General features: G+C 67.6%; 54 protein-coding genes and 1 tRNA gene (1 of these 55 only partly in view). 32 read left to right on the top strand and 23 right to left on the bottom strand.

Going from position 1 to position 57,201, the window contains the following annotated elements; translation table 11 throughout:
* Positions 1-264: the beginning of an ATPase BagA gene (bagA, locus tag NS6_RS24705; protein WP_068046059.1), read on the bottom strand. 756 nt of this gene lie to the left of the window's left edge; 264 of the gene's 1,020 nt are visible here — the first part of the coding sequence; it begins with the start codon at positions 262-264; its stop codon lies off the left edge, out of view.
* A gap of 167 nt (positions 265-431) precedes the next feature.
* Between bagA and sp36 the strand changes: the two genes are divergently transcribed.
* The 3 genes from sp36 (at position 432) to NS6_RS24695 (ending at position 2,096) form a co-directional block, all read left to right on the top strand.
* Positions 432-596 (top strand): Sp36 family protein, encoded by a 165-nt coding sequence (sp36, locus tag NS6_RS34930; RefSeq protein ID WP_086007639.1) that lies wholly within the window; start codon positions 432-434, stop codon positions 594-596.
* A 5-nt stretch (positions 597-601) separates the two neighbouring features.
* Complete coding sequence (locus NS6_RS24700; protein ID WP_068046057.1) at positions 602-1,087, top strand: RidA family protein; 486 nt, start codon at positions 602-604, stop codon at positions 1,085-1,087.
* A 214-nt stretch (positions 1,088-1,301) separates the two neighbouring features.
* Complete coding sequence (locus NS6_RS24695) at positions 1,302-2,096, top strand: MBL fold metallo-hydrolase (protein WP_068046054.1); 795 nt, start codon at positions 1,302-1,304, stop codon at positions 2,094-2,096.
* Between the two features lie 443 nt (positions 2,097-2,539).
* Here the strand turns inward: NS6_RS24695 and NS6_RS24690 are convergent, their stop codons facing one another.
* Together NS6_RS24690 and NS6_RS24685 are read right to left on the bottom strand one after the other, a co-directional pair.
* On the bottom strand, positions 2,540-3,214 hold the full coding sequence (locus NS6_RS24690; RefSeq protein WP_068046052.1) for a Crp/Fnr family transcriptional regulator: 675 nt from the start codon (positions 3,212-3,214) through the stop codon (positions 2,540-2,542).
* Positions 3,215-3,368: 154 nt separating this feature from the next.
* On the bottom strand, positions 3,369-3,608 hold the full coding sequence (locus NS6_RS24685) for a hypothetical protein (RefSeq protein ID WP_081595241.1): 240 nt from the start codon (positions 3,606-3,608) through the stop codon (positions 3,369-3,371).
* Between the two features lie 232 nt (positions 3,609-3,840).
* Here NS6_RS24685 and nth point away from each other — a divergent pair, with 232 nt between their 5' ends.
* From nth to NS6_RS24665, 4 genes are read left to right on the top strand one after another with little or no spacing between them, the layout of a single operon-like run.
* Positions 3,841-4,548 carry an endonuclease III gene (nth, locus tag NS6_RS24680; RefSeq protein ID WP_068046201.1) on the top strand — a complete coding sequence of 236 codons (708 nt, stop codon included), beginning with the start codon at positions 3,841-3,843 and terminating at the stop codon, positions 4,546-4,548.
* Positions 4,545-5,201 carry a TlpA family protein disulfide reductase gene (locus tag NS6_RS24675; protein ID WP_068046049.1) on the top strand — a complete coding sequence of 219 codons (657 nt, stop codon included), beginning with the start codon at positions 4,545-4,547 and terminating at the stop codon, positions 5,199-5,201. Before nth ends, NS6_RS24675 begins: the two co-directional genes overlap by 4 nt.
* The gene (locus NS6_RS24670; protein ID WP_068046046.1) at positions 5,198-5,902 is read left to right on the top strand and encodes an NUDIX hydrolase; all 705 of its coding nucleotides are present in this window, start codon (positions 5,198-5,200) and stop codon (positions 5,900-5,902) included. Before NS6_RS24675 ends, NS6_RS24670 begins: the two co-directional genes overlap by 4 nt.
* Positions 5,899-7,092: a MarP family serine protease gene (locus NS6_RS24665; protein ID WP_068046043.1), complete on the top strand. Its 1,194-nt coding sequence runs from the start codon at positions 5,899-5,901 to the stop codon at positions 7,090-7,092. Before NS6_RS24670 ends, NS6_RS24665 begins: the two co-directional genes overlap by 4 nt.
* 329 nt (positions 7,093-7,421) lie before the next feature.
* On the opposite strand, the gene NS6_RS24660 is transcribed toward NS6_RS24665, so the two are convergent.
* From NS6_RS24660 to acs, 4 genes are all read right to left on the bottom strand, one after another.
* Positions 7,422-8,390, bottom strand: a complete 969-nt coding sequence (locus tag NS6_RS24660; protein ID WP_068046040.1) for an alpha/beta fold hydrolase — start codon at positions 8,388-8,390, stop codon at positions 7,422-7,424.
* A gap of 48 nt (positions 8,391-8,438) precedes the next feature.
* Complete coding sequence (locus NS6_RS24655) at positions 8,439-8,936, bottom strand: phage holin family protein (protein ID WP_068046037.1); 498 nt, start codon at positions 8,934-8,936, stop codon at positions 8,439-8,441.
* A 37-nt stretch (positions 8,937-8,973) separates the two neighbouring features.
* Positions 8,974-10,185 carry a Na+/H+ antiporter NhaA gene (gene nhaA / locus NS6_RS24650; protein WP_068046198.1) on the bottom strand — a complete coding sequence of 404 codons (1,212 nt, stop codon included), beginning with the start codon at positions 10,183-10,185 and terminating at the stop codon, positions 8,974-8,976.
* Between the two features lie 221 nt (positions 10,186-10,406).
* Positions 10,407-12,353 (bottom strand): acetate--CoA ligase, encoded by a 1,947-nt coding sequence (gene acs / locus NS6_RS24645; protein ID WP_068046034.1) that lies wholly within the window; start codon positions 12,351-12,353, stop codon positions 10,407-10,409.
* A gap of 342 nt (positions 12,354-12,695) precedes the next feature.
* Between acs and NS6_RS24640 the strand changes: the two genes are divergently transcribed.
* The 5 genes from NS6_RS24640 to NS6_RS24620 all read left to right on the top strand — a co-directional run bounded on the left by NS6_RS24640 (position 12,696) and on the right by NS6_RS24620 (position 18,777).
* On the top strand, positions 12,696-14,309 hold the full coding sequence (locus NS6_RS24640; RefSeq protein ID WP_245669491.1) for a peptide ABC transporter substrate-binding protein: 1,614 nt from the start codon (positions 12,696-12,698) through the stop codon (positions 14,307-14,309).
* A gap of 31 nt (positions 14,310-14,340) precedes the next feature.
* Positions 14,341-15,267, top strand: a complete 927-nt coding sequence (locus tag NS6_RS24635; RefSeq protein ID WP_068046031.1) for an ABC transporter permease — start codon at positions 14,341-14,343, stop codon at positions 15,265-15,267.
* Positions 15,268-15,281: 14 nt separating this feature from the next.
* Positions 15,282-16,235: an ABC transporter permease gene (locus NS6_RS24630; protein ID WP_068046028.1), complete on the top strand. Its 954-nt coding sequence runs from the start codon at positions 15,282-15,284 to the stop codon at positions 16,233-16,235.
* Positions 16,236-16,314: 79 nt separating this feature from the next.
* Positions 16,315-17,970, top strand: a complete 1,656-nt coding sequence (locus tag NS6_RS24625) for a dipeptide ABC transporter ATP-binding protein (RefSeq protein ID WP_068046192.1) — start codon at positions 16,315-16,317, stop codon at positions 17,968-17,970.
* Positions 17,971-18,030: 60 nt separating this feature from the next.
* Positions 18,031-18,777: a Fic family protein gene (locus NS6_RS24620; RefSeq protein ID WP_068046025.1), complete on the top strand. Its 747-nt coding sequence runs from the start codon at positions 18,031-18,033 to the stop codon at positions 18,775-18,777.
* A gap of 480 nt (positions 18,778-19,257) precedes the next feature.
* On the opposite strand, the gene NS6_RS24615 is transcribed toward NS6_RS24620, so the two are convergent.
* Positions 19,258-20,091 (bottom strand): HAD family hydrolase, encoded by an 834-nt coding sequence (locus NS6_RS24615; protein ID WP_371859359.1) that lies wholly within the window; start codon positions 20,089-20,091, stop codon positions 19,258-19,260.
* Positions 20,092-20,455: 364 nt separating this feature from the next.
* Between NS6_RS24615 and ssd the strand changes: the two genes are divergently transcribed.
* The 7 genes from ssd (at position 20,456) to NS6_RS24580 (ending at position 25,451) form a co-directional block, all read left to right on the top strand.
* Positions 20,456-21,562, top strand: coding sequence for a septum site-determining protein Ssd (gene ssd / locus NS6_RS24610; RefSeq protein ID WP_068046022.1), 1,107 nt, complete (start codon positions 20,456-20,458; stop codon positions 21,560-21,562).
* Positions 21,559-22,758 (top strand): TadA family conjugal transfer-associated ATPase, encoded by a 1,200-nt coding sequence (locus NS6_RS24605; protein WP_068046019.1) that lies wholly within the window; start codon positions 21,559-21,561, stop codon positions 22,756-22,758. Before ssd ends, NS6_RS24605 begins: the two co-directional genes overlap by 4 nt.
* Before the next feature lie 164 nt (positions 22,759-22,922).
* Positions 22,923-23,573: a type II secretion system F family protein gene (locus NS6_RS24600; protein ID WP_371859358.1), complete on the top strand. Its 651-nt coding sequence runs from the start codon at positions 22,923-22,925 to the stop codon at positions 23,571-23,573.
* A 106-nt stretch (positions 23,574-23,679) separates the two neighbouring features.
* On the top strand, positions 23,680-24,279 hold the full coding sequence (locus NS6_RS24595; protein ID WP_068046013.1) for a type II secretion system F family protein: 600 nt from the start codon (positions 23,680-23,682) through the stop codon (positions 24,277-24,279).
* A 68-nt stretch (positions 24,280-24,347) separates the two neighbouring features.
* Positions 24,348-24,584 (top strand): DUF4244 domain-containing protein, encoded by a 237-nt coding sequence (locus tag NS6_RS36265; RefSeq protein ID WP_068046005.1) that lies wholly within the window; start codon positions 24,348-24,350, stop codon positions 24,582-24,584.
* An 88-nt stretch (positions 24,585-24,672) separates the two neighbouring features.
* Positions 24,673-24,987 carry a TadE family type IV pilus minor pilin gene (locus NS6_RS24585; RefSeq protein WP_245669490.1) on the top strand — a complete coding sequence of 105 codons (315 nt, stop codon included), beginning with the start codon at positions 24,673-24,675 and terminating at the stop codon, positions 24,985-24,987.
* A 104-nt stretch (positions 24,988-25,091) separates the two neighbouring features.
* Positions 25,092-25,451, top strand: a complete 360-nt coding sequence (locus tag NS6_RS24580; RefSeq protein WP_307648376.1) for an Rv3654c family TadE-like protein — start codon at positions 25,092-25,094, stop codon at positions 25,449-25,451.
* 242 nt (positions 25,452-25,693) lie between these two features.
* Here the strand turns inward: NS6_RS24580 and NS6_RS24575 are convergent, their stop codons facing one another.
* The gene (locus NS6_RS24575; RefSeq protein ID WP_068045997.1) at positions 25,694-28,057 is read right to left on the bottom strand and encodes a DEAD/DEAH box helicase; all 2,364 of its coding nucleotides are present in this window, start codon (positions 28,055-28,057) and stop codon (positions 25,694-25,696) included.
* 432 nt (positions 28,058-28,489) lie between these two features.
* Between NS6_RS24575 and NS6_RS24570 the strand changes: the two genes are divergently transcribed.
* The 5 genes from NS6_RS24570 (at position 28,490) to NS6_RS24550 (ending at position 34,328) form a co-directional block, all read left to right on the top strand.
* Entirely contained in the window at positions 28,490-28,696 is a 207-nt protein-coding gene (locus NS6_RS24570; protein ID WP_011206895.1) for a cold-shock protein, read from the top strand.
* A 608-nt stretch (positions 28,697-29,304) separates the two neighbouring features.
* Entirely contained in the window at positions 29,305-32,169 is a 2,865-nt protein-coding gene (gene topA, locus NS6_RS24565) for a type I DNA topoisomerase (RefSeq protein ID WP_245669496.1), read from the top strand.
* 82 nt (positions 32,170-32,251) lie between these two features.
* Positions 32,252-32,758 carry a mycothiol transferase gene (locus NS6_RS24560; protein WP_068045995.1) on the top strand — a complete coding sequence of 169 codons (507 nt, stop codon included), beginning with the start codon at positions 32,252-32,254 and terminating at the stop codon, positions 32,756-32,758.
* 246 nt (positions 32,759-33,004) lie between these two features.
* A complete protein-coding gene (locus tag NS6_RS24555; RefSeq protein ID WP_068046183.1) occupies positions 33,005-34,195 on the top strand; it encodes a DNA polymerase III subunit delta' in 1,191 nt (396 codons plus the stop codon).
* A 57-nt stretch (positions 34,196-34,252) separates the two neighbouring features.
* A tRNA-Thr gene (locus tag NS6_RS24550) sits at positions 34,253-34,328 on the top strand.
* A 292-nt stretch (positions 34,329-34,620) separates the two neighbouring features.
* Here the strand turns inward: NS6_RS24550 and NS6_RS34925 are convergent.
* The gene (locus NS6_RS34925) at positions 34,621-34,764 is read right to left on the bottom strand and encodes a hypothetical protein (protein WP_157112925.1); all 144 of its coding nucleotides are present in this window, start codon (positions 34,762-34,764) and stop codon (positions 34,621-34,623) included.
* Positions 34,765-34,986: 222 nt separating this feature from the next.
* Complete coding sequence (locus NS6_RS24545) at positions 34,987-35,349, bottom strand: MerR family transcriptional regulator (RefSeq protein ID WP_068045992.1); 363 nt, start codon at positions 35,347-35,349, stop codon at positions 34,987-34,989.
* A gap of 209 nt (positions 35,350-35,558) precedes the next feature.
* Between NS6_RS24545 and NS6_RS24540 the strand changes: the two genes are divergently transcribed.
* A complete protein-coding gene (locus NS6_RS24540; protein ID WP_068045989.1) occupies positions 35,559-36,476 on the top strand; it encodes an NmrA/HSCARG family protein in 918 nt (305 codons plus the stop codon).
* A 293-nt stretch (positions 36,477-36,769) separates the two neighbouring features.
* Here NS6_RS24540 and NS6_RS24535 read toward each other — a convergent pair whose 3' ends face one another.
* The 3 genes from NS6_RS24535 to NS6_RS24525 all read right to left on the bottom strand — a co-directional run bounded on the left by NS6_RS24535 (position 36,770) and on the right by NS6_RS24525 (position 39,191).
* The gene (locus NS6_RS24535) at positions 36,770-37,009 is read right to left on the bottom strand and encodes a hypothetical protein (RefSeq protein ID WP_068045986.1); all 240 of its coding nucleotides are present in this window, start codon (positions 37,007-37,009) and stop codon (positions 36,770-36,772) included.
* Positions 36,981-38,276 (bottom strand): lipase family protein, encoded by a 1,296-nt coding sequence (locus NS6_RS24530; RefSeq protein ID WP_068046180.1) that lies wholly within the window; start codon positions 38,274-38,276, stop codon positions 36,981-36,983. The genes NS6_RS24535 and NS6_RS24530 overlap by 29 nt, the downstream gene beginning before the upstream one ends.
* A gap of 327 nt (positions 38,277-38,603) precedes the next feature.
* Entirely contained in the window at positions 38,604-39,191 is a 588-nt protein-coding gene (locus tag NS6_RS24525) for a TetR/AcrR family transcriptional regulator (protein ID WP_068045983.1), read from the bottom strand.
* Between the two features lie 86 nt (positions 39,192-39,277).
* Here NS6_RS24525 and NS6_RS24520 point away from each other — a divergent pair, with 86 nt between their 5' ends.
* Together NS6_RS24520 and NS6_RS24515 are read left to right on the top strand one after the other, a co-directional pair.
* Positions 39,278-39,691: a DUF4267 domain-containing protein gene (locus NS6_RS24520; RefSeq protein WP_210747217.1), complete on the top strand. Its 414-nt coding sequence runs from the start codon at positions 39,278-39,280 to the stop codon at positions 39,689-39,691.
* Positions 39,692-39,739: 48 nt separating this feature from the next.
* On the top strand, positions 39,740-40,213 hold the full coding sequence (locus tag NS6_RS24515; protein WP_068045976.1) for a DUF1772 domain-containing protein: 474 nt from the start codon (positions 39,740-39,742) through the stop codon (positions 40,211-40,213).
* A 69-nt stretch (positions 40,214-40,282) separates the two neighbouring features.
* Here the strand turns inward: NS6_RS24515 and NS6_RS24510 are convergent, their stop codons facing one another.
* The 4 genes from NS6_RS24510 to NS6_RS24495 all read right to left on the bottom strand — a co-directional run bounded on the left by NS6_RS24510 (position 40,283) and on the right by NS6_RS24495 (position 44,887).
* Positions 40,283-41,338 carry an NAD(P)H-dependent amine dehydrogenase family protein gene (locus NS6_RS24510; protein WP_068045973.1) on the bottom strand — a complete coding sequence of 352 codons (1,056 nt, stop codon included), beginning with the start codon at positions 41,336-41,338 and terminating at the stop codon, positions 40,283-40,285.
* 79 nt (positions 41,339-41,417) lie between these two features.
* On the bottom strand, positions 41,418-42,686 hold the full coding sequence (locus NS6_RS24505) for an alpha/beta hydrolase family protein (RefSeq protein ID WP_068045972.1): 1,269 nt from the start codon (positions 42,684-42,686) through the stop codon (positions 41,418-41,420).
* Positions 42,687-42,757: 71 nt separating this feature from the next.
* Positions 42,758-43,678: an NADP-dependent oxidoreductase gene (locus tag NS6_RS24500; RefSeq protein ID WP_068045968.1), complete on the bottom strand. Its 921-nt coding sequence runs from the start codon at positions 43,676-43,678 to the stop codon at positions 42,758-42,760.
* A gap of 156 nt (positions 43,679-43,834) precedes the next feature.
* Positions 43,835-44,887 carry an alpha/beta fold hydrolase gene (locus tag NS6_RS24495; protein ID WP_068045958.1) on the bottom strand — a complete coding sequence of 351 codons (1,053 nt, stop codon included), beginning with the start codon at positions 44,885-44,887 and terminating at the stop codon, positions 43,835-43,837.
* A 243-nt stretch (positions 44,888-45,130) separates the two neighbouring features.
* On the opposite strand from NS6_RS24495, the gene NS6_RS24490 reads away from it, so the two are divergent.
* Both NS6_RS24490 and NS6_RS24485 read left to right on the top strand, forming a co-directional pair.
* Positions 45,131-45,616, top strand: coding sequence for a DUF2752 domain-containing protein (locus tag NS6_RS24490; protein WP_307648366.1), 486 nt, complete (start codon positions 45,131-45,133; stop codon positions 45,614-45,616).
* Between the two features lie 81 nt (positions 45,617-45,697).
* Positions 45,698-45,886 (top strand): hypothetical protein, encoded by a 189-nt coding sequence (locus NS6_RS24485; protein ID WP_068046170.1) that lies wholly within the window; start codon positions 45,698-45,700, stop codon positions 45,884-45,886.
* Here the strand turns inward: NS6_RS24485 and NS6_RS24480 are convergent.
* The 4 genes from NS6_RS24480 to NS6_RS24465 all read right to left on the bottom strand — a co-directional run bounded on the left by NS6_RS24480 (position 45,871) and on the right by NS6_RS24465 (position 52,650).
* Positions 45,871-47,214, bottom strand: a complete 1,344-nt coding sequence (locus NS6_RS24480; protein ID WP_068045956.1) for a M1 family metallopeptidase — start codon at positions 47,212-47,214, stop codon at positions 45,871-45,873. The two genes, NS6_RS24485 and NS6_RS24480, sit on opposite strands and share 16 nt — an antisense overlap.
* Positions 47,214-51,131: a Pls/PosA family non-ribosomal peptide synthetase gene (locus NS6_RS24475; RefSeq protein ID WP_068045954.1), complete on the bottom strand. Its 3,918-nt coding sequence runs from the start codon at positions 51,129-51,131 to the stop codon at positions 47,214-47,216. The genes NS6_RS24480 and NS6_RS24475 overlap by 1 nt, the downstream gene beginning before the upstream one ends.
* Before the next feature lie 415 nt (positions 51,132-51,546).
* Complete coding sequence (locus tag NS6_RS24470; protein WP_068045950.1) at positions 51,547-52,107, bottom strand: flavin reductase family protein; 561 nt, start codon at positions 52,105-52,107, stop codon at positions 51,547-51,549.
* Between the two features lie 69 nt (positions 52,108-52,176).
* Positions 52,177-52,650, bottom strand: coding sequence for a YbaK/EbsC family protein (locus NS6_RS24465; protein ID WP_068045948.1), 474 nt, complete (start codon positions 52,648-52,650; stop codon positions 52,177-52,179).
* Between the two features lie 129 nt (positions 52,651-52,779).
* On the opposite strand from NS6_RS24465, the gene NS6_RS24460 reads away from it, so the two are divergent.
* Complete coding sequence (locus tag NS6_RS24460; RefSeq protein ID WP_068045946.1) at positions 52,780-53,601, top strand: crotonase/enoyl-CoA hydratase family protein; 822 nt, start codon at positions 52,780-52,782, stop codon at positions 53,599-53,601.
* Between the two features lie 210 nt (positions 53,602-53,811).
* Here NS6_RS24460 and NS6_RS24455 read toward each other — a convergent pair whose 3' ends face one another.
* Positions 53,812-54,303: an inorganic diphosphatase gene (locus tag NS6_RS24455; protein ID WP_043739743.1), complete on the bottom strand. Its 492-nt coding sequence runs from the start codon at positions 54,301-54,303 to the stop codon at positions 53,812-53,814.
* 189 nt (positions 54,304-54,492) lie between these two features.
* Here NS6_RS24455 and NS6_RS24450 point away from each other — a divergent pair, with 189 nt between their 5' ends.
* Complete coding sequence (locus NS6_RS24450) at positions 54,493-55,977, top strand: D-alanyl-D-alanine carboxypeptidase/D-alanyl-D-alanine-endopeptidase (RefSeq protein ID WP_068046167.1); 1,485 nt, start codon at positions 54,493-54,495, stop codon at positions 55,975-55,977.
* A gap of 14 nt (positions 55,978-55,991) precedes the next feature.
* Positions 55,992-57,110: an Rv3626c family coenzyme F420 biosynthesis-associated protein gene (locus NS6_RS24445; protein ID WP_084471377.1), complete on the top strand. Its 1,119-nt coding sequence runs from the start codon at positions 55,992-55,994 to the stop codon at positions 57,108-57,110.
* Positions 57,111-57,201: the final 91 nt, after the last annotated feature.

The following is a 57,201-nucleotide window of genomic DNA, read 5'->3' as shown; positions in this document are numbered from 1 at the left end:
CACGACCTCGCCGCCACCGTCGGCGGTGGCGATCTTCGTTTCGGTCGGGGGCAGCGGCGGCAGGTCGAACAGTTGCGCGATCGATTGCCGGTTCTCCACCTCGACCAGCAGTACACGCCGTCCACCCGCGGCCAGCGCCAGCGCGAGCGCCCCGGCGACCGTGGACTTACCGGTGCCGCCTTTACCGGATACGTAGTGCAGCCGGGCGTTCGCCGCACGCTCGGGCCATCCGGTTTTCATGTCCGGGTGGGCCGATTCCGACATCGTCGTTGGTTCTGCCACGGTCGCGAGCCTATAACCCGGACTGGACGGACGCCCGCATACTCCGGATTGTCCTGGTGTGGTGTACCAGACACCGGGATCCGACACCTGTTCGGCCACAGCGATCCTGCGCCGGGTACTCGGCCCGGGACCCAGTACGCTCGGTGCGCATGAGCGATATCACCTCGTGGGAGTACGCGACCGTACCGCTGCTGACCCATGCGACCAAACAGATCCTGGACCAGTGGGGCGCCGACGGCTGGGAACTGGTGACCGTGCTGCCCGGCCCGACCGGCGAACAGCATGTCGCGTACCTGAAGCGGCCGAAACAGTAAGCGCCGTGGCGGAATCCAACGTGAGCGGGCCCAATACCGACTGGCGTGCGAATCTCGACCGGCTGGGACTGAAGGTGCCCGAGGTGGTGGCTCCCGTCGCTGCCTACCTGCCCGCGGTGCGTAGCGGCGCGCAGGTCTACACCTCCGGGCAGTTGCCGTTCGTCGCGGGCGAACTGACGGCGGTCGGCAAGGTCGGCGCCGAGGTGTCGGTCGAGGAGGCGGTGCTCGCGGCCCGCTGGTGCGCGCTCAACGCGCTGGCCGCCGTGCACGATCTGGTGGGCCTCGACGAGGTGGTGCGGATCGTGAAGGTGGTCGGTTTCGTGGCCTCCGCCCCCGGGTTCACCGACCAGCCGCTGGTGATCAACGGCGCCTCGGAGTTCCTGGGCGAGGTGTTCGGCGCCGCCGGTGCGCATGCGCGTTCGGCGGTCGGCGTTTTCGAGTTGCCCAAGAACACACCGGTTGAGGTCGAACTGATCGCCGAGGTCCGATAGATCCACCTACACACCGGCGAACCGGGCCGCGATCGGGCGGAGTGCGGATCGTCACTTCGCCCGATCGGATATCTCCGACCTTCCGATGACGCTGGGGAATCTGCCGCGGCTGCCCGGTACGCCGGACTGTCCTGGGATCTGGGACCTGTACCGGCGTTATGGCGCCCTGGAACGTAGATTCGACTCTGTTACTTTCTGATCGGAGGTGTCGTCGATGACACTCACCCATCCCGCCTATGGGAAATTGCGTGCTGTCACGCCGTCCGCGGCAGTACTGCTGGCGAACAATCCGGGGCCGATGACCCTGGACGGCACCAACACCTGGATTCTGCGGGCCCCCGGGCAAACCGACTGTGTGGTGGTCGACCCGGGCCCGGACGATTCGGAGCATATCGCCGCGATCGCCGAAGCGACCGGTGGTGCGGTGGTGCTCACGCTGATCACTCACCGTCATCCGGACCATACCGGCGGGATCGACGAACTGGTCCGGTCGACCGGGTCGCCGGTACGCGCCATGGAACCGGAGTTTCTGCGCGGCGATGTCGCGCCGCTGACCGACGGTGAGGTCATCGAAGTCGCCGGTCTGCGGATCACCGTGCTGCATACCCCCGGGCATACCGCCGATTCGGTGAGCTTTCTGCTCGCGGATGCGGTGCTGACCGGCGACACCGTCCTGGGTCGCGGCACCACCGTGCTGGACCGTGACGGCACCCTGCGCGACTATCTGCGCTCGATGGACCGGTTGCTGGAGGAAGGTGCAGGCCGGGCACTGCTGCCCGCGCACGGGCCGGATCATCCAGACCTGGAACCGGTCGCGCGGTACTACATCTCCCACCGGCACGAGCGGCTCGAGCAGGTCCGCTCCGCGCTCGACGAACTCGGTGCGGACGCCGACGCCATGGACGTGGTGCGCAAGGTGTACGTGGATGTAGACGAGAGCATGTGGCCGATGGCGCGCAACTCGGTCGAATCCCAGCTCACCTATCTGCGGTCCGAGGCGGATGCCTGAGCGCGTTATCGCGTTCGACCCGCTCCCGGCGCTGTGCATGAACGGTGCGGGTGCCACGAACCGAGCCGGTACGCGGATTGTGGCTGATCCTGCGGGACCCGCATCGGCGGGTCCACTGTGCTGGCGTGGGCTACTCCGTCGGCAGGGTATCTGTTGCCGACCGACGCGGCCGATGGCGAGTCCCGTCCCGGTGACGGACTCGCGGGACGGCCGCACACGCGCCTGCTGCCTCGAACGTCGGCTCGGCAGGACGCTGGAGCGTGCGGACGAGCCGCGCGCTGTGCCGGGCCGGTAGCCCCGTAAAGGACCACTCGCGCCGTTGCGGTGGTCCGGAGAGCGGTACCCGGCTATCGGCGCTGGAGCCGGGTACCTACGAACGAACGAGTCGACCTCACGGTAACCGGGCGGCACTGCCGCGGCGCTCGCCGGCCCAGCTGTGCGATTCAGCGCGCCCGGCGGGCCAGCCGTTCGGAATCGGAGATCAGCACGCTCTTACCCTCGAGGCGCAGCCAGCCGCGATGCGCGAAATCGGCGAGCGCCTTGTTGACCGTTTCCCGGGATGCGCCCACCAACTGAGCGATCTCCTCCTGGGTCAGATCGTGGGTGACGCGCAGCGCACCGGCCTCCTGGGTGCCGAAACGCTGGGCAAGCTGCAACAGCGCCTTCGCGACCCGCCCCGGAACGTCGGTGAAGATCAGGTCCGCGAGGTTGTTGTTGGTGCGGCGCAAGCGGCGGGCCAGCACGCGCAGCAGCTGCTCGGCGATCTCCGGGCGCTGATCGATCCAGGACTTGAGCGCTTCCCGGTCCATGGTGACGGCGCGGACCTCGGTCACCGTGGTGGCCGTGGAGGTGCGCGGACCCGGATCGAAGATGGACAGCTCGCCGAACATATCCGACGGTCCCATGATGGTCAGCAGGTTTTCCCGGCCGTCCGGGGAACGGCGGCCGAGCTTCACTTTGCCGGCGGTGATGATGTACAGCCGATCGCCTGGTTCACCTTCGTTGAAGATGACGTGGCCGCGGGGGAAATCCACGGGCTGCAGCTGTTTGGCGAGCGCAGCCACCGCGGTGGGCTCAACGCCTTGGAAGATGCCGGCTCTGGCGAGGGCCTCGTCCACGAATGTGCTCCTTATCGGGAATGGCTGTAGTCGTCGGACCGAAGCGGTTCGGCCGACAGTGCAGTCTACGCGGCCTGATCGACGCGCAGTGACAGACACCACGAAAGGCAGGTTAACCGGGGGCTGTCCGGTCCACGGAAGCGGGCGCGCCGAATCAGCTCGCCCGGGCGATATCGAGGGGTTCCTCGGCCTCCTCGCTGCGGTTGCGACGCCGGCGCATACGCGCGACCGCCGCCGGTAGGCCGAGTTTGGTGAGCTCGTTGACCTCGGCGTTGCTGGCTTTGTCCAGGTAGGCCTGGACCTCCTCGTCGGGCTCGACAAGTTTGCGAAGACGGTTCTCCACTCGTTCCATACCGAGGGCGAACAGCATCAACACCACTGGGAAGAGCGCCACAGCGAGTCCTTGCATGCCGGGTAGTAAACACGGTCGAGGTCTCAGATGGAATACGGGACCAGAACTGGCAGGGCAAGGTTGTCGGTGGGTTCCGTATGGTGGACAGGTGCGAATCTCCCCCTCCGATACCGCCGGAAGCCCCCTTTCCGGAACAGCCGCGGCGGGTGCGGCGCCCTCGGTTTCCGGTGGGGTACGAAATCAGAAAACCGGTTCCCGACCGGCCGAAACCCGATTGGGTCTGGTGCGCCGGGCACGCCGTATGAACCGGATGCTGGCACAGGCATTTCCGGATGCGCACTGCGAATTGGATTTCGGTAATCCACTGGAATTGGCGGTTGCCACGATCCTGTCGGCGCAGTGCACGGATGTGCGAGTGAATATGACCACTCCGGCGCTTTTCGCCGCCTATCCGGATGCGCAGGCCTATGCCGGGGCGAACCGTACGGAGCTGGAGGAACTCATCCGGCCGACGGGTTTCTACCGCAACAAGACCAATTCGCTGATCGGCCTCGGGCAGGCACTGGTCGAGCAATACGACGGTGAATTACCTCACACGATGGCCGAGCTGGTCCGCTTGCCCGGGATCGGCCGCAAGACTGCCAATGTCATTCTCGGTAACGCGTTCGGAATTCCGGGTATCACGGTCGACACCCATTTCGGGCGGCTGGTGCGGCGCTGGGGCTGGACCACCGAGGAGGATCCGGTCAAGGTCGAGCACATCGTGGGTGCGCTCATCGAACGCAAGGAGTGGACACTGCTGTCCCATCGGGTGATTTTCCATGGGCGCCGTGTCTGTCATGCCCGTAAACCCGCGTGCGGAGTATGTGTCCTGGCCAAGGACTGTCCGTCGTTCGGCGCCGGCCCGACCGATCCGGATACCGCCGCCGCTCTGGTGAAAGGTCCGGAGGCCGCGCATCTGCTCGAACTGGTGGGCCGGTGAGCCGACCGGTCTTGTGGAAATGGGCGTTGACGGCGGTGATCGTGGCTTTGGCAGCGGCAGTGGCGTTGTGGCCGCGCGGCGATTCGGATTCGGGTGGCACCGGGGCGCCCCCGGAACCCGCCCGTGAAGTTGATCCCGCGCTGCGCCATGCCTCCGGTGCCGCGGTGTGCCCCCCCGGTTCCGATTCCCGGCCGGCGGCGGGGCCGCTGGCGGATATCGTCTTGACATGTCTGGCCGACGGCATGCCGGCGGCGCCCGTCGCGGTGCCCGGTGCGCCGACGGTGCTGAACCTGTGGGCCTACTGGTGTGAGCCCTGCCGGACCGAATTGCCGCTGTTCCAGGAGTACGCGGACCGGGCGGGATCCGCGGTACAGGTGCTGACCGTGCACAGCGATCCCGCCGAGGCCAAAGCGTTGTCGTTGCTTGCCGCGCTCAATCAGGACCTCCGAGACCAGCAGCGGCCCGAACTGCGGCTGCCCGGCCTGCAGGATCCCGACGCCCGGGTGCGCACGGCGGCGAATGCGCCGAACGCGCTACCGATCACGGTTCTGATCCGGCCGGATGGTTCTATCGCCGAATACGTCGCCCGCCCGTTCCGCGATGTCGCCGATATCGCCGATACCGTGGCCGGTGCCCTGGGAGTTACCGTATGACCGAAGAACAGTTGCCGCCCTGGCTGAGCAGGGCGGCCGGTCCCGGGCAGCCCGATTTCTCCGACACCCTGGGGCGGACGCGGGTTTTGCGCCGCACCATGGCAGGCAAGGTGCGTAAGGCCGCCGTACTGGTGCTGTTCGCCGGTGACCCCACTGGTGATCCGGCGGCGCCGGGCGGCCTGCCCGCGGACGCCGAGGTCCTGCTCACACAACGTGCCTCCACTATGCGTCAGCACCGCGGCCAGGTCGCCTTCCCCGGGGGCGCGGTCGATCCCGGTGACGACGGGCCGGTGGATACCGCGCTACGCGAGGCATGGGAGGAGACCGGGCTCGACCGCGCGGGCGTTGTCCCGGTCACGCGCCTACCCGAGCTGTTCGTTCCGCCCTCCCGCTTCGATGTGACCCCGGTGGTCGCCTATTGGCGCACGCCGAGCGCGGTGCGCGTCATGGACCGCGGGGAAACCGATCGGGTGGTCCGAGTGCCGATGGCGGATCTGCTGGATCCGGCGAACCGTTTCCTGGTGCGCAGCGCGCTCGGCTACCGCAGCCCGGCGTTCCAGGTGGACGGAATGTTGGTCTGGGGGCTCACCGGCGGCATACTGGCCGGACTCATGACTTCACTGGGCTGGGAATCGGAATGGGACCGCACCGACGTGCGTGATCTGGAGCAGGCGCTGGCCGCGGTGGGGATGGTGTTGTGAGCACTTCGGCGTGGCTCGATATCGTGGTGGTCGTCCTGGCGCTGGCGGCTGCCTCTTCCGGATGGCGGCAGGGCGCGGTCGGTTCCGCGCTGGCTTTTCTCGGGGTGGTGCTGGGCGCTGTCGCCGGAATCCTGATCGCCCCGCATATTCTCGTGCACATCGACGAGGGACGCAGCCGGGTTCTGGCCGGAGTGCTGCTCATCGTGCTGTTGGTGATCGTCGGTGAGATCGCCGGAATGGTGCTCGGCCGGGCGGCCCGCAGCGGGATGCGGCATCCGTTCGCCCGCGGCGCCGACAGTACGATCGGCGCGGTGCTCATGGCCGGCGCAGTACTGGTCACTGCGTGGCTGCTGGCGCTACCGCTGGCCACCTCTTCGCAGCCGGCCATCGCCTCCGCGATCAACAGCTCCAGGGTGCTCGCCGATGTCAACCGGGTCGCCCCGGAGTGGTTACGCAAACTACCCAACGAGTTCTCGAAACTGCTCAACACCTCAGGTCTGCCGGATGTGATCGGGCCGTTCGGTCGCGCGCCCATCGCGGCGGTGGAACCTCCGGATCCGAGTGTGCTGGCCAGCCCGGTGGCCGAATCGCTGCAGCCGAGTGTGCTGCGTATCCGCGGTGTCGCCCCGAGTTGCCAGCGCGCGCTGGAGGGTTCGGGTTTCGTGGTGGCGCCGGAACGGGTGATGACCAACGCGCATGTGGTGGCCGGAACCACCAGTGTGACGGTGGATTCGGCTGCGGGCCCGCTGGAAGCGACAGTGGTGGAATTCGATCCGTCCATGGATATCGCGGTGCTGTCGGTTCCCGGGCTCACGGCGCCGGTGATACCGCAGGCTCCGGAAGCGGCCGGTTCGGGAGAAAGCGCGATCGTGCTCGGTTATCCGGGCGGCGGCCGCTATACCGCGAGCGCGGCCCGGGTCCGGGAGACCCTGGATCTGAGCGGGCCCACCATCTACCGCGACGGTACCGTCGAACGCGAGGTGTACACCGTCCGCGGTCAGGTGCGGGCGGGTAATTCCGGTGGCCCGCTGGTCGATACCGAAGGCAACGTGCTCGGCGTGGTATTCGGTGCCGCCGTCACCGACGACGACACCGGATATGTGCTGACGCTGAACGAGGTCCACGAACGGATCGCCTCGGCGCCCTCGTCCACTGTGCCGATTGCCACGGGCCCCTGCGTACTGAGCTGAGCTCAGCAACTCGTGCACGCGAGCCGACACCGACAGCTCTGCCTCGGGTGCGCCCGAGGCAGGCCACGCGGCACACTGCGCGGAGTTCACGGCGCGCCGCGTCCGGGGGCGAGGTGGGTTCGCCCACGCCGAGGGCTGAGGCCGCCACCGGCTCCTGCGCCGGAGCCGCGTAAACGATCTGTGCGCCGCGGTGTCGGTCCCGGACCGACCTGCCTGCGCTGCGACCGGCACATCCCGGAGGAGCCTCGCCACTCCTCGGGAGGCAGTCCGCGGCGGTCTCATCCGCACGCAGACCGACCGGCACTCGCCGCGCGATATCGCAGCGACGGTCAGGCGTGGCCGTCGCGGCTTCGACGGCCGTCGCCGGTGAGGAGTTTCGCGATCTCGGCGGTGACCGCGTCCGGGTTCTCCTGGTGCGCGAAATGCGCGGCGTCGCGGACGGTCACTACCCGCCGGCGCGGCGCGAGATGTGGTGCGCGGTGCACCGTATGCGGAAGGATGTAACGATCGAATTCACCGCGCATCGAGACCACCGGTATGTCGACGGGTTTGCGCATCACCGCGATGAACCGGCGCCCGTCGGGACGCCATTGGCTGCGGAAGGCCCACCGTTTGTATTCGAGTGCGCAATGCGCCGCGCCGGGGATCCGGATCGCCGAAGCCATCCGGGCCGCGGTATCGGCGCATTCCGCGGTATCGGTCCAGGCGGGTGAACTGCGATCTGTCAGCAGTTCGGCGGCGCCGCTGCCGTCACCGCGGGTGAGTAGGTGTTCGGGATAGCGGGGCAGCTGGGCGCGCAGGAAACCCGGTAGGAAGGCGCGGCGTTGCGCGTTGTCCCGCCATACCGAGCTCTTGAGTGCCGCCGGGTGCGGCGAGGACACCACGGCGATTCCGCGCACCAGTCGCGGATGCAGAACCGCGGTCGCCCAGCACACCAGACCGCCATCGGCATGGCCGACCAGTGTCGCGTCGGTGTAGCCGAGTGCACGGATCAGTCCGGCGATATCGCCGGCCAGGGTCCAGCCGTCGTAACCGCGCGGGGGTTTGTCGCTGTCACCGTAGCCGCGCAGGTCGACCGCGACGGCGTGGTAGCCGAGTTCGGCCAGGGCGGTGAGCTGATGTCGCCAGGTCCACCAGAAATCGGCGAACCCGTGCAGCAGCACCACCAGCGGCTGCGCAGGTTCGCCGGGACTCGCGGATGTTACGTGCAGCCGTATCCCGTTGGCGTGCACATCACGGTGCGTCCAGACACCGTCGTAGCGCACGCTCGACGGGTCCGGGAGAAAGTTCGACGCCACGGCGTCCGAGCGTAGTGAACGCCCGGACGCATCCGGTGTCTGACCCGCTCAGCGCGCGGTCTTCTCCAGCGCGGAGGGGGTGTCGTGGCTGCCGAGTCCGGAAGGCAGGACCGTGCGGGTCTGCTTGAGCGAATCGAGCGTCTTCTCCGGCGCCCGCAGCTTCTTGACCTTCCGGTAGCCCAGGAATGCGAGCAGCACTGTGACCAAGATCATGAAGGCGAAGACGATCCAGAACGCGGCCCAGCGGGTGAGCCAGATATCCAGCGTTTCGGCAACCGCGAAGAAGAAGAAAAAGCTGCTGAACAGCAGCACGGTCAGTGCGCCGATGAAGAAGACGCTGCCCTGCAACCCCTTCTTGATCTCACCGGTGACCTCCGCCTTGGCCAGCGCCACCTCGGCGCGGACCAGGGTCGAGACCTGTTCGGAGGCGTCGCGGACCAGACTCCCGAAACTGGCCGAGGCATGCGGGTCGATTTCGGACAGCGGAATCGAGGTGACTGTGCCGCCTCGTGCGCCGTCGCCGTTACCGCCCTGTGTGACACTCACGTGGTCGACCCTCTCCCTGTCCCGATTCTGCTCGGTCTTACTGTTCTGGTTCTAGCGCATCCGCGTCACGTCGCGCTTGGTGGACACGCCCACGCCGCAACAGTAGCGCCGAACCGATCAGCGATGCGGCCATGGAGGTCACCAGCACCGCGGCTTTGGCCAATTCGGCGGATTCGGGATAGTCCTCCAATGCCAATTCCGCCACGAGCAGGCTAACGGTGAACCCGATCGCGCCCAGCACCGACAGGGCGAACATATCGCGATAACCCAGGTTCGCGGGACGTTTGGCGAGCCCGGTGCGGATCGCCAGCCAGCTGATCCCGAAGATGCCGGTGGTTTTGCCGAGCAGCAGACCGAGGATGATCGCCAGGGACAGCCGTTCGGTGAACAGGTCGCCCAGGACTTCGCCGTTGATCGGTACACCCGAGGCGAACAGCGCGAACAGCGGTACACAGAGACCGGCCGAGATCGGCTGGAACTTGTGCTCCCACCGGGTGGCGGGCGCCTCGTCCTCACCTTCGTCGCTGCGGACACGGGTGAGTAAGCCGCACGCGACTCCGGCGAGGGTCGGATGAATATGAGCTTCGTGCAGCGCGTACCAGCACAGCAGCGCCAGCGGAATATAGATCAGTGGCGAGCACCAGCGCCGGTGCTGGGCGAACCACCAGGCAGCGCAGCAGGCGAGCGCGACCAGCAGCCAGGTGAACGCCAGCCCGGCGGTGAACAAGATAGCGATCAGCACGATCGCCATCAGATCGTCCACCACCGCCAGGCTGAGCAGGAATACGCGGGCGCTGGCAGGGATCCGGGACCCGGTCATCGCCAGCACGGCGAGCGCGAAGGCGATATCGGTGGCGACCGGGACCGCCCAGCCGCGGTCCATGCCTTCGACACCGAAACCGATGCCGTAGGCGATCAACGCGGGGGTCACCACACCGCCTACGGCCGCGATGATCGGCAGCGCGGCCCGTTTGGGGTCGGCCAGTTCACCGACGACGAGTTCGCGTTTGAGCTCGAGCCCGGCGACGAAGAAGAAGACGGCGAGCAGCCCGTCCTTGACCCAGTCTGCGAGGGTGAGGTCGAGATGCAGGGGCGCAATCGCCAGACGGGTTTCGGTCAGGGTCAGATAGCCCTCACCCCACGGCGAGTTCACCCAGAGCAGTGCCACCGCGGCGGCCGCCAGCAGCAGGGAACCGCCCACGGTTTCGGTGCGCAGATATCTGGCGAGTTCCGACCGGGGGCTGCTCAGCACGGGGAACCTTTCGGTCGTACGGACAGTTGCTGCGTCCGCCCGACCGGGTGATCACCGGCGAGCGCACGACCATCTCGCCGACCAGACTTCCCGGCACACCGTATGCAACCTTATCGGTCGGTAATTTCGCACCTTGATCCAGGAACGCATCGCGCGGCAACTGGACGGTGCATTCCCGTGCAGGCCCGGGACGCCTCCACTGTCCCGGGCCAGGGGACCTATTCGGAACGTCCGGTGCGAATGTTCTCGAACACCTGCGGGTCGACCAGGGTCGAGGTGTCGCCGAGTTCGCGGCCTTCGGCCACATCGCGCAGCAACCGGCGCATGATCTTGCCGCTGCGGGTCTTCGGCAGCTCCGGCACCACGTGGATCTCCCGCGGGCGGGCGATCGGGCTGATCTCGCGCGCCACTTCGGCCTCGAGTTCCTTCACCATGGCCGCGCCGGTATCGGTGGCGTCGGCGGACAGGATCACGAAGGCCACGATGCCCTGACCGGTGGTTTCGTCGGTGGCGCCGACCACCGCCGCCTCCGCGACTCCGGAATGACCGACGAGGGCGGATTCGACCTCGGCGGTGGAGATGCGATGGCCGGACACGTTCATCACGTCGTCGACCCGGCCGAGCACCCAGAGATCGCCGTTGACATCGAGTTTCGCGCCGTCACCGGCGAAGTACCAGCCCTGTGCGGCGAAACGCTCCCAGTAGGTGGCTCGGTAGCGTTCCATGTCGCCCCAGATACCGCGCAGCATCGCCGGCCACGGCTCGTCCAGGACCAGATAGCCGTTGGCCTCGGTTTCGCCGCGGCGCACCGTATTGCCCTCCTCGTCGACCACGGTGGCCGAGATACCTGGCAGCGGGGTCATGGCGGCGCCCGGTTTGGTCGCGGTGATACCGGGCAGCGGGGAAATCATGATGGCGCCTGTTTCGGTCTGCCACCAGGTGTCGACGATCGGCGCGGTACCGCCGCCGATCACATCGCGGTACCAGCGCCAGGCCTCCGGGTTGATCGGCTCGCCGACCGAACCCAGCACCCGGATCGAGGACAGATCGTGGGCGTCCGGGATCTGGCGGCCCCATTTCATGAAGGTGCGGACCAGAGTGGGCGCGGTGTAATAGATCGTCACCCCGTACTTCTCGATGATCTGCCAGTGCCGGTGCTCGTCGGGGAAGTTCGGGGTGCCCTCGTAGAGCACCTGGGTGGCGCCGTTGGCGAGCGGACCGTAGACGATGTAACTGTGCCCGGTCACCCAGCCGACATCGGCGGTGCACCAGTAGATATCGGTTTCCGGTTTGTGGTCGAACACCACGCGGTGTGTGTAGGCGGTCTGGGTCAAGTACCCACCGCTGGTGTGCAGAATGCCCTTGGGTTTACCCGTGGTGCCCGAGGTGTAGAGGATGAACAGCGGATGTTCGGAATCGAAGGCCTCGGCCTCGTGGGCCGGCTCGGTCTGGGCGACGGTTTCGTGCCACCACAGATCGCGGCCCTCGGTCCAGGCCACCTCGATACCGACCCGGCGCACCACCAGGACGTGTTCCACGCTGGACGGAACGTCACCGTGCGCGAACAGTGCCTCGTCGACGGCCTCTTTCAGCGGTGCGGGATTACCCCGGCGCCATTGGCCGTCGGTGGTGATGACCAGGCGCGCCTCGGCGTCGTCGATGCGCTGGCGGAGTGCGGTCGGCGAGAACCCGGCGAAAACGAGCGAATGCGTCAGCCCCAGCCGCGCGCAGGCCAGCATCGCCACGATGGTCTCCGGGATCATCGGCATGTAGATCGCCACCCGGTCGCCGGCCGTGAGCCCGAGCGAGGTCAGATAGTTGGCCGCCCGGCCGACCTCGGTGAGTAGATCCGCGTAGGTGATCGTCCGGGAATCGCCGGGCTCGCCCTCCCAGTGCAGCGCGACCTTGTCGCCGCGTCCTTCGAGGACGTGCCGGTCCACGCAGTTGTAGGCGACGTTCAGGCGCCCGCCGACGAACCATTTCGCCACTGGAGCCTCGCTCCAGTCGAGCACCTGGTTCCAGCGCCGGCGCCAGTGGAGGTGGTCGGCCTGCTCTGCCCAGAACCCTTCGCGATCCTGCGCGGCACGCTCGTAGACACCCGCATCCACATTCGCCGCGGCAGCGAACTCCGGGCTCGGCGGGTAGGCGTCCGGCGTTTCGGTCATCTGAGTCACTTCCTTCGCGTTACCTGCACCATGAGGGCTATCTGTGACCCTAAACTCTCCCGGGGCCGGCTGTGCGTGTCCCCGGACGAAAGGCCGTCGACAGGGGATGAACGGCTGCCGGGAGCGGATGAACGGTTGCCGGGTTCCGGCGGGAAGTCCGCGAAGCCGCGCGTGCCGCAGTGTGTGCCGATATCCTCAGGCGACTGTGCGAGGTACGGACGGGACCGAGTCCCGCCTTTCTGCGCGCGCCGGATGCGCCGCGGTGCGGGGCGCGAAAGACGCAGCGGCCCGGGTCTCGCGGCACGGTGGACACCGAACAGAGCGAATGAGCGGGGAGTTTGGGTGCGGGGAGCGTCGTGGTTGTGGCGGGCCATCGGTCCGGTCCTGGTACTGGCCGCTGTGGCGGTGCTGCCCGCCTGCACGGTGACGCCTGCGCTGGGTGATTCCATCGCCGTCAACGGTTCGGAGCCGCAGAATCCGCTGGTGCCGTCGAACACGAACGAGAACGGCGGCGGGCGGATCGTCGACCGGTTGTTCGCGGGGCTGCGCCGGATCGCCGCCGACGGCAGCCTGCACGACGAGGTCGCCGAATCCATCGAGACCACCGATCAGCAGCACTACCGCGTCCGCCTGGAACCCGGTTGGACGTTCAGCGACGGCTCACCGGTCACCGCGCATTCCTTTGTGGACGCCTGGAACTACGGCGCCCTGGTCACCAACGCTCAACTGCAGAGCTATACCTACGAGCCGATCGTCGGTTTCGAGGATGTGCAGGCCGATCCACCGCGGGCACAGACCATGTCGGGGCTGCGGGTGCTCGACGATCTCACCTTCACCGTGGATTTGAAGGTACCCACCATCGATTTCCGGACTCGCCTGGCCTATGCCCCGTACTACCCGCTGCCCGAGGCGGCGTTCGCGGATATGGAGGCATTCGGGCAGCACCCGATCGGCAACGGCCCCTACCGTTTCGCAGGTCCGGATGCATGGCGCCACGATGTGAAACTCGAACTGGTGCCGAACGAGTCGTACCGGGGTGGACGGCCGGCTCGGAACAAAGGCCTGACCTTCGTCTTCTATTCCGATATCGATGCCGCCTACGCCGATCTGCTGGCCGGCAATCTGGATGTGCTCGATTCGGTTCCCACCAGCGCGCTGACCGTTGTCCACGCGGATCTGGGGGATCGCGCCGTCGCCGCGGCGACCGCGAAGAACCAGTGGATCGGTACGCAGCCCGGACTCCCGCATTTCGCCGATGAGGAGGGGCGGCTGCGCCGGCATGCGATATCGCGGGCGATCGACCGCCAGGCCATCGGCGACAAGATCTTCCGCGGTACCCGCGCACCGGCCCGGGATTACACCTCCAGCGTGCTGCCCGGTTTCGACGATGACCTGCCGGGGTCGGAGGTTCTCGAATTCGATCCGGACGAGGCGCGCCGGCTGTGGGCGCGGGCGAACGAGATATCGACGTGGAGCGGTCGTTTCGAGATCGCGTACAACGCGGACGGCGATCATCAGCCCTGGGTCGACGCGGTCGCGAACAGTATCAAGAACACCCTCGGTATCGAAGCGGTGGGTGCCGCCTATCCGACGTTCAAACAGTTACGTGACCAGATCACCTCGGGGACCGTCGGTAAGGCATTCCGTTCCGGCTGGCAGGGCGACTATCCGACCATGCTCCAGTTCCTGGAGCCGTCGTTCCTCAGCCACTCGGAAACCAATGATTTCGACTACCGCAACCCCGAATTCGACGCCCTCGTCGCGGCCGCCGAAGCCGCGGCGACCGAGCCGGAATCGTGGGCGCTCATCGCTCGGGCCCAGACGGTTCTCCTGCACGACCTGCCCACCATTCCGATCTTCGACTATGTGAACTCGTCCGGATACTCCGACCGGGTTCGTGGTGTCACCTTCGGCTGGAACGGGATGGCGGATTTCGAGAACCTCGAGTTGATATGACGCCCGGACCCCACAGGCGTGAGGAGCGCGTATGGCCTGGTACGTAGTGCGGCGTCTGCTGCAGATGGTTCCGGTGTTCTTCGGCGCCACCCTGCTCGTCTACTTCCTGATCTACAAGATCTCCGGGGGTTCGGTGGCGGCGCTGGCCGGGGACCGCACCCTCACGCCTGCCCTGGAAGAGCAACTGCGCGCGCGGTACCACCTGGACCGTTCCTTCCTCGTGCAGTACTTCTACTATCTGAAAGGCATCTTCACCTTCGACCTGGGCACCTCGTTCTCCGGGCGATCGGTGAAAGACGAACTGGCGCGCGCTTTTCCGATTACAATTCGGCTGGCGATTCTGGCTCTGGTGTTCGAGGCGGTGCTCGGGGTGCTGTTCGGTGTCCTGGCCGGATTGCGTAAGGGCAAGCTGTTCGACTCGGCCATGCTGGTGGTGAGTCTCGTGGTCATCGCGATCCCCGTTTTCGTCCTCGGTTTCCTCGCACAATTCCTGCTGGGCGTGAAGTGGGGGATCGCGCCCGTCACGGTCGGTGCGGACGCGAGCTGGGGTCGCCTGGTGGTGCCCGCGCTGGTACTCGGTTCGCTTTCGTTCGCCTACGTGCTGCGGTTGACCCGTAACGCGGTCGCGGACAATCGTGACGCCGACTATGTGCGCACGGCGACGGCCAAGGGCCTGCCCCGGCGCCGCGTAGTCCCCGTCCACATCTTGCGGAACTCCCTCATCCCGGTGGTGACCTTCCTGGGTGCCGACCTCGGCGCACTCATGGGCGGCGCGATCGTCACCGAGGGCATCTTCAATATCCCCGGCGTCGGCGGCACTCTCTATCAGGCCGTGGTTCGGGGTGAAGCGCCGACCGTGGTCTCGTTCGTCACGGTGCTGATCGTGGTGTTCTTGCTCGCCAACCTCGTGGTGGACCTGCTGTACGCGGTGCTCGACCCCCGGATCCGTTATGCCTGAACAGGAGTGCGGCAATGTCGGATGAGCTGCCCCGCCGGCCCGGCCGGCAACGCTGGGTCGCCGAACCGGACGCGGTGACCGTGGAGGCCACCGATCGGGTCCGGGTCGCGGGCGCACCACGCGGATTCTGGGGTCAGGCCTGGCGGAATCTGCGCCGGAATCCGTTGTTCTGGATCGCGGCGGCGCTCATCGTGTTCGTGGTCGTCGTGGCGGCATTCCCCGGACTGTTCACCGGCCAGGACCCGCGCTACTGCCTGGTGGACAACAGTCTGCTGCCGCCGAGTTCGGCGCATTGGTTCGGTTTCGACCTACAGGGGTGCGATATCTACGCGCGCACCGTCTACGGAGCTCGGGCCTCCATCCTCACCGGAGTGGGGGCGGCCACGTTGTTCGTCCTGATCGGGGCCACGCTGGGGGCGTTGGCCGGCTATTACGGCGGGCTGCTCGATTCGGTCGTCTCCAGGATTTCGGAGATCGTCTACGCCATCCCGCTCATGCTCGCCGCCATCGTTCTGATGCAGCTTTCCACCGAGCGCACCATCTGGCTGGTGATCGTCACCCTGGCCGGCTTCACCTGGCCGCAGGCGGCGCGTATCGCCCGCGGTTCGGTGATCGCGGCGAAGAACAGCGAATACGTTCTGGCCGCCCGGGCCCTGGGCGTATCCCGCCTCGGTATCCTCGTCCGCCATGTCCTGCCGAACTCGGTGGGGCCGATCATCGTGGTGACCGCCATCTGGCTGGGTGTTTTCATCGTCACCGAGGCCACACTGTCTTTCCTGGGCGTCGGCCTGCCACCCACGGAGGTCTCCTGGGGAGCCGATATCGCGACCGGCCAGCAGCAGTTGCGCGGGGGTTCGCTGATCCTGTTCTATCCGGCCACCGCGCTGGCGCTGACGGTGCTCAGCTTCATCATGCTCGGCGACGCCCTGGGCGATGCCATCGATCCGAAAACACGGCGGGCACGGTGAGTCACGGGTGCCGGCGAATTCAGCCGGGCGTATCCCGGTACGGCGCAGCGCATGCGCGGACCCGAGACAGGAAGCGATCATGACCGGTGCCACCGACGACCGTCCATTGCTGGAGATCCGGGATCTGCACATCTCCTTCGGGACCGGCGACGACTGTGTCGAGGCGGTGCGCGGCGTCGATCTCAGTGTCTACCCCGGCGAAACCGTGGCGATCGTGGGGGAGAGCGGCTCCGGAAAATCGACTACCGCGCACGCCGTCCTCGGCCTGCTGCCGCCCGGCGGCCGCATTACCGGTGGCAGTATCCGCTTCGCCGGTTCGGAACTGTCCGGCGTGCCGGATTCCCGGCTGGTGGCCCTGCGCGGCAACGAGATCGGTTTCGTACCGCAGGATCCGATGTCGAATCTCGACCCGGTCTACACGATCGGATTCCAGATCCGGGAGACGCTGGCCGCCAACGGTGTAGCCCGCGGCCGGGCGGCCCGGGAGCGGACAGTGGAATTGCTGCGCGCCGCCGGGATACCCGACCCGGAGCACCGGGCCGGTCAATACCCGCACGAACTGTCCGGCGGGCTGCGGCAGCGCGCGCTCATCGCCATGGCATTGTCCGCGCGGCCGGCGCTGCTGATCGCCGACGAACCCACTTCGGCGCTGGACGTCACCGTGCAACGCCGGATGCTCGACCATATCGACAGTCTCACGGGCGAATTCGGTACGGCCATGCTGCTCATCACCCATGATCTGGGTTTGGCCGCCGAACGCGCGGAACATCTGGTCGTGCTGTATCGGGGCCGCGTCGTCGAATCGGGCCCCGCGCTGGACCTGCTCCGGGATCCGCGGCATGCCTACACTCGGAAACTGGTCGATTCGGCACCTTCACTGGCAGCCGGCCGGCGGGGCGGGCGTATCCGTGATGCCGCGCGGGGCCGGGCGGGTGGCAAGGAACCGATACTGGTCGCGGACCGGCTCACCAAACGCTACCGAGTGCGTGGTTCGGCCCCGTGGCGTTCCCGGGAAAGCACGGCCGCGGACAATGTTTCGTTCCGCTTGGACCGCGGCACCACCACCGCGCTGGTCGGCGAATCGGGTTCCGGGAAATCCACGGTCGCTCAGCTTGTCCTCGGGCTGCTCGAGCCCAGCTCGGGTTCGGTGGCTTTCGACGGTACCGATATTGCGCGGCTGCGGGGCCGCGAACAGACCCGGTTCCGCCGTCGGGTGCAGCCGATCTTCCAGAACCCCTACGCCTCACTCGACCCCATGTACTCGATCCACCGGTGCATCGCCGAACCACTGTGGACCCACAACCTCGGAACTCGTGCCGAACGTGACGCCCGGGTCCGCGAACTGCTGGACCAGGTTGCGCTGCCGGCCGGTATCGCGTCCCGCTACCCGAACGAACTGTCCGGCGGGCAGCGCCAGCGGGTGGCAATCGCCCGCGCGCTGGCCCTCGAACCGGAGCTGCTGGTCTGCGATGAGGCGGTTTCGGCGCTCGATGTGCTCGTCCAGGCCAATATCCTGGATCTACTCGACCGACTGCAGCGCGACCTCGACCTCACTTACCTCTTCATCACACACGATCTGGCGGTGGTCCGCCAGATCGCGGACGACGTCCTGGTGATGCACCATGGGCGCATCGTCGAGGCAGCACCGACCGAGCAGATCTTCGAATCGCCCGCCGAGGAGTACACCCGCAGCCTGCTCGCTGCCATCCCGGGCCGCGACCTACTCGTGGGGTGACCGGGCAACCGTGCGGGTCTCGCGCTCGTCCTGCCGCTGCGCCGCGTACCGTGCTACCCCGTGACCGATCCGCTCGCGCCCCTCACCGAACTGCCCGGCGTCCGGGCCGCCGCCGACAAGGCCCGGGACGCGTTGGCCGAGGTGCACCGGCACAAAACCAACCGCCGGGGCTGGCCGACCACCGCGGCCGAAGCGGCGGTGCGCGCCGCGCGATCCTCGTCGGCACTCGACGGCGGCGATACCGAACTCCCCGCCGACGGCGCAGTCGCCGATCCGATCCTGGCCGGCGCACTGCGCGTGGGGCAGGCCCTGGAAGGCGATGCGCTGCGCAACCTGGTCGGGATCTGGGAGCGGGCGCCGCTGCAGGCGCTGGCCCGCCTGCACCTGCTGGCCGCCGCGGACCTGGTCGACGACGAAGGTGAACTGGGCCGGCCACGTGCTCATGGAGGTGTCGCCGAGCGCTTGGATGTCCTGGTCCAGACCCTGCTGGCCACCTCGGCGCCCGCCCCGGTGGCCGCGGCTGTGGTACACGGCGAGCTGATGACGCTGAAACCGTTCGGGACTGCCGACGCACTGGTCGCCCGGGCGGCGTCGCGGCTGGTGACTGTGTCCAGCGGGCTGGATCCGCACGCGCTCGGTGTGCCTGAGGTTTTCTTGTTGCGGCGCCGGCAGGCATACCTGGACGCGGCGGCAGGTTTCGGTGCCGGTACCCCCGCCGGTGTAGGCGGCTGGGTGGTTTTCTGTTGCGGAGCACTCGAAGACGGCGCTCGGGAAGCGATGTCGATCGCGGAGGCGGCAGCCGGCTGAGTGCCGATATCTCGCGAATGAACCTGCCCTGTTCGGGCTCGGAACGCGGCGATCCCAGCACGCCAAAGCGGGCGGCGTGGTCCTTGGACCTCACCGCCCGCGAGCACGGAATACCCGGTTACCATGCGTGCTGAAATGGGTTGTGTTCTCCGGCCTCGGCGTTCCTCCGGGCTCCGCAGCAGCTCATCCCCGCAGCTATGCGAGGCCATCGCCGGCAACGAACCGGATTTCGCAGGCCCACAACACTCCTGCCCTTGTCGCGGCGAGCTCCGCGTGGGTACCTGGTGTCCATGCTGGGAAGGGTGGGTCGGGAGTCGAAGCCTTCTCTTCCGGCTACGCCTTGGCCTTCCGTCCTTCCGTGCCTCCATTTCTACACTGTGAGCGGCCTCACATCAAGGCTTCGCTGAACATCGCCCTACATTCGCCGAACGGTCCCGTCAATCGGAGACTTATGCTATAAGTCCAGGTTGTTGGCTATTTTCAGCGGCGTCGTAAGAGTCGATAGGTGAGCGCGCCGGCGGCCAGCGCGCTCAGGCCGACCGCGACACCGGCAGCTGTCGTCTTCGACGGTGCGCGAAACCGTGACCACAGCGAAACCGGATCGGAGAACGTGAGGATCGGCCAGCTCCGCGCTGTTGCCTCCCGCCGGAGATTCCGGTCGGGATTCACTGCGGTCGGGTGGCCGACCGCTGCAAGCATCGGTAGATCGGTGATCGAATCGGAATATGCGTAGCACCGCGACAGGTCGTAACCCGCTGTGGCGGACAGTCTTTCCATGGCGGTGACCTTGCCCTCCCCGTAGCAGTAGAAATCGACGGCGCCGGTGTATTTACCGTCGACGACCTCCATCCGGGTGGCGGCGGTATGCGTGGCCCCGAGCGCCTCGGCGATCGGAGCCACCACTTCCTCCCCGGAGGCGGAGACGATCACCACATCGTGGCCGCGGATCCGGTGATCGGCGATCAGATCGACTGCTTCTGCGTAGATCAGCGGATCCACCAGGTCGTGCAAGGTCTCCGCCACGATCGACCGGATCTGGGCGACGTCCCAGCCGGCGACCATATTCGTCAGGTTGGCGCGCATCCGCTCCATCTGATCGTGGTCGGCGCCCGAGAGCAGGAAGATGAAATGGGCATAGCTGCTCTCCAGTACCGCGCGCCGGTTGATCAGGCCCTCGGCGAAGAAGGGTTTGCTGAAAACATAGGTGCTCGAGCGGGCTATCACCGTCTTGTCCAGGTCGAAGAATGCGGCGATACGGCTGCCCGTGCCGTGGCGATCGCCGGTCAGCGGTGTCGAATCAGCGGAGTCCGTCACGGGTTCAGGATAGGCATTCACGCCTGGCGTGTCGGCGCCGCCGGGTGGATGCGGCGGTCCTGACCTGCACTTTCCCGTGGCGTGCAATAGCGGGCTCGAACCGGCGAACTTCTTTGTCACGGGGCTTGCGTTTCCGTCAGGGATTGGGTGTAGTATGGCTGTCACCTGGACATGTTCCAGGCGCGTTCAGCCCGACCCCCCGGGGCTGAACCCTGACGGCCCCAGCCTCCTCCCCCCCCGGCTGGGGCCGTCCTCTATTCAAGGGACGGTCGCGAACTCGTAGAGTTGTCCACAGCCCGCGAGTTGTCCACAATCGCCACCGCAGCCCACTTTCGGCGCGGCTTCGTCGGCCACGCTGGCTCGTATGGACCACGAAGCGACCACCGCGGAGAACACCGAACCCGCTGTGCTGGTGGTTATCCGAGATCACCGGCTCCGCGAGGAAGTCCGCCGGGTGGCCGCAGCGGCCGGTCGGCGCATCGAGGAAACCGACCCACCGGCCGGCCGGCATGTCTGGTCGGCCGCACCACTCATCGTGCTGGACACCCGGGCGGCGGTGGAATGCGCCGCCGCCGCGCCGCCACGGCGCAACGGGGTGGTCACCGTCACCGACGGCGAACCCGAATTGGGCGATTGGCAGGCCGCAGCGGTAATCGGTGCCGAACGTGTGGTCGCATTGCCCACAGCGGCAGTTGCACTCATCGAGAAGTTCGCCGAATACGGCGAACGCCATGCCGACGGCGGAGTCGTTGTCGCCCTGGCCGGAGCAGGTGGTGGTGCGGGGGCGTCCACCTTGGCTGCGGCGGTTGCGTTGCGATCGGCCATCTCTCGGTTCCGGCCGAATACTGTGCTCGTCGACGGCGTGCCACACGGTGGCGGCCTGGATCTGCTGCTCGGCATCGAGGGCACACCCGGCCTGCGCTGGCCCGATCTGGTCATCGACGACGGCCGGGTCGCCGCCGCCGAATTGCACAACGCCCTCCCCGGCGCCGGCGCGGGCCTGTCGGTGCTGTCATGCGGCCGCGGCGCGGGCCGGGCGAGTCCCATCGGCGCCGCTGCCGTGCACGCGGTGATCGAAGCAACCCGTGGGGCAGGCGATCTCGTCGTCTGCGATATCTCGAGCGAACGAGGTCCTCATGTAGACCGGATACTGGACGCCTCGGATCTGGTGGTGCTCGTCGTACCCGCCCGGTTGCGCGCAGTGGCAGCAGCCGAAGTCGTCGCGCGGTGGATCGCAGACCGGAATCCGAACCAAGGGCTGGTGGTCCGCGGCCCGGCCCCGGGTAATCTCCGCGGTCACGAAATCGCCAGGGTCCTCGAGCTGCCGCTCCTGGCCGCCGTACGCGCACAGCCCGGCCTCGGCGCCCGCCTCGAACGCGGTGGCCTGCGGTTACCGCGTGGTCCACTGCGCACCGCCTGCGACGCGGTGCTGGCGGTACTGAGCCCACCGGACGAACGGCGACCGGAATGAGCGCCGGCACCGAAGACACCATCGTCACGGCCGAACTCCTGGACCGGGTGCGCCGGCGGCTGGCCGGCGAATCCGCCGAACCCGAACCGGCGCGGGTCGCCGCGGCCATCCGGGCCGAAGCGGGCGGAATGCTGGGCGATACCGATCTCCTGCGCGCATTGCGGCTGCTGCAGACCGAACTCACCGGTGCCGGCGTGCTCGAACCGCTACTGCACGATCCGGCGGTCGCCGATGTCCTGGTTACGGCGCCGGACGCGGTATGGGTCGATCGTGGGCACGGGGTCGAGAAAACCTCGATAACCTTTCCCGACGAGGCTGCGGTGCGACGCCTGGCCCAGCGGCTGGCGCTCTCGGCGGGCCGCAGGCTCGACGACGCACAACCCTGGGTGGACGGCCGGCTCCCGGGACGGGAACTCGTGCTGGGCGCCAACTTCGGTGTCCGTCTGCACGCGGTGCTGTCGCCGGTCGCGCTCGGCGGCACCTGCCTATCGCTGCGCGTTCTGCGTCCGGCCACCCAGGGCCTGGACGCCCTGTCCAGGGCAGGGACGGTTTCGGCCGAAGCGAAAACTCTGTTGCGCAAGATCATCCGGGCTCGGCTCGCATTCCTTGTCGTGGGTGGTACGGGCGCCGGGAAAACTACGCTGCTTTCGGCGTTGCTCGCCGAGGCCTCGGCGGGGGAGCGAATCGTCTGCGTGGAGGACGCCGCCGAACTCGCGCCACCGCATCCCCACGTGGTCCGGCTGGTAGCCCGCCCGGCGAATATCGAAGGCGCCGGTGAGATCACGCTGCGCGACCTGGTGCGTCAGGCGCTGCGGATGCGGCCGGATCGCATCGTGGTCGGCGAGGTGCGGGGAGCGGAGGTCGTGGACCTGCTCACCGCCCTCAACACCGGACACGACGGGGGTGCGGGAACCGTACATGCCAACTCACCGCATGAGGTTCCGGCCAGGCTCGAGGCGCTTGCGGGTTCGGGCGGTATGGATCGCCCCGCTCTGCACAGTCAGCTGGCCGCCGCGGTCCAGGTCGTACTGCACGTTCAGCGGCGTGCCGATGGTGCACGCACCCTCCGGGAGATCGGTGTGGTGCGGCGAGACAGCCACGGCTGGGTCGAGATCTGCCCGGCCTGGCGCCCCGGCGGTCCAGGCCCCGGAGCCGAGCTGCTGTTCGGGTTGCTCGAAGAACGGCTGGTCGGATGATTCCCGGAGAACCGGCCGGACCGGCGATCGCGGCTCTCGGCTGTGTTGCGCTGGGCCTGCTCATCCTCCCGGCAGCGGCTGCTCGTCGGCGATATCCGCGCGTCCTGCGTTCGCAGCGGAGGCGCCGAATACCCGTGCACCGATCTCTCCACTGCATTGTCGGTGTGGGCGGCGCGGTGGCGCTGAGTCTGGGAAGTGGGGCACTTGTCACCGCGGTCCTCGTCGGGGCGACCGTAGCGGTTCGGGTGCGCCGGGCCCGCCGGTCCGCGCGGCACCGTACCGAATGCGGATACCTGCTCGACGGCTTGGCGGCGGTGATCGCGGAACTGCACGTGGGCGCGCATCCCAGCGTCGCCGCCGCCGTAGCCGCCCGCGAAACCTCGGGAATCGCGGCACAGGCGTTCGCGGTCGGCGCTGCTCGTAGCCGGTTGGGCGGATCCGGGGCCGACGGAATACTCGGTCCGGGAACGGTGATCGCCACCGAACTGGCCCGGGTCGCGGATGCTTGGCGGGTTGCCGAACGCCACGGCCTCGCTCTGGCCGAACTGCTGTCCGCGGCTCGCACCGATCTGGCGGCTCGGGCCAAATTCCGCAGCCGGACGGAAGCCGCATTGGCCGGAGCCCGGGCCACGGCCGCCATCCTGGCAGTACTTCCGGTGTTGGGCATCGGTTTGGGACAGCTGATGGGGGCCGATCCGCTGCGCGTTCTCCTTATCTCCGGGATCGGCACCTATCTCCTGCCACTCGGCGCGGGCCTGGCCTGTGCGGGATTGCTGTGGGCCGATGAAATAACCCGCCGGGTGGTATCGCGATGAGCCCGGCCGCCTGTCGTGATCGTCTCCCGAACCGAGGGTTTCGATATCGCTCCAGGCCCGGCCGATATTCCGGCGGCCGGCCGGTCGTGATGCATGGGCGCTGCTGATGACAGCTGGTCCGGAGTGGCCCTGCCTGCTGCTGGCCGCAGCATTGCTGCTGGTTCCGTCCCGTGTGCCGGTGATCGCGCGGCTTTGTGCCGGCCCGGTCGGGGGGCGGGCGGCCGCGCCCGGAACGCGCGGCCCGGTGGACCCGGTAGCGACTGCGACCCTCTTCGATCTGCTGGCGGCGTGTTTACGTGCCGGTTTGCCGACCGATGGCGCGGTCCGCGCCGTGGTGCCCACCTGCCCCGCCCGTCTGGCGGAACCGCTACAGCATGCAGCCGACCTGCTCGCCATGGGTGCGGACCCGGCCACCGCCTGGGCGCCCGCCGGGTCGGAAGCCGCGGCGGCACCCGAGTTCGAAGCTTTGGCACGGCTGGCACGCCGGTCTGCTCGCTCCGGGTCTTCGCTGGCGACGGCGGTGGGCGAGTTGGCAGAAGAACACCGGGCCCTGGTCGAGGAGGCGGCGACCGCGCGGGCCGAGCGTGCCGGAGTGTTGATCGGCGGCCCGCTGGGCCTGTGCTTCCTGCCGGCGTTCGTCTGCCTGGGCATCGTCCCGGTGATCGTGGGGCTGGCAGGCCGGGTGCTGGGCGGTGCGCTGCTGTGAGCGCGCCGCCGGACACCGAGAGGTACCTGCGTACGGATCGGCCGTACGGAGTCGAGAAGGGGATACAGATGCGGAAAGTGAGCGAATGCGGGCCGGTGCGGCGGTTGAGCGCGGCCGGCGGCGGGGTCAATGCCCGTCTCCTGCATGCCGCCGTTGCGGACGAGGGGATGAGCACCGTGGAATATGCAATCGGCACGATCGCTGCGGCGGCGTTCGGCGCCGTCCTGTACACGGTGGTTACCGGCGAGAGTATCCCCGACGCGCTGACCGGGATCATCGAAAAGGCTTTGAACACAAGTGTCTAGCCAGCAGACCGGACCGTACCGGAGGTCCGGCCCGAACGCTCCTGAGACGGTGCGGGCCCGGGGGACGCTACGAGACGACACCGGTTCGGTGACTGTCGAGGCGGCGATCGCACTAGGCGCTCTGGCCGCCGCGGTGGCATTGTGCGTGGGTGCGGTTTTTGCCGCTGTCACCCAGGTGCGCTGTGTCGATGCCGCCCGGGAGGCTGCCCGGCTCGCCGCACGAGGCGACCGGGCGGCCGCCGAGCCCACGGCACGGCAGGTCGCGCCGGACGGTGCGGATATCTCCGTGCGCTACGAGGCCGATCGGGTGGTGGCGGTGGTCACCGCAGATGTCCCGCTGTTACCCGCGCTCGAGCTGCGTGCCGAGGCGGTGGCCGCGTGGGAACCGGGGGAGGGCATATGAATACGGGACCCACGGCGGTGCGATTCCGGAGTCGGTCGAGCCGGAACCCGGACGTCGCGACGGACTGTGGCCCCGGTGCGCATATGACCGGCCGCCCGAGGCCTGTGAACCTTTCTGAGGACGATGGGTCGGCGACGGTGACCGCGTGCCTCGCCCTGGCCGCGCTGCTCGCGCTCACCGTGCTCGTCACGCATGTGGGCGGAGTGATCGCGGCCCGGCACCGGGCGCAGGCGGCGGCCGATCTCGCGGCGCTGGCCGCCGCCGCGGAACTACCCGCAGGTGCCGATGCGGGATGTGCCGCTGCCGAAGCGCTCGGCCGGCGCATGAAGGCGAGAGTTGTCCGGTGCGAGGTTGCTGGATGGGACGTGCTGATCGAGGTCGAAGAAAAAGTACCGTCGGGTCCGTTCGGGTCGCAGAGTATACGAGCGATTGCACGAGCGGGCCCGGTGGAAGAAGGTGAGTGATCGGCTTTCGCGGGAATTTGTTAACGACGAATACCGCATTCGGTTAGGTAGGGCAATTAATGGCTCGCTACCTGAAATAGGAGTTTGTTATTGAATTGATTCGGTTGCATTGTCGACAGCTACCGATCCGTTACGGGGCAACAATTCAGTTAACATGATCATGTTCCTGTTAAATCGGGCGAGGGATGGGCAGGTTGGCGGTATCGCCAGGAGGAGTGAGCGTACTGACCAGTGTGTACCGGTCATGCAAGACCGGACGGGCGACCAGGCTCGCCCGGCTCGGCCAGAATCGCCGTCAACAACCTGATTGCACCGGCCTTGTCGAGTGGGTCGTTCCCGTTTCCGCATTTGGGTGACTGCACACACGACGGGCAGCCGGTGCGACACGAACACGACTCCACGGCGGCCAGCGTGGCCCCCAGCCACTGCCGCAGCAGGGCGTAGCCGCGTTCGGCAAAACCGGCGCCACCGGCCTGCCCGTCGTAGACGAACACCGTGGGGAGGCCGGTGTCGGGATGCTCGGCGGTGGACACACCGCCGATATCCCAGCGGTCACAGGTCGCGACCAGCGGCAACAGTCCGATCGCCGCGTGTTCGGCGGCGTGTAATGAGCCGGGCACATCGGCAGTCGCGATCCCGGCGCGTGCCAGTAGGTCGGAGGTAACCGTGAAGAGCACCGCGGTAGTGGGCAGCTGCTGCGGCGGCAGGTCGAGCTCGACCATATCGAGTACCTCGCCGGTGACCGCGGTACGCAGGTAACCGATGACCTGGCTGTGCACCGTGACCGTTGCCAGTGCAGCTGTGACCTGCCCGAACACGCGGCTTTCCCGGATCGAATCAATGCTGAGGGAAGTGATCTGCCGGGCGCTGGTGGTCCAGCCCGGTGTCTCTTCGCGTACGAATGCTACATTCCCGTCGAGGTCGAGTTCGTCGACCACGTAGGTCTCGCCTTGGTGCAGATGTACCGCTCCCTGGTGGAGGGTCGCCGGCGCGCGGGCCGCGTCCGTCGTGCCGAGGAACCGCCCGGTCTCGCCGACCACGATCGCTACCGGGCTGCCGATACCGCCGCGGACATCGACCGAATCGTGGGGTGGTTCGGCAGCGGTATAGAACCAGTGGTGGCCGCCGTTCGACCGTCGCCGGCGAATCAGCCCCCTGCCTGCGAGTTCGGCCACTATCCGGTGGTCGGCGAGGCGCTGGACCTCGGCATCGTCGAGAGGTAGTTCCATGGCCGCGCACAGCAGTTGCGGACCGAGTACATAGGGGTTGGCGGGATCGATGATCGTGGCCTCTACCGGGCGGTCCAGCAGGGCTTCCGGGTGGTGGACGAGGAAGGTGTCCAGCGGGTCGTCGCGAGCCACCAGCACCGCCAGCGCGCCCTGGGTCCGCCGTCCGGCGCGTCCGATTTGCTGGCGGAACGAGGCCACGGTGCCGGGGAAACCGGCGAGGACCACTGCGTCCAGGCCTGCGATGTCTACGCCGAGTTCCAGAGCGTTGGTGGTTGCCGCGGCGAGTAGCGATCCGTCTGCGAGCCCCGCTTCGAGTGCCCGGCGGTCTTCGGGCAGGTAGCCGCCCCGGTAGGCGGCGATCCGGTCGGCCAGTTCAGGGGCGGTTTCCGTCAGCAGCTGCCGGGTGTGCAGAGCGATCAGCTCCGCGGCCCGCCGAGACCGCGCGAAGGTCAGGGTGCGGGCCCCTTCGAGCACCAGGTCGGCGGTGATCCGGGCGGCCTCGGTAGTGGCGCCCAGTCGTACAGGGGCGCCGTTCTCGCCCTGTATCGAGGTGAGTAGCGGAGGCTCCCAGAACGCGATGGTCCGCGCCCCTCTCGGCGACCCGTCCTCGGTCACTGCGGCACAGTCCGAGCCGATCAGCCGCGATGCGGCGGCGGCCGGATCGGCGGCAGTCGCGGAGCAGAGTACGAACACCGGGTCGGCGCCGTAGTGGACAGCCAATCGGCGCAGGCGCCGCAGTATCAGTGCCACGTGGGAGCCGAAGATTCCCCGGTAGGCGTGGCATTCGTCGACAACCACATAGCGCAGCCGGCGCAGCAGCCGCGCCCAGCGCTGGTGGGAGCGCAGTAGCCCGAGGTGCATCATGTCGGGATTGGTGAACACCCACCGTGCTTCCTCCCGTACCAATTGACGGATTTCCGTCGGTGTATCGCCGTCATAGGCGGCCACCGGGATGTGGCGTAGTGCTTTGTGCCGGGTGAGTTCACCGACCATTCGCAACTGGTCGGCGCCGAGTGCTTTGGTCGGCGCGATATACAGCGCCGTGGCGCGCGGGTCGTCGTGTAAGGCGGTGAGCACCGGGAGGTGGTAGCCCAGCGATTTACCCGAGGCGGTCCCGGTGGATACGACCACGTTCCGCCCGTCGTGGGCGAGCTCGGCGGTGGCGGCCTGATGACTCCACGGTGTTGCGATACCTTCCTCGCGGAGCGCGTCGACAACCGCAGGCGCCGCCCAGATCGGCCATTCGGCCGTCCGGGCCGCGTGGCCGGGGGCCTCCGCGATATGCGTCAGCCGCGAATCGGTATCCTCGCCCCCACGCAGGACACGATTCAGCAACGATCGCCCGTAGCCGGCGTCGGATCGGACCTCGTGCGTCATGTCGCCGAACCTTCTGCGCGTCCGAATGATGTGAAACGTCGGCGTCCGCTGCTCGTTGCCTGCGGATTCGATACCCAATAGCGATCTGGGTCACAGCTGGGTACGCGGTCCGCTCGCTGGTTATCGCTAGGCAAACATACCGGAAGTTCAGATTCCACCGGGCTATCCCTTATAGCCGCATTCGCGAGATCAATTTTTTTGCAAATTGTCGGTAACTCCGCTGTTGAATTTCCCAAAGACATGGTTCACTGGGTCTCGGTCGCAAGCTTCTGTGTTCGAGGGAACGGATGCAAAGTCCAAACCTTGGCAGGATCGATGTTGCGAACCGCTTACGAAGGCCCTGCGGGAGTCCAGAGTACAGGGGTTCGGAACAGGCCCGGTGGACGAAACTAAGTTGTCCGCCGTTCCGAGTAAGAAAAGAGAAGGAACAGAATGGCACAGGGAACTGTGAAGTGGTTCAACGCGGAGAAGGGCTTCGGCTTCATCGCGCCCGAAGACGGCTCTGCGGACGTCTTCGTCCACTACTCCGAAATCCAGGGTTCGGGGTTCCGTACCCTCGAGGAAAATCAGAAGGTCGAGTTCGAGGTTGGTCAGGGCACCAAAGGCCCGCAGGCCACCGGAGTTCGCGCGCTCAGCTGAGCGAGTACACCTCCCAGTTCGTCCCTCGATCCCGTAACGGGAGCGAGGGACGAACTATATGTGCGGTATGTGTAATTCCGCGGTCGTGGGCCCCGCGCGTTCCCGGCCTGCCTGCCCGAGTTGTGCGCTCGCAGCGACTCCGGGCTTTCACTCCGGCCGTGCGGCCTCCGGCTACGCCACCATCGGCCGCGCATTTTCCGGGCACCTGCGATCGAGCTCCGGTCGATGGTGTCGCACCACACTTCTCCCGGGCGGCCGGCTCGGCTCGTCCGAACTGCGCCACGCGCGGACGGATGGCCGATTACCGTCTTCATGCACCGCTCTCCTCGACAAGGCACGACTTCGTGACCTACCGTGCGTGCTGTGGTGGCCTCGCGCCCTGCATACTGAACGGCATCGACGCGCCATCGCCCGATGGTCGCAACCGCTCGACCACGCGCAGCGTCAAGGTATAAACGTGTCTGGTGGTGATGCTCGTCGTCACCATCTGTTCATCCAGCCGCGTCCTGCCCCCCAGCAGCGTCCAGCGGGTCGAGAAGGAAAGGGATTCGCCGGTGGCAACACGAGACCGTAGCGCAGCCGAGGCGGGTCGTCCCGTGCGTCGTCTCGTGATCGTCGAGTCCCCGACAAAGGCTCGTAAAATCGCGCCCTACCTGGGACGGAACTATACGGTCGAGGCATCGGTGGGCCATATCCGCGATCTGCCGCGCGGCGCCGCCGATGTGCCGGCCAAATACAAGGGACAGGACTGGGCCCGGCTCGGGGTGGACGTCAACAACGACTTCGAACCCATCTATGTGGTGAGCCCGGACAAGAAGGGCAAGGTCACCGAACTCAAGAGTCTGCTGGCCGACGCCGACGAGCTCTACCTCGCCACCGACCCCGACCGCGAGGGCGAGGCGATCGCCTGGCATCTGCTGGAGACCCTGAAGCCGAAGGTCCCGGTTCGCCGGATGGTGTTCCACGAGATCACCGAACCCGCGATCCGCGCTGCCGCCGCCGATACCCGCGACCTGGACAACGACCTGGTCGACGCGCAGGAAACCCGGCGCATCCTGGACCGGCTGTACGGCTACGAGGTCAGCCCGGTGCTGTGGAAGAAGGTGATGCCGCGGCTGTCGGCGGGCCGGGTGCAGTCCGTCGCGACCCGGGTGGTCGTACAGCGTGAACGTGAGCGGATGGCCTTCCGGTCGGCCGAGTACTGGGATATCGCGGCGCGACTGGACGCCGGCGGGGAAGCCGATACCGCCAACCCGCGCGTATTCTCCGCGCGACTGGTCGATGTCGACGGCTCCCGGGTCGCCACCGGCCGGGATTTCGGTTCCGACGGGCAGCTGAAGGCCGATTCGCGCGCCCTGGTGCTGGACGAGGCCCGCGCTCGGCGGCTGTCCGAGGCCCTGCACGGTGCCGATCTGGTGGTGACCTCGGCCGAATCCAAGCCGTACACCCGCAAACCGTATGCGCCGTTCATGACCTCCACCCTGCAGCAGGAGGCGGGCCGCAAACTGCGTTTCACCTCCGAACGCACTATGCGCACAGCGCAGCGGCTGTACGAGAACGGCTACATCACCTATATGCGTACCGACTCGACGACACTGTCGGAGTCGGCGATCAATGCCGCCCGCACCCAGGCGACCCAGCTGTACGGCGCGGAGTACGTGCACCCGACCGCACGGCAGTACACGCGCAAGGTCAAGAACGCGCAGGAAGCACACGAGGCGATCCGCCCCGCCGGTGATACCTTCGCCACACCCGGCCAGCTGCATTCCCGGCTGGACAACGACGAGTTCCGGCTCTACGAGCTGATCTGGCAGCGCACCGTCGCCTCGCAGATGGCCGATGCCAAGGGCACCACCCTCACTTTGCGGATCACCGGCACGGCCGGTACCGGCGAGGAGTGTGTGTTCTCCGCTTCGGGTCGCACCCTCACCTTCCCCGGGTTCCTCAGGGCGTATGTGGAGAGTGTCGACGAGGAGGCCGGTGGCCAATCCGACGATGCGGAAACCCGGTTGCCGCACCTCGCGGAAGGCGAGGGCGTGACGGCCGTCGAGCTGAACCCCGACGGGCACAGCACCAATCCGCCCGCGCGGTACACGGAAGCGTCGCTGATCAAAACCCTGGAGGAGTTGGGGATCGGACGCCCGTCCACCTATTCCTCGATCATCAAGACCATTCTCGACCGCGGCTATATCTACAAGCGGGGCAGCGCACTGGTGCCGTCCTGGGTGGCGTTCTCGGTCACCGGGTTGCTGGAGTCGCATTTCGGCCGGCTTGTCGATTTCGATTTCACCGCCGCCATGGAAGACGATCTGGACGCTATCGCCACCGGCCGGGCCCGGCGTGGAAACTGGTTGTCCAGCTTCTACTTCGGTGGGGACGACGGCGCCGAGGGATCGGTCGCGCGGGCCGGTGGGCTCAAGAAGATGGTCGGGGAGCGGCTCGACGAAATCGATGCCCGCGAGATCAATTCGATCAAACTCTTCACCGATGACGCGGACCGCGATGTGGTGGTGCGGGTCGGCCGGTACGGGCCGTATCTGGAGCGTATGGTCACCGACCCCGACAAGCCCGATGCGGAACCGACGTCGCAACGCGCCAACCTGCCCGATGATTTGCCGCCCGACGAGCTGACCCCCGACGTTGCGGAGAAGCTGTTCGCGACCCCGCAGGAGGGGCGCACCCTCGGTGTCGATCCGGTGAGCGGGCACGAAATCGTCGCCAAGGAAGGACGTTTCGGGCCCTACGTCACCGAAATCCTGCCGGAACCGCCGGAAGACGAGGCGGCGAAGAAGACGACGAAGAAGAACAACGGTCCGAAACCGCGCACCGGCTCGCTGCTGAAATCCATGGATCCGGCGACGGTTACGCTCGACGACGCGCTCAAATTGCTGTCGCTGCCGCGGGTGGTCGGTACTGATCCGGCATCCGGCGAGGAGATCACCGCGCAGAACGGGCGCTACGGCCCCTACCTCAAGAAGGGGACTGATTCGCGTTCGCTGGCCACCGAGGACCAGATCTTCACAGTGACCTTGGATGAGGCCCTCAAGTTATATGCCGAACCCAAACGACGAGGTAGACAGGCTGCGGCCGCTGCGCCGCTGCGAGAACTGGGCAATGATTCGGCCACCGACAAGCCCATGGTGATCAAGGACGGGCGGTTCGGCCCCTACGTGACCGACGGGGAAACCAACGCCAGTCTGCGTAAGGGCGATGAGGTGGAGTCGATCACCGACGAACGGGCCTCGGAACTGCTGGCCGATCGTCGCGCCCGGGGTCCGGTGAAGAAGGCGGCCAAGAAGACCGCGAAGAAGGCTCCGGCGAAGAAAGCCGCGGCGAAGAAGACCACTACCGCGGCGAAGAAATCGACCACCGCGAAGAAGACCACGGCGAAGAAAACGACTGCCAAGAAAGCCGCCGCGAAGAAAGCGCCCGCAAAACAGGCCGCGAGCCGCGCCGGCGAGGACGACGAATAGAACCTCCTCTGCCCCGGGAACGGCGATAGATGTCGTACCCGGGTCGTAGCCTGACGCGCGACACCTATCAGAAGGAGCGCCGATGGCCGTCCGCCAGGAGCATGACGACCTCATCCAGTTGCTGGACGAACAGCGCGAGATGTTCCGCATCACGCTGCGGGGTATCAGCGAGGAGCAGGCAAGGCAGCGCACCACCGCGAGTGAACTCACCCTGGGCGGGCTACTGCACCATTTGGTCGGTTGTGAACGGCTGTGGACAAAAGTGCTCGTGGACCGTGACGAGAACGCGGAACAGAAGCTGGAAGACTTCGCAGGCCAATACAGCATCGGCGATTCGGAAACCGTGGCCGGTTTGCTAGCGGAATGGGAGATCGTCGCGGCGAACACCGCGGAACTCATTCGCTCGGTGGACGATCTCGACGCCTCCATCCCCACCCCCACCAACCCGTGGGTACCCGGCCGGGTGTGGTGGTCGGCGCGCTTCCTGATCCTGCACATCCTGCGTGAGATCGCCCACCACAGTGGGCACGCCGACATCATCCGCGAACAGTTGGACGGTGCCAACACCACCGCTCAGCGTGCTGGATAGGCCCGCCGCTCCACTCCCGTCGCACGCTTCGCGCCGGTTCTCCGTTCGACGACACCGTGCGGCGGGCACACTCTGCGTCCCCTCCGCCTCCGACCATATGCCCGGCGCCCCGTCGTCCGATGCTCGGTCGAGAGGGATAACGGTGCGCGCATCTAGCGGAGTACGCCTTGTTCACGACCGGATGAACGTCGGCTGTACGAGGCCATCCGATGAGGAGGGGCCGGCGGGTCCATTAGGGTGTCGGACGTGACGGGCGTCTTCGATCGGTTGGTGGGGCAGGAAGCGGTAGCGGCCGATCTGACTGCCGCCGCGGTCGCCGGGCGGGCCGGTCCGGCAGAGGGCGCGATGACCCATTCGTGGCTGTTCACCGGACCACCGGGTGCCGGGCGGTCGGTTGCCGCGCTGTGTTTCGCCGCGGCCCTGCAATGCACCGACCCCGACCGGACCGGTTGCGGCCACTGCCATGCCTGCACCACCACGATGGCCGGAACCCATGGTGACGTGCGCCGGGTGATCCCCGAGGGTTTGAGCATCTCCACCAAGGAGATGCGCGGAATCGTGCAGATCGCTGCCCGCCGCCCCAGCACCGGCCGCTGGCAGGTGGTGGTGATCGAAGACGCCGACCGGCTCACCGAAGCCGCGGGCAATGTGCTGCTCAAGGTGGTCGAGGAACCGCCCGAACGGACGGTCTTCCTACTGTGCGCCCCCTCGGTGGACCCCGAGGACATCTCGGTGACGCTGCGCTCCCGCTGCCGCCATGTCCATCTGGTCACCCCGTCGGCCCCCGCCATCGCCCACGTATTGCGCGACCACGACGGCCTCGACGCGGAAACCGCCGAGTGGGCGGCCGCAGTGAGTGGTGGCCATGTGGGCCGCGCCCGCCGCCTCGCCACCGACGACGATGCCCGCGACCGCCGCCGCCGCGCGCTCGACCTGGTGGCCGCGATCTTCCGTGGCAACGCCTATCTCGCGGCGGATGAGTTGGTGAAAGCCGCCGATGACGAAGCAAAAGAGCTCAGCACCGAACGCGACGAACGCGAACGCGACGAACTCGCCACCGCCCTGGGCGCCGGCGGCACCGGCAAAGGCGCGGCCGGCGCCACCCGCGGTTCCGCGGGCGTCCTGAAAGACCTGGAGAAGCGCCAGAAATCCCGCGCCACCCGCACCGGACGTGACGCCCTCGATCGTGCCCTCCTCGATATAGCCGGCCTCTACCGTGACGGCCTGGCCGTGAGTTTCGGCGACCCCACCGGCCTCACCATGACTCACCCCGATATGGCCGACCGCGCCCGCGACCTCGCCACCCGTATCCGCCCCGAGGGCCTGCTCCGTTCGATCGACGCCGTCCTGGCTTGCCGCGAAGCCCTCGACCGCAACGTCAAACCCCGTTTCGCTCTCGCCGCGATGGCCGCCACCCTCCTCGCCCAAACGTCCTGACCACCCGTTTTCGCGTTCCCTGACCGGAGACGATAGACTCGCGACGCCGAACGGCACGCCGCCTTAGCTCAGTCGGTAGAGCGCTTCACTCGTAATGAAAAGGTCGGGAGTTCGATTCTCCCAGGCGGCTCCAGATCAGAGGCCCTTTCCGGTTCGCCGGGGAGGGCCTTCCTCGTTTCAGGGTGCCGACCGGCGGGAAAACCTGCCCGCGGCTCACTGGAACAGTGCAATCGTCCGCGTGCGTGGTCCTGCTCGGCGGCTTGCCGAACTGACCCAAGAACTCCACCGAGGCGAGCGGGCAGGTCGTCGGCTACCACCGCGCGCCCGGACGCCTGCGACAGCACCGCCGCGAGCCGCTCGTGGTCGAACGCGTTCCGGTGGGTGCCCGCCGCCGGGTCTACCAGGACGTGATACGCCCCTGCCCGCTACCAGAACCGGGCACCGTCGTCGGACCAGTGCGGGACCACCGCAGCCTGCGGGAGCAGCCTGTCCCGGTACGGCGCGAGCATCTGCTCTACGCCGGCGTAGTCGGTGTCGGTGAGCGTGATTCGCTCGGCCGGGACGGTCATGTCCGATCCTCTCGTCAATGGCGCTCTCAGTGACGTCAAAATTCACCGAGCACCCCCCAGGGACGCTTCACCGAGGTCGAGCTCGGTGGCGGAAGCGACAGCGAAGCGGCACTCCGGATGAAGCCGGCGCGCGTTCTCGATCACGGCCTCGGGGAACATCGGTACAGCGGATACCGGTGAGAACGATCACGGTCCGGGCCGTGCGAGTGTGGCCGCCCTGCTTCAGGATGGACTTCCTGTTCCGGCATGATTCCGCGCCTCGGTTATGCAGTCGTGCAGCCGGTTGCGCACGTCCCGCAGGTCCGTCATCTGCCGGTCGAGGCGGTCGCGTTCGGCCGCGAGCAGCTCCAGCAGTTCCGGTGACACCTCACCGGAGTCGGCGAACGGCAGCACCTCGCGGATGGTTCTGCTGGGCAAGCCCACGGAGTAGAGCTGTTGGATAAGCCTGACCCGTTCGACGGCACCGGCCGGATACTGGCGCTGGCCACCCGGATTCCGGGTGGAGTGCAGCAAGTCCTGCTGCTCGTAGTAGCGCAGCGCCCTGACGCTGACGCCCGCCTTCGCGGCGACCTCTCCGATCCGCATCCCGGCCTCCTGACTCGACTCCACGTCTCGCTTGCACCTGACGTGGGCGTCAGGTTTTAGCGTAGCGGGCACGGCAAGGACCCCCCTTACGAACTCTGGAGCAGGCCTGTGAACAGCACATCTCCGACTCACTCCTCAGGATCCCAGGAAGAATCAGCAATGTTTATCAGGAACACGTCCGTGATCGCCGAAAGCGCAGCGTGGTCGGCATGACCAACATCAACAAAACCGTCGTCGTCCTGGGCGCCACGGGGCAGCAGGGAGGATCGGTCGCCGCTGCGCTGCGGGCCGACGGCTGGGTGGTGCGCGCGGTCGTGCGCGATCCGTCCGGCTATCGGGCCCGGTCGCTCGCCGCCTCCGGCGTCGAAACCGTCCGCGGTGACCTCGGGGATCCGGAGTCGCTCCGCGCGGCCTTCGCTGACACCCACGGTGTCTTCAGTGTCCAGCCGAACTCCGGCCAGGCCGGCGCCGGTGTGACCGACGAGGACGAGGTCCGCTTCGGTACGGCGGTGGCCGATATCGCCGAGCGCTGCGGCGTCGCCCACCTTGTCTACAGCTCGGCGGTCACCGCGGGCTCGACAACGGGCGTCGACCATCTCGACACCAAGAGCCGTATCGAGGCCCACGTCCGGAATCTGGACATCGCCAGCACCATCATTCGGCCGGCCACGTTCATGGAGCTCCTGGTGACCTCCGAAATCGGCCTCGACCGGGGACATCTGTCCTTCCTGATGCGCCCCGACCAGGCCATGCAGTTCATCGCGGTGCGCGACATCGGCCGCATCGCCGCCGCGGTCTTCGGCTCACCCGAAAGCTACGCCGGCCGCACCATGGAGATCGCCGGTGACGCTCTCACCGGCAACGCCCTGGCCGGGCATCTGACCCAGGCCGCCGGTCGACCGATCAGCTACAGCCGCCTGCCGACGACCCTGCCGGCACAGGACGAGGTCCTCAGCAAGTTGGAAGCACTCGTAGACGACGGCAGGCTGGTGGGAAACGCGAACCTCGACGCCTTGCGCACGGAGTTCCCGTTCCTGCTGTGCTTCGACCGCTGGCTGGCGGGCCCTGGTGCGGGCCTCCTCGATGAGGCGCTCCGTTCCACGGACACGGCAATCGCTCCGCGCTGAACGAGGCCCTTCCGGGCATCGGGGAACATCAGTACAGCGGTCGGCGACGGTCAACACCGAGCGTTCGTCCGGCCACACGATCCGGTAGCCGAGACGCCGCGGGAACCGCGTCACCCGGGCGGCATCCCACTCCGGCGCGGGGATGGACTCATAGGCAGCGGCTCAGGCTGGCTCACTACCTCGAGGGGCGCCGCGCAGCGCACCTCGGCTGACACATGGTGTCGAGGGCGAGTACGCCGGTGTCGAGACCGGTCGGACCTTCAGGCTCCGGCGCCCCGGAGCCTGAAGCCGAATCAGCGGGCGTTACTCGTGCAGACGACCTCGATGATCTGTGCGCCGCTCAGGTCGGCGGAGCCGAAGTTCGCGAGCGCCGCCGACGAGGTGAGGTCCGCGAGCCGCTGATAGGCGGCGCGCTCGGCCTCGGCCCGGTTCGGGCCGGAGCCGGCCGTGGCCGAGATGATCGCCGCGCGGTGGAGGGATTCGGCCGGGCGGCCGGGCGTTCGACTATCCGGCCGGGATGGGGACGGGGGCAAGGGAGTTGCCCGGGCCGACGGATGCGCAGTTGGTCGTGGGCGGGGTGCCGGCGAAACGGTCGGTGAGGAACTGGGCGGCCTCGGCTTGGAAGCGGGCGAAGGCGGCAATGTGGTCGTGGTGCTGGTAGCGGGCGTAGGTCACCGGGACGCCGCTGCCGCAGTATCGGTGGGCCAGGGCTTCGATATCGCGGGCCACCATTACGGAGTCGCCGATCGGATCGCTCTGGCCTACGGCGAGCAGCAGTGGAACGGCGGGGGTGCCGGCGGTGCCCATGATGTTGTCGTTGACGGCGGCTGCGGCCGCGGGGACGTCGAGCAGGGAATGGTAGGGGGCGCGGACCATTTCGGCGTCGGTGAGGCCGGGATAGCGCTTGGCGAACTGCCCGAGGCACATGGTTTCCACGGCGTCGGTGAGCTGGGCTCCGCGTTCGGAGAGGAAGGCGGCGGTGTCGAGGTTGTAGGCGCGCCGGAAGGCGACGACCATGGCCGGGATTACGCCCGCCCAGTCGGCGCTGCCACTGACATAGGGGAGGTTGTGGGCGAGGTGGACGGGTAGCCCGCCGGCGGCGGCGCCGACCAGGGTGAGTTCGGGGGCGTAGTGCGGGGCGATCTCGGCGGCCCATTCGGTGGCCACCGAGCCCCCCGAATATCCGGACATCGCGATCGGTGTCGAAGCGGGCAGTCCCAGGATCTGTTCGGCGGCCCGGATTCCGTCGAGGGTGGCGTAGCCGGATTGCCTACCGACGGTCCACTCGAGGTGCAGCCCCTCGTAATCGGGCACCACGACGGTGTACCCGGCGGTGAGATAGCCGGCGATAACGGCCTGTTCCATGACGGCCCCGGGGCTGTCGGTCCGGCCGGTGAGCGTGTAGGAGGGGTTGCATTGGGATCCGAGCGCGTCGTAGGCCATGTGGTAGGACAGCAACCGCGTAGGACCGGGGACGAGTGGGCGGAGCACGGTGGTGACTGCCGCGGTGGGCGTGTTCTGCTGGGTTGTGGTCCGGTAGAGCACCTGGGTGCTGGTGATGGGTGTGGATAAGTTCGGGAAGGCGAACGGCGCGGGCCGGGAGCGCAGGACCGTGCCCGGGTCGGTGGTGGTCAGGGGCTGGTCGTAGGTGTAGAAGGGGTCGTCGGACGGGAGCGGTGGTGGCTCGGCGTGCGCGGCAGCCGGGACTGCCGCTGTGCCGCCGGACAGCAACAGTGCCGTGATGACCAGGGCGCGGATCATCCGTGACCGTGCCCCGGAACCGAATGCGACCGTCCTCATCGGCGACTCCGTTCCCCGGCGATCGCCGGGCGCTACCGCGGGCAGGCTCCGGAACGGTGGCATACCGGCGCGGTCTGACGGGTTGTGCACAAGCCTGAGCAGCGAAAACGTCTTTCGGACGCCGCTGCATTGAAACGCACCCGCAAGCGCGGGTCAACGAACCGGTCGCGCGGGTCGCGGACGAAAGGCCGCCGGCGGCGCGGGTCCGGAGGGGAGGCCGGCTCGTTCGCCAGGATCGCCCGACCTGCCGCTACCGCACCGGCTACGTCCACCCTGCACTGCGGCTGCCACTCGCTGACCGCTCGGGGCACCGATGTGTCGTTGTGGTCAGCTGTCGCGGCTTGCCGTTGTGGTCAGCCAGGTCTGCAGGATCGCGAGGCGTTGTTCGCGGTACCCCGGGCGTAGCCGGTTGTTGTGTTCCAGGGTGGCGAGGCCGTGGAGGGTGCTCCAGACCGTTTCGGTGAGGGTTTCGGCATCGGCGTTCGCGGCGAAGGGGGCGAAGGTTGCGACCACTTCGGCGAAGGCGTCGCGGAGGGGTTCCGGGGCGCCGTCACCGAATGTGAGGTCGGTGGGCAGGACGAACATGGCGTTGTAGAGGGCGGGGTTGTTCGCCGCGAACTCGGTGTAGGCGCGGGCTACGGCGGACAGGGCTGCGGTTTCGTCGGGGGCCGTCGTGCGGGCATGGTGCAGAGATTCGGCCAGTTCGGTGATGCCGTCGAGTGCGACTGCGGTGATGATGGCTCGTTTTCCGGCGAAGTGGCTGTACAGGACGGGCTGGCTGTATTCGATGCGGTCCGCGAGTTTGCGGACGGTGACGGCGTCCCAGCCGTCGGTTTCGGCCAGTTTGCGTGCGGTATCGATGATGAGCCGGTGCCGGTCGGCCCGTTCCCGTTCTCGTCTGTTCTGGATACCCATACCTTGAATCTAGCAGCGCTAGACAAAATGGCTACGACACATTAGTGTCGCTACTAGATATAGCAACGCTAGATTTGGAGTAGGTCATGATCACCGTTCGGCATACCGCCACTGTGTTGTCCCTGATCGGGGCCGCATTCATCCTCTACATCGGGATCAGTTACCTGATCGCTCCCGAATGGATCGCCACCGGCTTCGGGTTGCCGGTATGGCCCACCGGCGACGCGGCAGCTTTTTCGAATCTCAAGGGAGTTCGCGACACAGTCACCGGCATCGTCGTGCTTGTCCTACTCGCGCTGGGGCAGCGGTTCGCCCTGGGAGTTGTGGCGCTCGGGTTCGCGCTGATCCCCATCGGCGACATGCTCACCGTTCTGCTCCACAACGGCTCGGCCGCCGCAGCTTTCGGAATCCACGGACTGACCGCCGTACTCGTCGCGCTCACCGGAGTGCTGTTGATTCGCGAACGCGCCGGCGCCGATACGCCTGTACAGGCCGCATAGCGCGGCAGAACCAACCGACAGGCCCCACGACGTTCAGGAGTCTCTCCCATGACCACGCTCATCCAAATCCTCGCGGTACTCGCCCTCGTCACCAACGGCGTCGTCTACGGCACCGATGCCTTTGCTGCACTCATCGCGCGCTCGGTGAACGCCCGGCTCGACGACGCCACCATGACGCGCAGCGCCGGCTGGGGGCACTATTTCGCTGATCGGCGAATGCCACCGGTCGGCATCACGGGACTGGTGAGCGCGGTCGCTGCTGCCATGGTGGCCGGGCTCGGTGGGCACCCGGTCTCGGCGGCAGCGGCGGCGGTTGCCGTGGTCGCTCTGGTCGTCTGGCTCGCCCTGTACGCGCGGATCGCCAAACCGGTCAATGCAGCGCAGAAGGCGGCGGCGCTTTCCGGAATCATCCCGGAGAATGCTCGTGCGCTGCAACAGCGTTGGGACAGCATTATCTTGCCGCGGGTGGGATTGCAGATGACCGCGCTGATCGCCTTGGCAGTCGTGATCGCCGCTGTCTGAACGGTGGTGCGGACGAACCGGAGGCGAAGCCCGGTTCGTTCGTTCGCCTCCGATGCCCGAAAGGTGGTGCTACCCGGCGAGGTCCGGGTGCGCGCGGCCGGTAACCACCGGCATATCCACGAACGTGAGAATGCCGGGTGGCGCGGCGCAAACAGTGGGGATCGAATTGACGCAATGCGCGGCGGTGACCACGATCCCGGGATTGCGGAGCAGCCCGGCCGTGACACTCGTCGGATGCCAGCCGTGGATGACCACCGAACAGTCCGGATCACCCTTGACCTCGATCTCGAAGCGTTCCCCACCGGACCCGAATTCCCAGGCAGGTTCCAGGCTTTCCTCGCCCATCAACCAGTTGACCGCCACGCGCACGACCTTTGTCTCACCTATGAACGCTTCCCAGGCGAAACGCTGTGCGGCCACCCGGCCGGGTTCGATTACGCCGGCCGGTGAATCGATCGGTGCGGTGGCGACCGCGATATCGTGGCTGCTGCGAATCTCGGCGTCAGCGAAACCGAGCGTATCCAGGCACATGCGCACCGACTGCTCGAAACCGCGGGCGAGCAAGCCGAGCATCGGGCCCGCTTTCGCCTCCTCTGGGGTGCCGCCGAAGCCCATGATGTGCCGGACCACATCGGGGGCGTTGTAGGTGCGGATATCGGAGAACTCCTCGCCGCGGACGAAGGTGATCGCCGAGGACAGACCGCTGAAGAAGAGGGGTTGTTGTTCGGTGGCGCCGCCGGGGTCGATACCGGTGCCGTGCAAGGTCACGCCGCCGTCGAGGGCCGCCGGTTCCATCTTCGACCGTTCCCTATCGGTCGGCCAGAACCAGCCCAGGGGAGTGACGACATTCTTGCCGGACCGCAGGATGGCCTGGACCTGGCCCGCGTCGGGCAGCAACGGTGCGTACAGGACGCAGTCCGCGTCCAGCGCGAGAACCTCCTCGACACTGTGGGTCGCGATAACACCGGTCTTGTCCGACCCGACGATATCGCCGACATCCTTACCGGATTTCTCCGGTGAATGAACCCAGCACCCGGCCAGTTCGAGGTCGGGATGTCGCAGGATATGTTCGATCGCGGCCTGTCCGACACCCCCGGTCGCCCACTGAATTACGCGCAAAGCCATCGTGTGAACCTACCTTCCGGAAGGGCGGCCGGATCCGGGAACGCGTGTACAGCCGCATGCGATGGATGGCCGGTCCCATTCAGTGGCGACAGCGCCGATCGTCTCCGCGACCCAGCGTTTCGTCCAGCCAGTCGAACATCCGCTGGTCGGTGAGAGTGCGGGCAAGCGGCTGACAGTGGTGATTCGCGCCTTCGGCCGCGGTGAACCGGCAGCAGTGCACCGGTCCCGACACCGTTTCGGCGAGACGCCGGGATTGGCCCGGCCAGAACTGCTCGTCCTCTGGGTCGGCGATGAACAGGGGTGTGGTGATCCGGGCAGCCTCGGGTGCGCCGAGTGTGTACTCGCGGACGGCGGTCAGGGTGTCGAAGTAACTGTCACGCCGATACGGTCGTGCCCGGAAATTCCAGGTGTGGGCACTCTTTCCGGAGAGTTTCAGGCCGATACCCAGTTCGGTGTCGAACTGCTTCTGCTTGCCCGCATGGAACAGTTTCATCAGCGAGTTCGGGATATTCGCCGCCCAGGAGGCCGAAACATCGACCACCCCGGGATCGGCGACAGCAGCCGCGAAACGATGCTCGAAGACCAGGGCCCGTGCGATCCAGAATCCGCCCTGGCTGATCCCGTATACCGCGACGCGGTCGGGGTCGACGCCGGGCCGTTCGAGCAGATGGTCGAGGACCGGCGTGAGCACCGCCTCCCAATCCGGGCGAAATGCGGTTTCCCGCTCGAACAACATCGATTGCTGACCCGGGCCGTCGAACATCAGCACGTTGTAGCCGCGTGCCAGCGCGCCGGCCGCCCCCGAATTCCACAGTGCGCTGAGGGCGCCGTCGCTGCCGTTGACCATCACGAATGTGGGTCGCGGCGTGCTGTCCGGCGCCGGGCGGAAGAAATAGCCGGGCAGAGTGCTGTTCTCGTACGGGATGGCGATGCGTTCGACCAGATGCGTGGTGGTGTCGACGAAACGGTCCCAACCGCAACGGTGGTTACGGAAGACCGGGAGAAGTCGGTCGACGTCGCCGGAACCGCCGAGCGCGTTGAGGGCTGTCGCGAAATAGGTGGCGGATCGCAGGTATGCCCAGGAGGCGCTGAGCCGGTGGCCGCCGGCTGCGGCGGTATCGGCGAGGGCGCGCGCCCGTTCGCCGGCGGCTTCCCAGGTGCGGAACCAGTTTTCGGGGTCATCGGGGTCGGCGGCGTCGACGGCCCACAGGACCTCGCCGATATCTGCCGCCCCGGAAGCGGTAGCGCCGAGGGCACAGCGCACCACGTAGTCGGCGTCGGTGTTCGGGTAGAAACCGGCGGTGAACACCTGATGTGGGAGAGCGGGCCGGAACGGGAACGTGGGCACGAGATCTCCTTCGCCGAGCCGGGGAAGTCGGATGCCGCAGTGGGTCTGTTCTAGGCCGCGCTACCGGGAGCTCAGAGAACGATGACGTTCTTCCCGCGGGTGTGCCCGGTGCGGCTCGCTGCGAATGCTTCGGGGACCTCGTCGAGGGAGAAGGTGCGGGCGATGGGGACCGTCAGGTTGCCCTTTGCGGCGAGGTCGGCCAGGCGCTGCGTCTGTGTGCCGTCGGGGCGGACCCAGACTATATGTCCGCCGTGTTCGGCCACGCTGTTGTCGGCGACCGAGGCGTGCCTGCCACCGGGAGCGAGTACCGCGAGGGTGGTGTCGAGCTGGCCGCCGACGAAATCGGCCACCGCTTGCACGCCGTCGGGTGCCAGTTCACGGATTCGTTCGACGACACCGTCGCCGTACTCCACCGGTTCGGCGCCGAGTTCACGGAGGTAGTCGTGGTTCTTCTGGGATGCGGTGCCCAGGACTCGGGCGCCGCGGGCGGCGGCGATCTGTACACCGAGGCTACCGACACCACCTGCCGCAGCATGGATCAGTACGGTGTCGTCGGCGGTCACCTCGAGTAGATCGAGGGTGCGTAGTGCTGTGCCACCGGCCAGGGGGAGGGCACCGGCCTGCTCCCACGGCAGTTCGGCCGGTTTACGGGCGATATGCGCGGCCCCTACCGCGACCAGTTCAGCGAAGGTGCCGGCCTGCAGGACGTCCTTGCGGGCGTAGGCCAGTACGTCGTCGCCCACCGAGAACTCCGGGGTGTCCAATCCGGTATCGACCACTGTCCCGGCGACATCCCAGCCGGGAATCACCGGGAACACCGCATCGATCAGCCCGTCGAGTGCACCCGACATCAACTTCCAGTCGACCGGGTTCACCCCGGCCGCGCGGACTTCGATCAGGACCGAACCGGGGAAAAGTTTGGGTGTGGGCAGGTCACGGACGCGTACATCGTTGTCGTCGGCGGTGTAGCGGTCGTAGGTCGCTGCGCGCATAGTCCATTCCTATCGCCAGAGAGCTGTCGCCGGGTGCAACGACGCGCCATCGCCGATATTCCGGTTCGCCTGGAGCCGGGCGCCGGATTTTCGCCGGTTCGCCGTAATGAAGTCCACCGAGCCGGGCATCGTCGACCGAACTCGGAGGACCTCCGCTCAGCCCGCGGCCACAGACCGCGAACCGGTGCGATTCAGGATGGAGACGAGCTCGGTGTCGAAGCGGTCTGCAGCCTCGATATTGCCGAGGTGTCCGGTGGGCCAGACCTGGTAATCGGGGCGGTGACCGGCCTTCTCCATGGTGTCGGCGATGATGCGCGACATCCGTTCGGGCAGCAGCCGGTCGTACCGGCCGGCGATGATCGTGGTGGGCACCGTGAGGTTCGCAGCCGCTGCGCCGAGTTGCAGGTCCGCCAGGAGGGCGGCGTGCCGGCCGCGGGCCAGGGGGCGGCAGGAGCGCACGATGCTCAGGGCGAAATCGGCCTGCTCGTCGGTGGCGCCGCGGGCCATGATGCGCTGTTTGAGCAGTTCCCGGGCAGCCCAGCCGCCGGGTAGTGGTACCGGGGAGGTGAGGATGGATTCGGCAACGATCATCGGGAGCCGGACGGGTGAGCCGAGCAGGGTGATCGGCTGGTTCCCTACGCTGAGCGGCTTGTTCAGCAACGGGAGCAGATCGGTGTCGTAACGGATATTGCCCGAGGTGGTGTTGGCGAGCACCACCGCGCGGGCCCGCCGGGCGACCTGCTGCGGATGCCGGGCGGCCCATGCTTGCAAGGTGATGCCGCCCATGCTGTGGCCGACCAGCAATGCGGTGCGATCGGGATGCAGGGTGGCGTCGAGGACGGCAGCGAGATCGTCGGCGAGGGTCCGGTCGCCGAGTGGAGCGCGGCCCAGGGTGCTCTCGCCGTGGCCGCGCTGATCGTAGGAGATCACCCGGTAGCGGCCGGCAAAGGCGTTGATCTGAGGGTTCCAGTACTCGATACAGCAGCTCCAGCCGTGGATGAGCACAATCGGCTCGGCATCGGCGGGACCGTAGGAGTGCACGCGCAGGCGGGCGCCGTCGACGGTGGTGACGGTTGAGACCTCGGGCGCATCGGCAGGACTGTTGAAGGCGGCGTTCCGGAAGCGGCGAGCGCGCAACGCGGCCCGGTACGGTGCGGTCAGCGCGCCGTGATGCGCTTGCGATAGCGCTGTCAACGATTTCACCAGCATCAGAACACTCCTTTGTGCCTAACTGACACGGTAACCTGCAAGCTGAGTGCTTACAAGAGCAAGCGCCGCGCCCGGATTCTCTGTCCGGAATGTGGTTCTCACCCCGGATGTCGGTCCCGCCTGTGGTGCCGTTAACCCAGAATTCCCATCAGGTGCCGTTTCTATGCACCGCAGCCCGGAACCGGAGCTAGCACCTCCGATGGTTGTGGCATCAACCCCGCCGCCGGGGCTACGGTGAGAACCGTGAAAGATTCCGACGCGGCCCCGCCACCACCGGCGCCATCCGGTGTGCCGGCCGCCGGAACGGAACCCGGGCGGAGCGGGCTCACGCGGCTGAGCGCTGTCGCGCTGCCGGCCGTGGTCGCGAGTGCGGGAGCAGCGTCTCTGCTACTGCTGCACTTCCGGGATCCGCACGTTCCGGGGTCGTACGGGCTGTGCCCCTCTTATGCGCTGTTCGGGGTGTACTGCCCCGGATGCGGGGGTATGCGGGCAGTGCACAACCTCACCGACGGGAACATCATCGATTCCCTGCACAGCAACCTGCTGGCCTTGCCGGTGCTGGTGCTGTTCGCAGTGTGGGTGGGTGATTGGGCCGTCCGTGCCTGGCGCGGCGAAGGACCGCGGCTGCCCGGAATAAGTACCGCGACGATGTGGGTGCTGCTCGGCTCGATCGCCGCGTACACCGTTCTGCGCAACACACCATGGGGCACCTGGTTGACGCCGGTCTGACCGGGTCGAACGCGCAGGAGGTGCAGCGTCACCACCCAGCGCTCCGATCATGTCGGAATGACACTGACCCGAGAGGCGGATATGCGCGACTCACTGAAGGACCGGGTACGGGACAAAATGCTGCGGCAACTCGCCGAAGACGGCCCGGCCGGACCCGAATCGGAGGATCCGCGCCTCATCTCGCTGGTGGCCGATCTGGACGCCTTGGAAAGCGTCGGTGAGGACGATCCGCTGGTCGAACAGCTGGCGGGCCGTTACCTGGTTTTCTGACCGGCGGGCGGCAGCTGCGGTAGCGGTTCGGAATACAGCCAGGTCTGCCACAGCGGATGCAGCGGCGCCATGCTGTAGTGACCGGCGAGATCGGTGAACTCCTCGGTGGAGACCGAGGCATGACGGTGCCGGGCGGTCCAATCGCGGATCAACCGGAAGAACGTGGTATCACCGAGTTCCAGCCGCAGCGTGTGCAAGGTGAGCGCGCCCCGTTTGTAGATGCGATCGTCGAACATCAGGGTGGGGCCGGGATCGCCGACCACGATGTCCTGCGGCTCCCGGCGCAGCGTATGCCAGGCCGCCCGGGCCAGTTGGTCCGCGCTCGCGCCACCGGCCGCCTCCGACCAGATCCATTCCGCGTAGCAGGCAAAACCCTCGTGCAGCCAGATATCACACCAGTGCTGGATGGTCAGGCTGTTGCCGAACCACTGGTGGGCCAGTTCGTGCGCCACCAGGCGTTCCGCGCCGCTACGGCCGTCGCAGTGGTTGGCGCCGAAAATCGAGAGGCCCTGGGCTTCGATGGGGATCTCCAGCTCGTCCTCGGTGACCACCACCGAGTAGCTCTGGAACGGGTACGGGCCGAAGCGGTCGCTGAACACCGACATCATCTCCGGCTGGCGCGCGAAATCGTGATCGAACGCGGCGCGCAGCGTGGTCGGGACGGCCGCGTACATCGGCACCGGGGTGTGGTGATCGCCGAGCCGGTGCTTGCGGTAGCGGCCGATCTGCACGGTCGCCAGATAGGTGGCCATCGGCTCGGCCTGCTCGTATACCCAGGTGGTCTGCCCGGCCTTGGTCTGTTTACCGACGAGGTTGCCGTTGGCGAGGGTGTAGTACGGGGTATCGGTGGTGATCGAGATACGGTAGCTGGCTTTCGAACTCGGGTGGTCGTCGCAGGGGAACCAGGAGGCGGCACCGTTCGGTTGACTGGCCACCAGCGCGCCTTCGGTGAGTTCCTCCCAGCCGACCTCACCCCACGGACCCCGCACGGGTTTCGGTGCGCCGGCGTACTGGACGACGAGTTGCAGCATCCCGCCCGCCGGGATCCGCCCGCGGGGCGTGACGGTGAGTTTGCCGCGCTGATGGTGGTACTTGGCGGCCTTGTTTCCGTTGACCAGCACCTTCGAAACCGCCAGGGCCTGGGACAGGTCGAGCGAATAGCGGGGGCGTTCGGCCGTGGTCACCGCGGTGATCACCGCGCGGCCTGCGAGGCGATTACTGGCGACCTTGTAGTTCAACTCCAGTTCGTACCGCGAAACGCGGTAGCCCCGGTTGCCGTTCTGCGGGAGATAGTCGTCGATGGGGGCGTCGTAGAACCGGCTCCCCATCAGCGGTCTTTCTCCTCGTCCGCCGAATCGCTGTCCGGGGAACGGGCCGGACCGGTCCAAGGGGCTATGGGGTTACCCCACCATCTCGTGGAGGGCGGTACGGTATCGCCGCGCATCACCAGCGATGCCGGGCCCACGGTGGCGCCCGCGCCGACGGTCGCGGCCGGTAGAGCGACGCAATGTGGCCCGAGGGTGGCGCCCGGTTCCAGGGTGACGGTGTCCATGGCCATGATGCGGTCGTGGAACAGATGCGTTTGCACCACACAGCCGCGTTCCACGGTTGCCCCGTCGCCGAGTGTCACCAGGTCTGCCTCCGGAAGCCAATAGGACTCGCACCATACCCCGCGGCCGATCTTCGCGCCGAGCGCGCGCAACCAGAGATTCAGTACGGGCGTGCCGGTTGCCGCGCGGGCGAACCACGGCGCCGCAACGGTTTCCACGAAGGCGTCCGAGACTTCGTTACGCCAGACGAACGAACTCCACAGTGGATGTTCCTCGGCCCGGATACGGCCCACCAGAACCCATTTCGCCGTGACCGCACTCGCACAGGCCACCGCGCCCGCGACCATCAGCACCAGCCCGGACAGCAACCCGGCTGCCAGGAAACCGAAACTGTCCGCCACTCGCGCTAGCGCCAGCAGCACCCCGAGGCCGATAGCGAAGGTCACCACCATCGCGGCCAGCCGGCAGGTCTCGAAGGCGCCGCGGAAGATTCGCAACCGCAGCGGCGGGTCGAAGGTGCGGTCGGTATCGGCATTGCCCGCCGACCGGCGCAACCGGACCGGCGGGCTGCCCAGCCACGACGATCCGGCCTTGGCCTTGCTCGGTGCCGCGGACAGTACGGCCACCAGGCCGTTCTTCGGCACCCGGCGGCCGGGCGCGGTCATCCCGGAATTGCCGAGGAAGGCGCGTTTACCTACCTTCGCCTCACCGATATGCAGCCAGCCGCCGCCGAGTTCGTAACCGGCGATCATGGTGTCGTCGGCCAGAAAGGCGCCGTCGGCGACGGTGGTGAACTTGGGTAGCAGCAGCACAGTGGAGGCCTCGACCCGTTTGCCGACCTTCGCGCCGAGCAGTCGCAACCAGACCGGAGTCAGCAGGGAAGCGTAGAGCGGGAACAGGAATGTACGGGCGGAGTCCAGCAGGCGTTCGGTCGCCCACACCTGCCAGCCGACCCGGCTGCGCACGGGATGGTATCCCTCGGTCAGACCGATACTGAGCAGCCGGACCGCGACAATGGTCGTTACCGCGTACACCACCAGACTGAACAGTGTCGCCACGGGCAGCCAGAGGAACGCAGGTAGCAGGGCGCCGGTGAAACTCGCCGAATCCCGGATACCCCACGCGATCACCACCAGACCCGCCGCCAGACCCGCGAGCGGTAGCGCGCCCAGCGCCAGCGAAGCGACCCCGTACGCCAGCACCCAGTGCACGGCACGTTCCGGTGTCCGGCCGGGCCAGCGGTGCCGCGCCCGCCCGACCTTCACGGCCGGAGAGCCGGCCCATTCCTGGCCGGCCTTCACCTTCCCGGATACCGCCGAACCCGCCGCGATCTCGGCATCCCGGCCGATCTTCGTCCCGGGCAGCAGCACCGAGCGAGCGCCGACAACCGCGCCCCGGCCCACCTGGATCGAACCGATATGCACGGTATCGCCGTCGATCCAGTAACCGGACAGGTCGACCTCGGGTTCCACGCTGCACCCGTCGCGCAGCTCGAGCATGCCGGTCACCGGGGGCAGCGTGTGCAGGTCGACACCTTTACCGACGGTGGCGCCCAACGCCCGCGCGAAAGGCACCATCCACGGTGCGCCGGAGAGGTTCTCCGCGCCGCTGGCCTCGGCCAGCCGGACCGCGGCCCACAACCGCACATGTACCGGACCGCCGCGTGCATAACTGCCGGGTTCCACTCCCGCGAGCAGGACGCGGGCCCCGGCGACACAGATCGCCATCCGGCCCAGCGGAGTGATGAACACCGTGAACAGCAGCGCGGTCCACCACCACGACAGACGCGGCAGCCACGGCAGCACCTCGAACCAGCCCGCGATACCCGCGGCCACCGCGAGCCAGGTCACCCATTGCAGCCCGGTCAGGGTGGTGAGGGCGACCGTCGCGAGGACCTGGATCAGCTGTGCCGAGCGTGGCGTGGGCTCGACCCGACGGGTTTCGGCGGTGGCGCCCGGACCGCTGTCGTCCAGCAGTTCGGCCAGCGCACCGAGCCGCGGATGGTCGTAGATATCGGCGACGGTGACCTGCGGATACCGCGTGCGCAGCGCCGACACCAGCTGCGCCGCCGACAGCGACCCACCGCCGAGTTCGAAGAAATCGGCATCGGCACCGGTGATCTCCGCGGCCAGTACGTCGGTCCAGATCTGTGCCACCCAGGCGGCAGTACCCGTCAGACCGTGTTCGATACCGGAGTCGGCACCCGCCAGCGGCCAGGGCAGTGCGTTACGGTCGACCTTTCCCGAGGTGCGAGTGGGCAATTCGGGGACGACGACCAGCCGTGGGATCAGCGGGGCAGGTAGCTGCCCGGACAGTAGTGTCCGCGCCGCGGCGAGATCGTAATCGGCGGGGACGCCGGTGAGGTAGCCGATCAGCACCGGTGCGCCCGTGGCGGTGGTGCGCACCGCGGCGGCGGCACCGCTCACACCGGGCAGATGCTGGAGGGCATTGTCGATCTCGCCGAGTTCGATCCGGCGACCGCCGATCTTCACCTGATCGTCCGCCCGGCCCAGGAAGATCAGGCCGGCGCTGTCGTTGCGGACCAGATCGCCGCTGCGGTAGGCGCGGTCCCAGGCCAGCGTCGCCAGTGGCGCGTATTTTTCGGCGTCCTTGGCCGGATCGAGATAACGGGCCAGGCCCACGCCGCCGATCACCAATTCGCCGGATTCGCCCTCGTCCACCGGGAGACCGTCCGCGTCGACCACCACCAGATCCCAGCCGTCCAGCGGCAGCCCGATCCGCACCGGACCGGCACCGTCCAGCAGCGCGGCGCAGGCGACAACGGTGGCCTCGGTGGGGCCGTAGGTGTTCCATACCTCGCGGTCGTCGTCGGCGAGACGTTCGGCCAGGTCCGGCGGTACCGCTTCGCCACCGAAGATCAACAGTCGCACCGATTCCAGCGCTTCGGCCGGCCAGGTCGCGGCCAGCGTGGGGACGGTGGAGACCACAGTGATGCCCTGCCGGACCAGCCACGGGCCCAGATCCGCGCCGGTCCGCACCAGCGCGCGCGGCGCCGGGACCAGGCAGGCGCCGTGCCGCCAAGCCAGCCACATCTCCTCACAGGAGGCGTCGAAGGCAACCGAGAGCCCGGCCAGGACGCGATCACCGGGGCCGAGCGGGTTGCCGCGCAGGAACAAGCGGGCCTCCGCGTCGACGAAGGCGGCCGCGTTGCGATGCGTTACCGCGACACCCTTCGGTGTGCCGGTGGAACCGGAGGTGAAGATGATCCAGGCGTCGTCGCCCACCGTGGGGGCAGTGGTCGATTGCTCGCCGATTGCCGCATCGGGTGTGCGGTCGCCGACCGGTTCGATACCCGCTGCGGTGGCAATGGCGGTGACCTGAGCTTCCCCGAAAACGAGCCGCGCCCGCTCCTCGGGGTCATCGGCATCGACCGGTACATAGGCGGCCCCGGCGTGCAGTACCGCCAGAATCGTGAGGTACAGCTCCCAGGTGCCCGACGGCATCCGGACACCTACCCGATCACCCTGCCGGACTCCGGCCGCCCGCAGCTCCCGAACCGAACGGTCGATCTCCACCAGTAGTTCGGCATAGGACAGGGTGCGGTCGGCGGTTGCGACAGCCGGAGAATCCGGGTGGCGGGCGGCTGTCTCGGCGAGAACATCGACCAGAGTGCGCGCCGGCGGCGCCGCCCCGGCGCGCAGGAGCCCGCTCAACTTCTGTAGCTGCGCCTGCATTTACCCGGCCCACCTTCCATCGCCCAGCCGACGGACTCGTTCTCCCACACGAGGGTTACCGCCCGGCAAACAGCGGTCGAACGAGTTTATTGGCGCACCGGTGGACGCGGGCTTCCGGCCCCTCGGTGCCGCCCCTGGGGACCTCGCGAGACGAGGTGGCGTCGCCGAGTCCGGCATGTGGTCTGGATGCGTCGTCAGCGGATCCACTCACCACGGACGCAGGGCCGATCGGCCGGGGTTGCGCGACTGTCGCGTCGGATTCCTGCCGCATCACCGCTTCGGGCAGGATCGCCGTCGCGGATGACAGGTCGGGCCGCGCTTTCGTCGCCGATCTTCATGCCGAACAACCTTCCGACGCCCGGAGGCGCCGGCCCGCGCGGGTCGATCCGCAGAATCGGCCGATTGCCGGCCGGGCTCAGTCGACGTCGTCCGCGAGTGGAGTGGGGCGGTAGTAGCGGCCCTTGTAATAGAGCAAGGGGACGGTCGGGGGTTCTTCCTCGGTATCGTCGTGGACTTTCACCACGCGGCCCACCACGAGGGTGTGATCGCCGATCGGGACGAGCTGCTCGATGGTCGTGCGCAACCACAGTGGGGTGCCGTGCAGGACGGGTTCGCCGGTGTCCAGGGCCGACCACAGGGCGGGGTCGCCGAACCGGTGCGCCGCGGTCCGGGCGAACCGCTGGGCGAGATGGCGTTGATGTTCGCCCAGGAAATGGATCACCACCGATTGCGCGGCGGTGAGCGCGGCGAGGCTGGAGGAGGTATCGGCGATATTGAACGAGATGAGCGGTGGGTCCAGGGACAGCGAGGCAAACGATGTCGCGGTGAAACCGACCGGCCCGGTCGCCGAGTTCAACGTCACGATCGTGACGCCGGACGGGTAGTGCCGCATCGAGGCGCGGTATTGCTCGGCAGTGATCCCGCTGAGATCGTCGGGAATCCGGATTCCGGTCTCGGGCCGTGGTGCTTCGGTCACCCGGCCGACGCTACGCCCGGATCGTCCCGATCGCGCGGGGTGGTCCGCTGGGTGGGAGGCCCTTCCGGGTCACTCCACATCGAGGGAGAGCCCGGCAGTGATCCGCAGGAGTTCGGAGTAAGTGGTGCGGAAAACGGCGCCCGGATAGCCACCGGCCGCCACCAGCTCGCCGAACCGGGACAGTGCGCTGTCGACCCAGGTCGGCAGGTTCGCGGGATGGCCCAGCGGCGCGATACTGCCCGGCAGCTGTCCGGTGTACTTGACGGCGAGATGCGGGGGCGCGGCAACGAGCTCACCGTCGAGCCGCGCGCCGGTGGAAGCGGCGTCCACCCGATGCGCCGCAGAAACCAGCAACAGAATCGGATCGTCCCCCAGCAGGAAGACATGTGCCTGCACCAATGCACCCGGTGCCACCTCCATCGCATGCGCGGTTTCCGCAGGATCGGCCGCGGAATCCGGGACAGTGACGATCAGACCGTGGTGTCCGCGCGCTATCAAGGTGTCCGAGACCCGGCAGGTTATCGGTGGAAGCGACCTGCGCATGGCCACAGGGTAAGGCGAACCCGGGCTTCTGCGTCGCCGTTTGCCCGATCACCGCCCAGGTCGTCCCGGCGAGTGGACAGGCCCGCCCAGCGATCCGGGATGGTGTGGAACGGGCATTAGTCTGGACCGATGACAGATTGGCAGGCTTTCACCGTCGAAACCGACGATCGCGTCGCCCGGGTGACGCTCACCGGCCCGGGTAAAGGAAATGCCATGGGCCCGGATTTCTGGCGGGAACTGCCGGAGATCTTCCGCGGTCTCGACGCCGACCCCGAGGTCCGGGCGGTGGTCCTCACCGGTTCGGGTAAGCATTTCTCCTACGGCCTCGACCTGCCCGCGATGAGCGGCACCTTCGGCCCGCTGATGGCCGACCGCGCCCTGGCCGCGCCCCGCACCGATTTCCTCGGCGAGATCCGGCGCCTGCAGGACGCGATCACCGCGGTGGCCGAATGCCGTAAACCGGTGATCGCCGCCGTCTCGGGGTGGTGTATCGGTGGCGGTCTCGACCTGATTTCCGCCGCGGATATCCGCTACGCGAGCGCCGAGGCGAAATTCAGCCTGCGCGAGGCCAAGGTCGCGATCGTGGCCGATGTGGGTTCGCTGCAGCGGCTGCCCGGCATCATCGGCGAAGGCCACTTGCGTGAACTCGCCTACACGGCCAAGGACATCGACGCCGCTCGCGCGGAGAAGATCGGCCTGGTCAACGATGTCCACCCGGACCAGGACGCGCTGCTGGAGGCCGCCCACGCGACCGCCCGTGAAATCGCCGCCAACCCGCCGCTGGTGGTCCAGGGCGTGAAAGATGTCCTCGGTCAGCGCAACGCCGCCGCGGTCGCCGAGAGCCTGCGCTACGTCTCCACCTGGAACGCCGCTTTCCTGCCCTCCGAGGATCTCACCGAAGCGATTCAAGCAGTCTTCGAGAAGCGCACCCCGGACTACAAGGGCCGTTAGCGAGAAACCCCTGTCCGATGGCGCGGATCCTCCGCTTCCGCGGAAAATCCGAGCGCAACCACACCGGCGCCGAGTTCAGCGAGGCCCTGTAGGGCTTCGGCCCGCCCCCGCTGTCCGTGCTCGATGCGAGGCGGCGCAGCCGCCGTTGTCGAGTGCGGAAAGCAGGGCCGAGGGGGCCGATACCCCGCGCGCCGGAGGCGCGCAGAAGACTCAGTGTCCGCCTTTGTCCTTCAGGCGCTGGAAAGAAGCCTCGATCTCGGTCTCGGCCTCTGCGCGCCCGACCCATTCCGAGCCCTTGACGTACTTGCCCGGCTCGAGGTCTTTGTAGCGCTCGAAGAAATGCTTGATCGCGGCCAGTTCGAACTCCGGAACGTCGGCGAGGTCCTGGATATGGTCCCAGCGTGGGTCGCCGGCGGGAACGCACAGGATCTTGTCGTCGCCGCCCGCTTCGTCGGTCATCCGGTACATGGCCACCGGCCGGGCCTCGACGATGACGCCGGGAAACACCGAGTCCGGCAGCAGCACGAGGGCGTCCAGCGGGTCGCCGTCCTCGCCGAGGGTGTCCTCGATGAAGCCGTAGTCGGCCGGGTAGGCCATCGAGGTGTACAGGAACCGGTCGAGCCGGACCCGTCCCGTTTCGTGGTCGACCTCGTACTTGTTGCGCGACCCCTTGGGGATCTCGATGGTGACGTCGAACTCCACGCCAGCTCCTTCCGCTGCTCTCACGATGCACCGTGGTGGCCGGCGCCGGCCGGCGCACCCGGTTGTTCGCCGAGAACGGTAGCCGAACACCGATAGGGTTGTCGGCGGCACATCGGTTCGGCGGGGTCCGGTGCCACGGACGGGTACGAGGGAGACGGCGGCAGCGTGGTTTGGCAGGGTGGCAGCGGGATGGACGGGTCGGCAGGGCGCCGGCGCCGTGGGTTGCGGGCGTGGGTGATCACCGTCCTGATGGGTCTGGTGGGTGCGGCGGCGGTGCTTGCGGTCGTACTACGACCGTGGACCCCGGAGTTCCGGCACGGTGGGCTCACCATCGCGGCGCCGCCTGCTCCCGTCCGGGTGCTTCCGGATGTCCGGCCGGCACCCGATACCGGTCCGGCGCCCAGCTCTGCGGGGGTCGCGGCGGCCGTCGGCCCGGTGGCCGCCAACCCTGACCTCGGTGGTTTCGCCGGGTCGGTCACCGATGCCGCGACCGGCACTGTGCTGTGGAATTCCCGTGCCGACGAACCGCGGGTGCCGTCGTCGACGGCCAAGATCATGACTACCGCCGCCGCGCTGCTCACCCTGCCCGCCGATCAGCGCGTGCAGACGAAGGTGGTCGCGGGAGCTGCGTCCAATGAGATCGTGCTGGTGGCCGGTGGCGATCCCACGCTGACCGCGCAACCCGGCGGGAAGGGCTACTACCCCAAGGCTGCCGGCTTGGCCGACCTCGCGAATCAGGTGCGCACCGCCGATGTGCGGGCCGACACCATCGTGGTCGATATCTCGCGCTACACCGGCCCGGCGATGGCCCGCGGCTGGGATCCGATCGATATCGGCGGTGGTTCGATCGCACCGCTGGAGCCGATCATGCTCGACGGTGGCCGGCTGGACCCGCTGGTCGAGTATTCGCCCCGTTCGAGCACCCCGGCGCTGGATGTGGGCCGGCGGCTGGCGACCGAACTCGGCCTCGATCCGGCGAAGGTGCGGATCGGCAACGCCCCGCAGGGCACCAAGCGGCTGGCCGAGGTGGCTTCCGCGCCATTGCGTGACCGGTTGCGCGACATGATGGTGCACTCGGACAACGTGCTGGCCGAGACGATCGGCCGGGAGGTCGCGCAGGCCACCGGCCATCCGGCGTCGTTCGACGGAGCCGCCGCCGCGGTTGCCGCGGTGCTCGCCGAGCACGGCTTCGATCTGAACGGTGTCACGATGCACGATTGCAGTGGCCTGTCGACCGACGACCGCATCCCGGCGCGAGTGCTGGACCGGATCCTGGCCACCGCCGCCGGCCCCGGACCGGAGGAGGCGACGACCAGCACCGCACCGAATCCGGTGATACCGCCCCTCGGTGCCGGAGCCGGATCGAAATCCGAACCCGCCGACCCCGAGCAGTCCCTGACCGCCACACTGGTCCCGCTGCTCGACTATCTGCCGGTCGCCGGCGGTACCGGTTCGCTGACCGCTCGTTATGTCACCCAGAACCAGGGCGGCGCGGGTTGGGTGCGCGCCAAGACCGGAACTCTGTCGGTGGCCAGTACGTTGGCCGGGTATGTGCTGGATCGTGACGGCCGGGTTCTGACCTTCACCTTGATGTCGAGCGATCGGCCGCCGGAGGTCAGCCGGCCCGCATTGGACGCCGTCGCGACCACGCTGCGCAACTGTGGATGTTCCTGACGGCTGGAGGGCGCATGACGATTCGACAAGGTCCCGGCGGGCCCGGCGCGCCCGAGTCGGCCGATACCGACCCATCCGATACCGGTAGCGAGCGGCGCGCATTCTCGGGCGCGGTGGATTGGCGTTGGGCCGCCCGTACGGGGGCGGCGCTCGTACCGGCCGGGCCGCGGACCTCTCGGCTCGCCGCCGAGCAGGCCGTGGCCGAGCTCGCCGACGCGTCGGTGCGGGCCGAGGAACCGGTCCGCGCGGTGACCGGCCTGCTCGACGATCAGCCGGTGCCCGCGGCGCGGATCGTCGACCGCCCCGGCTGGATCGGGGCAGCGGCCGATTCCATGTCGCTGCTCACCGGAACCGGGACGGCGGACCGGGGCGGCGCGCTCGCCGGGAAGCCGGCGGGTGTGCAGGTGGGGGCCATGCTCGCCTTCCTTTCCACCGCGATTCTCGGCCAGTACGACCCGTTCACCGGTCCCGACGGCACGCTGCTGCTGGTAGCGCCGAATATCGTCGGTGTCGAGCGGGCGCTGGGTGTGACGCCGGCGGATTTCCGTTTCTGGGTCTGCCTGCACGAGGTGACCCACCGGGTGCAGTTCTCGGCGTCTCCCTGGCTGGCCGGCTATATGCGCGAAAACGTCGAGGTGCTCGGCGATATCGAGGACGAGGCGACCTCGGAGATGCTGGCGCGGCTGATCACCGAACTCAAGCTGCGGCGCAGCGGCCGGGCCCCTGACGATCCCAATTCGCGTGGTGTGGTCGGTTTGCTGCGCGCCACCCAGCCACCTGCACAGCGGGAGGCGCTGGATCGGCTGCTTATGCTGGGCACCCTGCTCGAAGGACACGCCGACCATGTGATGGATGCTGTCGGCCCGAGTGTGGTGCCCACGGTCGAGCAGATCCGGGCTGCTTTCGATAAACGGCGCACCCGCCCCGCCAACCCCGTCCAGCGTCTACTGCGCGCACTGCTGGGGATCGACGCGAAGGTCGCGCAGTACGTGCGCGGTAAGGCCTTCGTCGATGAGGTGGTCACCACGGTGGGTATGCAGCAGTTCAACGCGATATGGACCGAGGCGGATACCCTGCCGCGCGCCGAGGAAATCGACGATCCGCAACGCTGGATCACCCGAGTCCTGGGCTGACCCCCTGCCCGGCCGCAGGAGTCCGAGGATAGGTTCCGAAACCGCGCCACCCCAAGACGCCGCCCCCCATAAAAGGTTCCCTCCATGGGTG

The organism is Nocardia speluncae NBRC 108251 (genome assembly GCF_001613245.1).
Taxonomy (GTDB): domain Bacteria; phylum Actinomycetota; class Actinomycetes; order Mycobacteriales; family Mycobacteriaceae; genus Nocardia; species Nocardia speluncae.
This window is presented reverse-complemented; position numbering and strand designations above follow the sequence as displayed.

Bases quoted from the DNA above. Each gene is read 5' to 3' on its own strand.
- sp36 (WP_086007639.1), top strand. From the start codon at position 432: ATGAGCGATATCACCTCGTGGGAGTACGCGACCGTACCGCTGCTGACC.
- NS6_RS24695 (WP_068046054.1), top strand. From the start codon at position 1,302: ATGACACTCACCCATCCCGCCTATGGGAAATTGCGTGCTGTCACGCCG.
- NS6_RS24670 (WP_068046046.1), top strand. From the start codon at position 5,198: ATGACCGAAGAACAGTTGCCGCCCTGGCTGAGCAGGGCGGCCGGTCCC.
- acs (WP_068046034.1), bottom strand. From the start codon at position 12,353: ATGACCGAAACGCCGGACGCCTACCCGCCGAGCCCGGAGTTCGCTGCC.
- NS6_RS24635 (WP_068046031.1), top strand. From the start codon at position 14,341: ATGGCCTGGTACGTAGTGCGGCGTCTGCTGCAGATGGTTCCGGTGTTC.
- NS6_RS24630 (WP_068046028.1), top strand. From the start codon at position 15,282: ATGTCGGATGAGCTGCCCCGCCGGCCCGGCCGGCAACGCTGGGTCGCC.
- NS6_RS24625 (WP_068046192.1), top strand. From the start codon at position 16,315: ATGACCGGTGCCACCGACGACCGTCCATTGCTGGAGATCCGGGATCTG.
- ssd (WP_068046022.1), top strand. From the start codon at position 20,456: ATGGACCACGAAGCGACCACCGCGGAGAACACCGAACCCGCTGTGCTG.
- NS6_RS24605 (WP_068046019.1), top strand. From the start codon at position 21,559: ATGAGCGCCGGCACCGAAGACACCATCGTCACGGCCGAACTCCTGGAC.
- NS6_RS24595 (WP_068046013.1), top strand. From the start codon at position 23,680: ATGACAGCTGGTCCGGAGTGGCCCTGCCTGCTGCTGGCCGCAGCATTG.
- NS6_RS36265 (WP_068046005.1), top strand. From the start codon at position 24,348: ATGCGGAAAGTGAGCGAATGCGGGCCGGTGCGGCGGTTGAGCGCGGCC.
- NS6_RS24575 (WP_068045997.1), bottom strand. From the start codon at position 28,057: ATGACGCACGAGGTCCGATCCGACGCCGGCTACGGGCGATCGTTGCTG.
- NS6_RS24570 (WP_011206895.1), top strand. From the start codon at position 28,490: ATGGCACAGGGAACTGTGAAGTGGTTCAACGCGGAGAAGGGCTTCGGC.
- NS6_RS24560 (WP_068045995.1), top strand. From the start codon at position 32,252: ATGGCCGTCCGCCAGGAGCATGACGACCTCATCCAGTTGCTGGACGAA.
- NS6_RS34925 (WP_157112925.1), bottom strand. From the start codon at position 34,764: ATGACCGTCCCGGCCGAGCGAATCACGCTCACCGACACCGACTACGCC.
- NS6_RS24545 (WP_068045992.1), bottom strand. From the start codon at position 35,349: ATGCGGATCGGAGAGGTCGCCGCGAAGGCGGGCGTCAGCGTCAGGGCG.
- NS6_RS24540 (WP_068045989.1), top strand. From the start codon at position 35,559: ATGACCAACATCAACAAAACCGTCGTCGTCCTGGGCGCCACGGGGCAG.
- NS6_RS24530 (WP_068046180.1), bottom strand. From the start codon at position 38,276: ATGAGGACGGTCGCATTCGGTTCCGGGGCACGGTCACGGATGATCCGC.
- NS6_RS24525 (WP_068045983.1), bottom strand. From the start codon at position 39,191: ATGGGTATCCAGAACAGACGAGAACGGGAACGGGCCGACCGGCACCGG.
- NS6_RS24520 (WP_210747217.1), top strand. From the start codon at position 39,278: ATGATCACCGTTCGGCATACCGCCACTGTGTTGTCCCTGATCGGGGCC.
- NS6_RS24515 (WP_068045976.1), top strand. From the start codon at position 39,740: ATGACCACGCTCATCCAAATCCTCGCGGTACTCGCCCTCGTCACCAAC.
- NS6_RS24510 (WP_068045973.1), bottom strand. From the start codon at position 41,338: ATGGCTTTGCGCGTAATTCAGTGGGCGACCGGGGGTGTCGGACAGGCC.
- NS6_RS24500 (WP_068045968.1), bottom strand. From the start codon at position 43,678: ATGCGCGCAGCGACCTACGACCGCTACACCGCCGACGACAACGATGTA.
- NS6_RS24495 (WP_068045958.1), bottom strand. From the start codon at position 44,887: ATGCTGGTGAAATCGTTGACAGCGCTATCGCAAGCGCATCACGGCGCG.
- NS6_RS24485 (WP_068046170.1), top strand. From the start codon at position 45,698: ATGCGCGACTCACTGAAGGACCGGGTACGGGACAAAATGCTGCGGCAA.
- NS6_RS24480 (WP_068045956.1), bottom strand. From the start codon at position 47,214: ATGGGGAGCCGGTTCTACGACGCCCCCATCGACGACTATCTCCCGCAG.
- NS6_RS24475 (WP_068045954.1), bottom strand. From the start codon at position 51,131: ATGCAGGCGCAGCTACAGAAGTTGAGCGGGCTCCTGCGCGCCGGGGCG.
- NS6_RS24465 (WP_068045948.1), bottom strand. From the start codon at position 52,650: ATGCGCAGGTCGCTTCCACCGATAACCTGCCGGGTCTCGGACACCTTG.
- NS6_RS24460 (WP_068045946.1), top strand. From the start codon at position 52,780: ATGACAGATTGGCAGGCTTTCACCGTCGAAACCGACGATCGCGTCGCC.
- NS6_RS24450 (WP_068046167.1), top strand. From the start codon at position 54,493: ATGGACGGGTCGGCAGGGCGCCGGCGCCGTGGGTTGCGGGCGTGGGTG.
- NS6_RS24445 (WP_084471377.1), top strand. From the start codon at position 55,992: ATGACGATTCGACAAGGTCCCGGCGGGCCCGGCGCGCCCGAGTCGGCC.